At 62.8% G+C, this 57,671-nt stretch carries 47 protein-coding genes (1 of these 47 running past the window's edge); 16 read left to right on the top strand and 31 right to left on the bottom strand.

The features are described 5' to 3' along the window. Window positions 1-23 precede the first annotated feature (23 nt). The 13 genes from B0E46_RS09185 to tfpZ form a co-directional block, all read right to left on the bottom strand. Entirely contained in the window at window positions 24-1,241 is a 1,218-nt protein-coding gene (locus tag B0E46_RS09185; protein ID WP_077555472.1) for an aromatic ring-hydroxylating dioxygenase subunit alpha, read from the bottom strand. Between the two features lie 226 nt (window positions 1,242-1,467). Next, window positions 1,468-2,454, bottom strand: coding sequence for a ketoacyl-ACP synthase III (locus B0E46_RS09180; RefSeq protein ID WP_168171174.1), 987 nt, complete (start codon window positions 2,452-2,454; stop codon window positions 1,468-1,470). Next, window positions 2,447-3,076 carry a hypothetical protein gene (locus B0E46_RS09175; protein ID WP_168171173.1) on the bottom strand — a complete coding sequence of 210 codons (630 nt, stop codon included), beginning with the start codon at window positions 3,074-3,076 and terminating at the stop codon, window positions 2,447-2,449. Before B0E46_RS09175 ends, B0E46_RS09180 begins: the two co-directional genes overlap by 8 nt. Next, window positions 3,066-3,797: an SDR family oxidoreductase gene (locus B0E46_RS09170; protein ID WP_077555469.1), complete on the bottom strand. Its 732-nt coding sequence runs from the start codon at window positions 3,795-3,797 to the stop codon at window positions 3,066-3,068. Before B0E46_RS09170 ends, B0E46_RS09175 begins: the two co-directional genes overlap by 11 nt. Continuing rightward, on the bottom strand, window positions 3,790-4,830 hold the full coding sequence (locus B0E46_RS09165; protein ID WP_077555468.1) for an aromatic ring-hydroxylating dioxygenase subunit alpha: 1,041 nt from the start codon (window positions 4,828-4,830) through the stop codon (window positions 3,790-3,792). Before B0E46_RS09165 ends, B0E46_RS09170 begins: the two co-directional genes overlap by 8 nt. Further along, window positions 4,820-5,881, bottom strand: coding sequence for a ketoacyl-ACP synthase III (locus B0E46_RS09160; protein WP_077555467.1), 1,062 nt, complete (start codon window positions 5,879-5,881; stop codon window positions 4,820-4,822). Before B0E46_RS09160 ends, B0E46_RS09165 begins: the two co-directional genes overlap by 11 nt. Beyond that, window positions 5,878-6,114 (bottom strand): hypothetical protein, encoded by a 237-nt coding sequence (locus B0E46_RS09155; protein ID WP_077555466.1) that lies wholly within the window; start codon window positions 6,112-6,114, stop codon window positions 5,878-5,880. The genes B0E46_RS09160 and B0E46_RS09155 overlap by 4 nt, the downstream gene beginning before the upstream one ends. 4 nt (window positions 6,115-6,118) lie before the next feature. After that, window positions 6,119-7,300: a DegT/DnrJ/EryC1/StrS family aminotransferase gene (locus B0E46_RS09150; protein WP_077555465.1), complete on the bottom strand. Its 1,182-nt coding sequence runs from the start codon at window positions 7,298-7,300 to the stop codon at window positions 6,119-6,121. Window positions 7,301-7,416: 116 nt separating this feature from the next. Then, window positions 7,417-9,696: a hypothetical protein gene (locus B0E46_RS09145; protein ID WP_139350484.1), complete on the bottom strand. Its 2,280-nt coding sequence runs from the start codon at window positions 9,694-9,696 to the stop codon at window positions 7,417-7,419. Next, on the bottom strand, window positions 9,696-11,714 hold the full coding sequence (locus B0E46_RS09140) for a hypothetical protein (protein ID WP_077555463.1): 2,019 nt from the start codon (window positions 11,712-11,714) through the stop codon (window positions 9,696-9,698). The genes B0E46_RS09145 and B0E46_RS09140 overlap by 1 nt, the downstream gene beginning before the upstream one ends. A 103-nt stretch (window positions 11,715-11,817) precedes the next feature. Then, on the bottom strand, window positions 11,818-12,270 hold the full coding sequence (locus B0E46_RS09135) for a pilin (protein ID WP_077555462.1): 453 nt from the start codon (window positions 12,268-12,270) through the stop codon (window positions 11,818-11,820). A gap of 350 nt (window positions 12,271-12,620) precedes the next feature. Further along, window positions 12,621-13,079 carry a pilin gene (locus tag B0E46_RS09130; protein WP_077555461.1) on the bottom strand — a complete coding sequence of 153 codons (459 nt, stop codon included), beginning with the start codon at window positions 13,077-13,079 and terminating at the stop codon, window positions 12,621-12,623. Between the two features lie 414 nt (window positions 13,080-13,493). Beyond that, on the bottom strand, window positions 13,494-14,237 hold the full coding sequence (gene tfpZ / locus B0E46_RS09125; protein WP_139350483.1) for a TfpX/TfpZ family type IV pilin accessory protein: 744 nt from the start codon (window positions 14,235-14,237) through the stop codon (window positions 13,494-13,496). Between the two features lie 246 nt (window positions 14,238-14,483). Here tfpZ and B0E46_RS09120 point away from each other — a divergent pair, with 246 nt between their 5' ends. Next, window positions 14,484-16,616: a S9 family peptidase gene (locus B0E46_RS09120; RefSeq protein ID WP_077555459.1), complete on the top strand. Its 2,133-nt coding sequence runs from the start codon at window positions 14,484-14,486 to the stop codon at window positions 16,614-16,616. A 74-nt stretch (window positions 16,617-16,690) separates the two neighbouring features. Here the strand turns inward: B0E46_RS09120 and B0E46_RS09115 are convergent, their stop codons facing one another. The 7 genes from B0E46_RS09115 to B0E46_RS17720 form a co-directional block, all read right to left on the bottom strand. After that, on the bottom strand, window positions 16,691-17,704 hold the full coding sequence (locus tag B0E46_RS09115) for a magnesium and cobalt transport protein CorA (RefSeq protein WP_077555458.1): 1,014 nt from the start codon (window positions 17,702-17,704) through the stop codon (window positions 16,691-16,693). Window positions 17,705-17,751: 47 nt separating this feature from the next. After that, window positions 17,752-19,119, bottom strand: coding sequence for a GTP-binding protein (locus tag B0E46_RS09110; RefSeq protein WP_077555457.1), 1,368 nt, complete (start codon window positions 19,117-19,119; stop codon window positions 17,752-17,754). A gap of 12 nt (window positions 19,120-19,131) precedes the next feature. Continuing rightward, window positions 19,132-19,680 carry a YceI family protein gene (locus B0E46_RS09105; protein WP_077555456.1) on the bottom strand — a complete coding sequence of 183 codons (549 nt, stop codon included), beginning with the start codon at window positions 19,678-19,680 and terminating at the stop codon, window positions 19,132-19,134. After that, complete coding sequence (locus B0E46_RS09100; protein WP_077555455.1) at window positions 19,680-20,258, bottom strand: cytochrome b; 579 nt, start codon at window positions 20,256-20,258, stop codon at window positions 19,680-19,682. The genes B0E46_RS09105 and B0E46_RS09100 overlap by 1 nt, the downstream gene beginning before the upstream one ends. Continuing rightward, the gene (locus B0E46_RS09095; protein WP_077555454.1) at window positions 20,255-20,875 is read right to left on the bottom strand and encodes a YceI family protein; all 621 of its coding nucleotides are present in this window, start codon (window positions 20,873-20,875) and stop codon (window positions 20,255-20,257) included. The genes B0E46_RS09100 and B0E46_RS09095 overlap by 4 nt, the downstream gene beginning before the upstream one ends. 106 nt (window positions 20,876-20,981) lie before the next feature. Continuing rightward, window positions 20,982-21,983 carry a polyprenyl synthetase family protein gene (locus B0E46_RS09090; protein WP_077555453.1) on the bottom strand — a complete coding sequence of 334 codons (1,002 nt, stop codon included), beginning with the start codon at window positions 21,981-21,983 and terminating at the stop codon, window positions 20,982-20,984. A 7-nt stretch (window positions 21,984-21,990) separates the two neighbouring features. Beyond that, complete coding sequence (locus B0E46_RS17720) at window positions 21,991-22,230, bottom strand: hypothetical protein (RefSeq protein ID WP_168171172.1); 240 nt, start codon at window positions 22,228-22,230, stop codon at window positions 21,991-21,993. On the opposite strand from B0E46_RS17720, the gene B0E46_RS09085 reads away from it, so the two are divergent. The 11 genes from B0E46_RS09085 to B0E46_RS09035 all read left to right on the top strand — a co-directional run bounded on the left by B0E46_RS09085 (window position 22,222) and on the right by B0E46_RS09035 (window position 35,152). Next, complete coding sequence (locus tag B0E46_RS09085) at window positions 22,222-23,205, top strand: VTT domain-containing protein (protein WP_077555452.1); 984 nt, start codon at window positions 22,222-22,224, stop codon at window positions 23,203-23,205. The genes B0E46_RS17720 and B0E46_RS09085 overlap by 9 nt on opposite strands. A 254-nt stretch (window positions 23,206-23,459) precedes the next feature. Then, complete coding sequence (gene kdpF, locus B0E46_RS09080) at window positions 23,460-23,552, top strand: K(+)-transporting ATPase subunit F (protein ID WP_077555451.1); 93 nt, start codon at window positions 23,460-23,462, stop codon at window positions 23,550-23,552. Next, on the top strand, window positions 23,549-25,351 hold the full coding sequence (gene kdpA / locus B0E46_RS09075) for a potassium-transporting ATPase subunit KdpA (protein WP_077555450.1): 1,803 nt from the start codon (window positions 23,549-23,551) through the stop codon (window positions 25,349-25,351). The genes kdpF and kdpA overlap by 4 nt, the downstream gene beginning before the upstream one ends. 3 nt (window positions 25,352-25,354) lie before the next feature. Then, window positions 25,355-27,427 (top strand): potassium-transporting ATPase subunit KdpB, encoded by a 2,073-nt coding sequence (kdpB, locus tag B0E46_RS09070; protein WP_077555449.1) that lies wholly within the window; start codon window positions 25,355-25,357, stop codon window positions 27,425-27,427. Window positions 27,428-27,540: 113 nt separating this feature from the next. Continuing rightward, window positions 27,541-27,744, top strand: coding sequence for a hypothetical protein (locus B0E46_RS09065; protein ID WP_077555448.1), 204 nt, complete (start codon window positions 27,541-27,543; stop codon window positions 27,742-27,744). An 89-nt stretch (window positions 27,745-27,833) separates the two neighbouring features. Continuing rightward, on the top strand, window positions 27,834-29,321 hold the full coding sequence (locus B0E46_RS09060; protein ID WP_077555447.1) for an outer membrane beta-barrel protein: 1,488 nt from the start codon (window positions 27,834-27,836) through the stop codon (window positions 29,319-29,321). Window positions 29,322-29,331: 10 nt separating this feature from the next. Then, window positions 29,332-29,907, top strand: a complete 576-nt coding sequence (gene kdpC / locus B0E46_RS09055) for a potassium-transporting ATPase subunit KdpC (RefSeq protein ID WP_077555515.1) — start codon at window positions 29,332-29,334, stop codon at window positions 29,905-29,907. Between the two features lie 184 nt (window positions 29,908-30,091). Continuing rightward, the gene (locus tag B0E46_RS09050) at window positions 30,092-32,773 is read left to right on the top strand and encodes a sensor histidine kinase KdpD (RefSeq protein WP_077555446.1); all 2,682 of its coding nucleotides are present in this window, start codon (window positions 30,092-30,094) and stop codon (window positions 32,771-32,773) included. Between the two features lie 10 nt (window positions 32,774-32,783). After that, a complete protein-coding gene (locus B0E46_RS09045; protein ID WP_077555445.1) occupies window positions 32,784-33,476 on the top strand; it encodes a response regulator transcription factor in 693 nt (230 codons plus the stop codon). Between the two features lie 205 nt (window positions 33,477-33,681). Beyond that, window positions 33,682-34,188 carry a single-stranded DNA-binding protein gene (gene ssb / locus B0E46_RS09040; protein WP_077555444.1) on the top strand — a complete coding sequence of 169 codons (507 nt, stop codon included), beginning with the start codon at window positions 33,682-33,684 and terminating at the stop codon, window positions 34,186-34,188. Between the two features lie 292 nt (window positions 34,189-34,480). Further along, window positions 34,481-35,152: a DUF6445 family protein gene (locus tag B0E46_RS09035; protein WP_077555514.1), complete on the top strand. Its 672-nt coding sequence runs from the start codon at window positions 34,481-34,483 to the stop codon at window positions 35,150-35,152. A gap of 252 nt (window positions 35,153-35,404) precedes the next feature. Here the strand turns inward: B0E46_RS09035 and B0E46_RS09030 are convergent, their stop codons facing one another. The 8 genes from B0E46_RS09030 to B0E46_RS08995 form a co-directional block, all read right to left on the bottom strand. Beyond that, on the bottom strand, window positions 35,405-36,835 hold the full coding sequence (locus B0E46_RS09030) for an APC family permease (RefSeq protein WP_168171171.1): 1,431 nt from the start codon (window positions 36,833-36,835) through the stop codon (window positions 35,405-35,407). 275 nt (window positions 36,836-37,110) lie between these two features. Then, window positions 37,111-38,556, bottom strand: a complete 1,446-nt coding sequence (locus B0E46_RS09025; RefSeq protein WP_077555442.1) for a sugar porter family MFS transporter — start codon at window positions 38,554-38,556, stop codon at window positions 37,111-37,113. 69 nt (window positions 38,557-38,625) lie between these two features. Next, window positions 38,626-39,528, bottom strand: coding sequence for an SMP-30/gluconolactonase/LRE family protein (locus B0E46_RS09020; RefSeq protein WP_254425098.1), 903 nt, complete (start codon window positions 39,526-39,528; stop codon window positions 38,626-38,628). Then, window positions 39,525-40,289: an SDR family oxidoreductase gene (locus B0E46_RS09015; protein ID WP_077555441.1), complete on the bottom strand. Its 765-nt coding sequence runs from the start codon at window positions 40,287-40,289 to the stop codon at window positions 39,525-39,527. Before B0E46_RS09015 ends, B0E46_RS09020 begins: the two co-directional genes overlap by 4 nt. A 31-nt stretch (window positions 40,290-40,320) precedes the next feature. Then, window positions 40,321-41,469 (bottom strand): galactonate dehydratase, encoded by a 1,149-nt coding sequence (gene dgoD / locus B0E46_RS09010; RefSeq protein WP_077555440.1) that lies wholly within the window; start codon window positions 41,467-41,469, stop codon window positions 40,321-40,323. Further along, window positions 41,466-42,110, bottom strand: a complete 645-nt coding sequence (locus B0E46_RS09005) for a 2-dehydro-3-deoxy-6-phosphogalactonate aldolase (RefSeq protein WP_077555439.1) — start codon at window positions 42,108-42,110, stop codon at window positions 41,466-41,468. Before B0E46_RS09005 ends, dgoD begins: the two co-directional genes overlap by 4 nt. Next, window positions 42,104-43,048 carry a 2-dehydro-3-deoxygalactonokinase gene (locus B0E46_RS09000; protein ID WP_077555438.1) on the bottom strand — a complete coding sequence of 315 codons (945 nt, stop codon included), beginning with the start codon at window positions 43,046-43,048 and terminating at the stop codon, window positions 42,104-42,106. Before B0E46_RS09000 ends, B0E46_RS09005 begins: the two co-directional genes overlap by 7 nt. A 46-nt stretch (window positions 43,049-43,094) precedes the next feature. Beyond that, window positions 43,095-45,227 carry a beta-galactosidase gene (locus tag B0E46_RS08995; protein ID WP_077555437.1) on the bottom strand — a complete coding sequence of 711 codons (2,133 nt, stop codon included), beginning with the start codon at window positions 45,225-45,227 and terminating at the stop codon, window positions 43,095-43,097. A 64-nt stretch (window positions 45,228-45,291) separates the two neighbouring features. Here B0E46_RS08995 and B0E46_RS08990 point away from each other — a divergent pair, with 64 nt between their 5' ends. Then, a complete protein-coding gene (locus tag B0E46_RS08990) occupies window positions 45,292-46,323 on the top strand; it encodes a phosphotransferase (protein ID WP_168171170.1) in 1,032 nt (343 codons plus the stop codon). Then, window positions 46,316-47,662, top strand: coding sequence for an aminotransferase class III-fold pyridoxal phosphate-dependent enzyme (locus B0E46_RS08985; protein WP_077555435.1), 1,347 nt, complete (start codon window positions 46,316-46,318; stop codon window positions 47,660-47,662). Before B0E46_RS08990 ends, B0E46_RS08985 begins: the two co-directional genes overlap by 8 nt. 264 nt (window positions 47,663-47,926) lie before the next feature. Here B0E46_RS08985 and B0E46_RS08980 read toward each other — a convergent pair whose 3' ends face one another. Further along, on the bottom strand, window positions 47,927-48,646 hold the full coding sequence (locus B0E46_RS08980; protein ID WP_077555434.1) for a FadR/GntR family transcriptional regulator: 720 nt from the start codon (window positions 48,644-48,646) through the stop codon (window positions 47,927-47,929). Between the two features lie 598 nt (window positions 48,647-49,244). Here B0E46_RS08980 and B0E46_RS08975 point away from each other — a divergent pair. After that, a complete protein-coding gene (locus B0E46_RS08975) occupies window positions 49,245-51,797 on the top strand; it encodes a TonB-dependent receptor (RefSeq protein ID WP_168171169.1) in 2,553 nt (850 codons plus the stop codon). A gap of 108 nt (window positions 51,798-51,905) precedes the next feature. Beyond that, the gene (locus tag B0E46_RS08970) at window positions 51,906-53,933 is read left to right on the top strand and encodes a trehalase family glycosidase (RefSeq protein WP_077555432.1); all 2,028 of its coding nucleotides are present in this window, start codon (window positions 51,906-51,908) and stop codon (window positions 53,931-53,933) included. Window positions 53,934-54,154: 221 nt separating this feature from the next. Here B0E46_RS08970 and B0E46_RS08965 read toward each other — a convergent pair whose 3' ends face one another. After that, window positions 54,155-56,080, bottom strand: coding sequence for a M1 family aminopeptidase (locus B0E46_RS08965; RefSeq protein WP_077555512.1), 1,926 nt, complete (start codon window positions 56,078-56,080; stop codon window positions 54,155-54,157). A gap of 87 nt (window positions 56,081-56,167) precedes the next feature. After that, window positions 56,168-57,671, bottom strand: the 3' portion of a protein-coding gene (locus B0E46_RS08960; protein WP_077555431.1) for a GH92 family glycosyl hydrolase. It continues 890 nt past the right edge of the window; the window shows 1,504 of its 2,394 coding nt (coding positions 891-2,394); its start codon lies beyond the right edge, outside the window; its stop codon occupies window positions 56,168-56,170.

Here is a 57,671-nt window from a genome sequence, read left to right as displayed (position 1 = left end):
TAGGCTGTTGGAAAGGTTGATCATCACGAAGGACGGGCTGCTTCATGCGCTGCCATCGCTTCGAGGTAGAAAGTCTGGAACCGATGCACTTTGTGTTCGTCTTCACTGAGCAGCCCGCTTGATAGAAGCGTTGCGCCCTTATTGTGGAGGCCACGCTGCACGGCTTCATTGGCTAAGACATCTTCGTCCACGATGATCCTGGTGAAGTTAGCGTCCGTCGCTTGCCGCCACCTCATCAATGCTTTCTCGATGAGATTGAGGTTCTGCAGCCCCGGTGCCCAATTGCGCACCCGGACTCGGGTTCTTTCCGCAGATAGGGGCGTGTAAACGAGTTCTGTCGCCAAACCTAAACCGGAAATGGCGAAGTTGAAGCACGGGAATATTCCGAAATGCACTGCCCCCCCGGCTCGCGAAAACAAGCCGGGATTCAGCTTGCGACGCACGCCGTCGTTGGCCATGTTTCTTGCAGGCCGTATAATGGACAGCAGAATGCGTTGCAGCAACGTGCGCAACGTGACTGGTGGCGGCGTGGGTGCCACAGCGGCGATGCTCTCGGCGCGGTAAACAATATGTGGCGGAGCGACAAGCTCGTCCACCTGTCGCAGGGAGGCTAGCTGCTTATAGTTCATTCCCTTGCCGAAACTGCGCGGGTGGACGGCAACGATATGGTACAGCTCCAGCGTGTTCTGGATAACCACTTTCCAGTTCGCCTCGATGGTGTATTCAAATTCCCGAACAACCTTGATCAACGATTCGCTGGCGGCTTGCATGGCCGGGTAGGTCGCGCCAAGAAATTCCCTTAGGCTTTGTCCTTCACGGGCCAGCCGCACGAAGACCAAACCGCCACAGCGATCCACCGCCCAGCGTTCCAGGGCCAGTTTCTCGATGGCGCCCGGGTCGGCGAGTTCAGAAAATTGATTCCTGAGCGGAATACCGCGCGGCACGCCTTCCTTGTTGTAAGTCCAGTGGTGGTAAGGGCATTGCAACGGTCCATGCCCACACGGTTTGGAGCGAATGGCGCTGAAGCGATGGCTGCATACATTGCTGAAGGCGCGCAACTCGCCGGCAAAGTTCTGTACTACTACCTCACGCCCCGCGATATTCGCCAGTATCCAGTCGTTGGGTTGTGCCAGTTGCGCAGCATGACCAGCGTATTGCCAGAGCTTGGAAAAAATCTGCTCGCGCTCCGCCTGCCAGATTTCGGCCGACAGGTAATATTCCGGATTCAGCAGGTTTTGCATAGCGAACGACTCGGCAGAAAATTTGGGGAAAGCGCGTTACATAGGATGAATGCCAGCAGTGTTGCAATTCGTGCGGCAACGCCTTGGGTCGTCTGTGCCGAAGCATGCATGACATCCGGTGTGTGAACTCACGGTCTCCCAGGTCCATTGCATCGCACCGGAACGAAAATACACAGCAGACAGGAAATCATTGGCTCAATCCGATCTTCTCGATCGACACTGTTAATCAGGTATCGGATCCCATCGGTGCGACGCGCTCCAGCAATGCAACGCCCCACGACAGTCCCACGCCAAAGCCCATGGCGAGAACCAACTCGCCGTTCCTCAAATTCACCTGCTGTTCCATCATGAGCAGCGGTATGGATGCGGAGACGGTGTTGCCCAATTCCGCACAGTTCTGCGGGACCTGTTCCGCGCGTAGCCCCATCTTGTGCGCTAGCTTGCCGATGACGAAACTGTTGGCTTGGTGGAAGGCGAACATCCGGATGTCACTGACCTCCAGGCCATTGTGCTTGAGCGCTTCGTTAACGGCTTCGGGAACCACGCGTAATGCGAAGGACAGGATGCCCGGGCCATTCATGTAAATGCCCGGTTTAAAGTCTTCGTTCGGCCGGATGGCCGACCCGTAAGCAATGAAGTCTCCGTAGCCGGTGCCGTCCGAATAACAGCGTGAGTAGAGCAAACGAAAACCGGCGCGTTGGGTCGAGAACGACGAAGCCGTAGCCGCATCGCCGAATAGGACTCGGGTGGTCAGGTCGTCCGGCCGGATCAGGCGCGTATAGCAATCGGTATTTACCAGGATCGCCTGCTGGAAGGCGCCACCGCGGATCATCGCGCTGATCAAGTGGGCGCCATAGATAAACCCCGAGCAGCCTTGATTGATGTCCGTCGCGTAGCAGGTCTGTGCGAAGCCAAGCTTGCCGTGCACCAGCGAGGAAACGCCCGGAATTAGGTGATCGGGCGTTTGCGTGCATACGACCAGGGCACCGAAATCGGTCGCGCTGGCACCCCTTCGGCGCAGAAGCCTTTGCGTTGCGCGCAGTGCCAGGTCGCTGGTGTATTCGCCGTCTGCGACAACCGGGCGGCTGTAAACGCCCGTCTTCTTGACGATGCGCTCGCAATCGGCAGCGGTTTGCCCCAGCGTTTGAGGGTCGTTGCATTCGGTTCTTGAGCCGAGTGCGGATTCGATCAGGTTGAGATAGATCTCAGTCATGCGGCTTGCCGTAGGCGATGACCTTGGCGGGCGAACCGAAAACAGTGGTGTAGGGCGCAACATCCTTGATGACGACTGATCCCGCGCCGACAACAGCACCTTTCCCAATGCGTACCTTGGGAAGAACGACTGCGTGGGGATGCACAGTGCATAGATCCTCGAGTACAGCGTATCCACCAACGAATGCATGAGCACTGATGGTGATGCCATCTCCCAGAACGACATCATGACCGAGAACCGCCAGCGTCTGGATCAGCACGTCGGACCCGATTTGGGTGTCGTTGGATAGGCTGCAGGAGCCAAGAATCAAACAATTGATCAAATCCGCCGTCGGCGTGACCGACTGGACGGTCGGGCTGGTGATGGAGGTAAATTGAGCGCCCCGCGAAGCGAGCATTGATCTGATGCGATTCCTGGCGGTGCCGTCACCGAAGCAGGTGATGTACCGGGCGGCAGCAGTCGGGACGTGGTCAGTGATTTTTCCGAGGATGTTTGCACCAGACTTTTCGTCGTCGATGTGGCCGATGACATCGTAGGGTAAGTCGTAGCGTTTGATGCCAGCTGCAACCTCACGACCCATGCCACCAGCGCCGACAATGATGAGCGGTGTTTTACTGGGCACTGCAACCACCATCGATGACCATATTGGTTCCAGTGATAAACGAGGCTGCGTTTGAAAGAAGAAACCGGATAGGACCGGTCACTTCCTGCAGGGTGGCATAACGCCCACCGAGCGGATATCTTGCTTTGTCAGCGTTGCTGGCTTCAGTGGACATATAGCCCAAGCCGCTCGTCATTTCACTCGCGACCATGCCCGGCGAAACGCAGTTGACGCGAATGGAATATTTTGCCAATTCCAATGCCAAGGTTTTGGCGCAACCGACGAGCGCTGCTTTGCTGGCGGCATAGGATGCCGATCCGATCAAGCCTGTTACTGGCCCAAGAATCGAAGACAAGAGCACGATGGACGCGCCGGCATTGAAATTTCGGTTCTTCAGAAGCTCGGCAATGAGAGCCAATGGCGCAGTCAAATTGGTGCGCATGATATTTTCGTGTTTGATAACAGAAAAATATCGCATCAATGTCGTCTCGTAGATTCCCGCCGAGCAGACCAAGCCGTCGATCTTCTCGCCAAGGTCGAACTTGGATTGGTAGGATTCCATATCCGTGAGATCGGCATTGATGCTGCGAACATCCCCGGACAACCTTGACAGCTCCAGGAGCCTTTCGGTGTTACGTCCGACGGCAACGACACGAGCACCTTCATCCAGCAGTTCAAGACAGAGCTGATGGCCAATACCGGATGTTGCCCCGGTGACCAGTATCGTCTTTCCACTAAACATGGCGCATGTAACGCTCGTAATTGGATTGGAAGTTGATGACCCTGGCTTCCAGATTGCTTTTATCCTGCAACTGGTAGGCGGCCGTGGTGGATTGCAGGCCGATCTGGCAGCTTTCCACGATTGTCTTGTCCTCAGTCAAAGTATTCTGGGTGAACTCTACGGCGGCATCCCGTAAAGCTTTGCGTATGGTTTCGTTCTGCCTCAACAACAGCTCCTGCTCAAACAGACACCATTCCAATCGAGTGTGATTCGGTCCGCTGGGAACGAAATGACCGATGTAGCCGATATGGTCGTTACCATTGGAGATGAATACGTTTGGAAAAATATAAGTGTGGCCGTATTGAAGTCGAGTGCCTTTGACAATCGTTGAAAGTCGGTTGCTTCGTGGATTTGAAGTGGCCGCTATCAGGGTTCCCCAGCATGCGTAGTCGTCGCATGACCATTGATAGTCAGAGTTCGATGTTATCCCGGTCGGGACAAAGGTCTGGGAATGCACAGCGCTGATGTGATACCCCTCTAGTACATTCTCAACTAGCAGTTTCCAGTTGCACTGATGGTCAATATAGGATTGATAATATGGTTGCGAATACCTGATTGACAGCTCGTTCATGACCGCGGAAACCTTCGTTGTATCTAGGTCATCCTGTCCAATGAACACCAAGCCGCCTTCTACGTTGACCCGCCAGGCGTGCAACTGGGTACGCTTCAAACATGCCATGTCTATCTTTGGGGCGTGACTCAATGCGCCGTTGGAATCGTATGTCCACGCGTGGTAGGGGCAGCGAAAAGGCCTGATGCCTGTTCCTTCGGGATCGATCAGCGCGCCCCGATGCAGACAGACATTGCTGAATGCCTTGATGCCATCAAGTGTGCGACGGATCGTGATCGGCTCGCGGCCGAGCTGAATGGTCTTGTAGGAATCAACTTCGGAAAAATCTGCGATGGTGCCGACGAAAAGGCGGCGATTGAAGAGATGCGTCACCTCTTCGTGAAAGATCGCGGCATCGTAGTAAGCCTTGGGGTCAATAGACATTGTCGGTTTCTATGACAGGCAGGATAGTGTGAGCATGCATCGATAGAATGCAGGTGCCCCAGGACAGGCCAACCCCGAAACCGCACAACGCCAGCTGACGCACCTTGTCAAATTGATCAGCATGGGCGCAAAGCGTGATGGGAATGGAGGCCGAACTGGTGTTTCCGTATTGCGCCAATGTCGAGAGTGCTTGGTCTGGCCTGAATCCGGCTTTCTTGGTGATCGTGTCATTGATCATCTTGTTGGCTTGGTGCAGGACCAGGAAGTCGACTTGATCTGGTTTGTGTTTACTTGCTTCAAGTGTGCGCTGAATACTGGAGGGCACCTTCGCGATGGCGAAGCTGAAGATGTCGGCTCCCCGCAAGATCAAGTTATCCGGGTAGCGCATGATGCCGTCACTGCCGAGCTCCATCTGTACAGCTTCATCAGTTCGTGGCCGGCGAGAGGATAATGTTCCGCTTGGGACGATGATGGCATCCTTGCCAGCGCCATCGGACATCAGATCAAAAAGCATCTCTGGGGCGTCGTCCTGCAATTCCAGTGCGGTGGCAGAGCCAGCATCGCCAAACAACGGCCATGCCGACTTGTCATGAATGGCGCAGCTTCGACTTGAGATATCTCCAATCAACAGGAGCGCGCGCTGAATCGATAACGACTTCATCATCGAGGCGACGATGGCGATCCCGTAGGGATAGGCTGAGCAACCCAGATTCACGTCGAATGCAATGCATGCCTGGGAAAGCTTGAGCTTATCCTGCAATATGACCGCGGTTGCCGGAACAGGATAGTCGGGGCTTTGGGTCACCAGAATAAGAGCGCCGATGCTCTCACGGGCCCATCCGGCATGTTCAATCGCCTGATCAGCAGCGAAGGCGCATAGATCAGACGCACATTGCTTGCTATCCACAATCCTGCGTTCAGCGATGCCCGTGACCTTCTGAAAGCGATGACGCTCCTCAGGAGTCAGGAATTCATAGTCTTGCGTTCGCGCAACGCTTTTCGGTACGGCGGCGGCAACTGCGCGGACTGCTATGCCGGGTATGGCTTTCATGTGTTAGCCACTTTCCCTTCGACAATTTTCCAGAGATTGCCGATTGTGCGGCTGGACTCAATATCCTGGCCGCTGAGTGCGACATTGAAGTCGGCATCAGCCATCGCAATGACGGCCAATGTGTTCAACGAATCCCAGACATCGAGCGTTTTATATTCGGTCTCAGCACTCAAGCTTTCCGGTTCAACTTCGATGGCAAAGGCAAACTTGTCGATGAAGGTTTCAATGTTCACGTATTCAACTCCGGTGGCTGGCGCATATGCCAATGATGTCAGAAATGGTCTGGACAGCGTGCTGGGGCATGGAGAGTCCCGTCGGCAGGATAATTACTCGCTCAGCTACGAACTGGGTGTTCGGTAGCATCAACCCTGCATGCGGAAACAGATCGCGGTACGGCCTCATCATGTGCGCTCCTGGCCAGAAGTATTTGCGGGCCAAGACATTCTCAGCTTGGAGCGCAGCTACGATCTGGTCGCGAGTTGCGGCACAACTTTTGTCAACTTCGATGACCACATAGTGATGGCTGTTGTGTCCAGCCGGGTCGTAGGCCAACACCGAGATGCCTGGAATGTCGGCCAATGCTGAAGTGTAAGCGGCATGGTTGTGCATGTTGTCCGCGACCACTTCACCATGGCCGTCGAGGTTGGTCAGTCCCATCGCCGCACAGACCTCAATCATCTTGCCGTTCGTGCCGGGATGAATGACATTGTCGTAACCATGGAAGCCAAAGTTGCGCATCAGGCGTATCGCTTCGGCCAACGCGTTGTCGTTGGTGGTGACCGCGCCACCTTCGAAGGTGTTGAATGACTTAGTGGCGTGGAAGCTGAATACCTCGCATTCCCCAAAACGGCCGATTACCTGGCCTTTGTAGGTACTGCCGAAGGCATGCGCCGCGTCAAACATCAGCTTCAGGTCATGTTCGTCGGCAATGGCCTGCAACTCATCTACTTCTGCGGCACGACCCCACAGGTGGACGCCGATGATACCGGTGGTGCGTGGTGTGATCATGCGGCGCACGGCAGCGGGGTCCAGGTTGTGCGTAACTGGGTCGATGTCGGCAAACACCGGGGTGATACCTTGCCAGTACAGCGCATGCGCAGTGGCCACAAAAGTCCAAGATGGCACAATCACTTCGCCTTCCAACTCCAGTGCGCGGATGGCGATTTCAAGAGCGATGGTTCCATTGCACATCGCCACGCAGTGCTTGACGCCGAGATGTTCGGCGATGCGCTGTTCGAATTCCTGCACCATCGGCCCATTGTTGGTCAGCCACTGGTTGTCAAGTATCTGATTGACGCGCCGTAGGAAAGCTTCGCGGTCGCCAATGTTGGGGCGCCCAACGTGCAGAGGCTGGTCAAATGCCGGTGGTGCGCCATTGATGGCGAGATCGGCTGTGCTGCGGATGGTCTTGGTAGGCACGTTTAACTCGCCCCTGAAAATCGGTGACGTGGATAAGATCAAGCGTATCGCAATCAACAATGACGTAGTTGCGCAGCGCTTCCCTCAGGCCAAGGTCGTGGTCCAGAGCGCTCGGCTCACTGCATACCTGGCAACACGCGTAGCTCGTTCAAGCTGGTGTCCAGACTCCCACCGATATTGAGCGCTTGTAGGTCGTGCAACGCTGCAAGTGCGTCGTCCTTGCGTCCCTGTGCCGCCAACATCCGCACCAGGGTGATGCGGTAGGCCGGTTCGTTGGGTGCGGCCTTTATGGCTTCGTCGGTCATGCGTTCTCCCAGCGGATGATCGTCCAGCACATTCCACGCGTAGTCGCCATACATCGCCAGTAATCGGGCACTTGGGCCCGGGTGCGACAAGGCCGCCAGGTAGGCTTGCATCATGCGCTGTTTCGGCAGGTCGCAATGATCTTCGCGTGCGCACTGTGTTAGTGCACCGAGTGAGCTTTCGTCTTGCACGCCGGGCTTGTGGTCTTTTAGCTTGGCAATCATCGTGTTCCACCACGCATCCTTTAGTGGCAGGTGCATGTGTGAGTTCATGAAGATCAGTGCCTGCTCCGGGAGGATCGAGGATCCGGGGAGGGCTGCTGCCCTTTCCAGTGGAGAGTAAGCCAGTTTGGTGAATGGGGATGATGGATCGTAGTGTGAGTAAATGATGTAAGTACGACCTAGCTCGTACTGCGCACGCGGCGATCTCGGTGCACGATTGGCCAGGTCTTCGGCGAGCCTCAACGGATTGCCCCAGGCGTAAGCGGTGAGCGCCGTCAGTGCGGTCCAGCACAACATAAGCCCAGCTAGCAAAGCATAGCGTGGCAGAGCCATCGGCAAAGTAGCGATGACGCCTGTCTCAGAAGCGACTGCGAGCACGTATGCAGGGATTGATGTTTGCTGTACCGTTTCGGTAGGTAACAGATTGGTGGCCGCGACTGAATCTGCTCCAACTGGCGTGGAATATTCCCCTGGAATTTGAAGGCTGGCTGGAGCGGCAAGCAGCGGGATGATCGCCAGTAGTAGGCCGAAGCTGGCGAAGTAATTTCGGTGCTCGTAGATCAGCTCCAGCGGAATGATGGTGCCCGTCAGCAGTTGGCAGCCCATGAACAGAGCGATGCCCAGTGACATTAGCGGCTGCCGCTTGCGCAAACTGACCATCAGTGCGATCAGTGTTGCCAGAACCAGCATGCTGGGCAGGGTGGTCCATGGTTTCAGCAGCCCACTCGAAATATGGAAGTTGTCGTGATAGAACGACAGCGCATGCGGCGACGGCAGTAGCGTCCAGGCGATGTAGTCCACGATGATGCGTGCTTCACTGAGCAGCCGCGTGGTCAGGGTGAAATCGCGAGTAGCCCAGTTTTCGGGGTTGAGCAAGCCGGGCAGAAACCGTGCTAGCCCTATTGCCATCGGTAGCGCCAGCACCAGCAGAAACAGTGCAACGATGCGACGATCGCGACGCCGAGCCGGTGGCATCTCGGATGTTGCCGCTACGGCGGTGTCCTGGGAGCGCTGAAAGCCGAACATGAGCCACTCGACCAGGAACGCATAGAGCGGCAACATAACCGCCGTCTCTTTGGCTAGGATGCCCACGGCGGTTGGGAGGGTGATGCTGACTGCGCATAGGATGAAGCTTCTGGTGCTGTTAGAAGAGTGACTCCATCCCAATCCTCCCCTTCGAGCGGCAGCGGGAGCAGAGCCGTAGGAGGTGGTCTGTTCCAGCATACGATGGCGCCCGGCAACATAACCGATCAGTCCGAGCAGCACGAACAGGTTGGCCATGCTCTCCATCCGTTGCACCACATACAGCACACCGGAGAGATTGATCGGCAGCAGCATCCAGCAGGCGGCGACCAGGACGGCAACGATGTCGCCCCTGGCTGATCCGGTCACGACACCCGCTGGAGCGCCTTCAGCCATGAGGCTCTGCGCTTTGCTGCTGACATTGCTGTGTTCACCCCCGTGAGCGTTCACAGTTGAATTGGCTCCAACAAGCCAAGCAAGCCGCTTCTGCGCATCGACTCTTATCAGCTTCTGTGCCAACAGAAACACCAGCAGTCCGTTCAGCAGGTGGATCACAAGGTTGGTGAGCTTCATCCAATATGGATTGAGGCCAGCGGTGAGGTAGTTGGCGGCGAAACTCAGCGAAGCCAGCGGCCGCCCGAATTCGCTCGAGGGCGACGACAACGCGGCTCGTACCAGCGAAGGCATGCTGGCATCCTGCGGCTGCACGCCGTGATTGTCGACGATGTTTGGGTAGTCGTCGAACAGGAATGTACCGTAGAGACCAGGCCAGTACACGGCGATGGTGAGCAGGAATGCTGCAGCCAGCAACCATTGGTGGCTTGGAAAACGGGTGCGCAGTGCATGCATCATCGAGTCGCGGTGGAGTGAGGGGGGGACGGTATTGTATTCTGGCTGCCAGTGCTGGCGGCGACGCTCAGTGTGCGGCGAAGCTGGTCCAGTTCGTGTTGCCAGTAGTTTTGGCGAGTGAGCACCCAGGCATGGAGGTTGCTCATGTTGAAAGCCATCGGTATAGATTGCGTCGGTAATTGCTGGTAGTAATCCAGTAGGCGCAGACCCAGCTCGGGGTAGCCGTATTCTCCCATTGTGGCTGCTGCCCTCAACGCCATGCCTGGCCGCGGCAGCAGATCAAGCGCGTGGACAAAGTCCGCCAGCGCGGCTGCGGGATCATGTTGGGCCAGCGCCACGCGTCCCTTCAGATAGATCATGTCTTGTTTTTGCCCATCGGCCTGCAGCTTTGGATTCCCCAAGCCGGCGTCGACGAGAGTGAGCAAGTCCGATAGCGTCAGTCCGCCGCAACGGCCCGAGATTACCAGCGGTAGTATCCGCTCGAACCATCGCACGAACAGTGTGCCGGTATTGGCCGTACTCAGCATCGCTGTGCGCGCGATCTGCAGGTCTGCTGGCTCAATGCTGCCAATCATGCAGCGCGCATTGATCAGGCTGAACGCAAGCTGTGCCTGATCCGGCTGCACGGCAAGCAGGCGCTCCAATTGTCCAGCCGCTATTTGTGCGTGCCCTTGGTACATCAATATCTCAGCCGCATTGGCCTGGGCACGCGGTGATCCGGGGTTCAGTCGCGCCCACAGCGTCCCTTGTGTCTGCACATTGCCCCAGACCACGGCACGGGAGTGCGTCATGCCGACGAGCGCGAGAGGCAGAATCAGCATCATCGCGGTCTTGAACCTATGCAGCTGGCGGTTGTCAGCCAGCCACAGACCCAATGGCCAGAACATCAGCAGGGCCGGTACATAGTTGCGGTGTTCGAAATACAGCTCCAGCGGAATCGAGGTCGACTCCAGCAACTGACCGGCAAAGTAAAACAGCATAGCGAGGGCCGGGGCCGGATGGCGCCGCCGTTGCCACCAGGCGCCCGCGATAAGGACAAGCACCGCTAGCATCGCCGGTAACGTGGTGGCCGGATGCAGCCAATCGGCCGACGCATTCAACTGGTCATTGAACAGACCACTGGAAAACGGTCGTGGCATCCATAGCAGCTTAAGGTAATCGAGCAGCACCCGCGGCTCGGTCAACAGACGCTGGCCGATGTTCCACGGGCGCACGCCGACGGGGCCGCCGACCCACAGGCCATGCGCACCCGTCCATAATACGTAGCTGAGCAACCCAGCCGCGGGAATGATCCCGAAGACGATCATCACGAGTTGATGCGCTCGGTTTGCCGCGCCGGCAGGCAGCGGCCGATGCGGCCGCAACACGATGAGCTCGATCAGTAGGGCGTATAGCGGCAACAGGCTGCCGTTGGCCTTGGCTAAGGTGCCGAGCAGGGTGAAGCCACCCAGTCCGAGCACACTCCAGAGTGTACCGGCTCGGAGCTCGCTTTTGACCAGTTGCTGGCGCCCATGCAGCCATAGCAGCAGGCCGCTCAGCACGCAGGTAGCTGCCAGCATCGCCTCGCGCTGCACGATGTAAAGGGTGGTGGAAACCAGTAGCGGGTGCAGCAGCCACAGCGCGCAGCCGAGCAGGGCGGCCAGTTGCGCTCGGCGCGTCTCGATATCCAGCAGCGCACCCAGCCGTACCAATAGCGCATACAGCAGGGTGCTGTTGAGCAGGTGCAGGATCAGGTTGCTGCGCTTGAAAGGCAGTGGGTCGGCGGGCCAGTTCTGCGCGTCGATCAGAAACGTCAGCAAGGCCAGCGGCCGGCCGGTGGGATCGGCGGTGCCCGAGGTAATGTAGCGCCAGAACGTGGCCCAGTGCGTCACCGGACCATAGGCACCCAGTGCTGGCAGACTGCCAAAGTCATCAAACAAGAAGCCACCGTGCAGGCCGGGGGCATACGCCCACCAAGACACAAGCGCCAAGAGTGCGAGCGCAAGCAAAGGAATGCTGGAGCGATAACTAGGCTGCATGCAATCTGAGTTTCAGCAACTGGAGGATGATCTGAAAAAACGAAGGGCCACCCATGGGTGGCCCTTCGTACAACACCTTAGCCGTAAGACGGCAGCTATCGAATTACTGAGTACGGCAGGACGACGGCAGGTACTTCTGCGGGACAGCGGTACCTACTGCAGTGGCGGGCGAACAGGTCCAGTTGATCGAGCCACCATTATCGGTGGGCGACAGGGTGAACGTATCACCTTGGATCGCCTTGTTAGCCGATGCGCCGCTGAACGTCGCGGTAATTACACCAGACACCACGTTGACCCCGGAAACATACTTTCCGCTGATAGATGCTGCATTGGTCGGCAGGCCCGCAGACTGGTTGCCCGTGGGCCAAGTGCCATGGTTCGAGTAAAACTCAGAAACAGCCGTCTTGGCGCCATCGGACAGTACCGCACCCTCGGAGACCTGCGAGCGGATCAGGTAATCCTGATAGGCCGGGATAGCGATAGCGGCGAGGATCGCGATGATCGCAACCACGATCATCAGTTCGATCAGGGTGAAGCCTTTCTGCATGTTCTTCATGGTGGTTCCTCTGTGTGGTTAGCTAACCGTGTGATGCCCCCTGAGCCCCAGTCCCGATTCCCCCTAGGCGGGATCGGACTCCATACGCGTGGTCAGGAACGACCAGGAAGCTCGTGACAGAATGATGCAGATTGTGTGCCATCATTGCCGCCGGTGTATTCCCGCATACCGCAGGCTAAAGGATTGTGCCCCTCGTCACGAAAGCCTGCAAGGGATTCGAGCCGCGCGCTGCGAACTTACGGAATGTGGGGATTCGGGTAAATCAGGTGCCGGTCAATTCGGGTCAGGTAGTGACGTTTTTTGTCAATCCGAGGCCCGTGGAGCGCTGTGGCTCGTGCGCAGATGACCTGCTAGTTGCTGCGACAGGACGACGGCAGGTATTTGGCAGGAACAGGATTTGTCGGAGCAACGGCGGGGGCGCAAGTCCAGTTCATCGAACCACCGAGGTCGGTGGGTGAAAGGACAAGGTTATCGCCGGAAATTTTGCTGTTCACACTCGGGCCGGTGAATTTGGCGGTGATGACACCGTTTCCCACGGTGACCGAAGAGACATATTTGCCGCTAATGGATGCGGCATTGTTCGGCAGGCCCGCGGATTGGTTATTCGCGGGGAAGTGCCCGGTGTTGGAGAAGAAATCCCATATCGAAGCCTTGGCGCCGTCGGCCAGCACCATGCCCTCGCTGACCTGGGCACGAACCAGGTAGTCCTGGTAGGCGGGAATCGCGATGGCCGCGAGTATTGCGATGATCGCCACGACGATCATTAGCTCGATCAAGGTAAAACCGGCGGATAGGCGCTGGCGTGACATGGTGGATTCCCCCAGGAAGATGCCTGAGGGGAAGCACGTTATGTACCAAGGCCGGTGGGACTTCCGCAATGCTTATCGGCATCTTGCCGAAATGAGAAAACCGTCACCGAAGTCGTACAGCTTTAGGCTTGCTTCACCGCGATTGCCAGCGATCATTTCACACCGCTGGACTGCTGCAGTGCGGACCATGCACAGGAGTGCAAAAGCGTTCGTGACTAAAGTCGCTCCAGGAGCTTTAGCAGGCTGTTGAGAAACCCCGACCAACAAGCCATACGATAGGCTTTGTTGATCGTAAAAGCGCGGCCATGATGGTTTTCGGGCGCACGTTCCCTCACGTCGGCGACGGATTCCACCACTGGCCGATACCGCCAAGGCGGATCAGGTTGTACGCGGCGAAGGGTAATCCCCCCGGTTTTACCAAGGCTCGATAGCCAGTATCGCGAGGGGGCGTCGGGTCTCCGGCGACATGATCGCGGTGTAGTCGTGATCGCCGCGTTGTAATGGCAATGCCAGCAAAGGCGTGCTTCCGGCAGTGCTCTGGATCTCATCGAGTTGCCTGCGCTGACTGGCCGTAACATGTTTCAGTTGAGGTAGCGGTATGGCGTGATGCATGACTCTGTCTATGACTTGAGCATAGGAGACGTAGAATTGGGGCAGCTGATCTATATCCTTGCCGCCTTCCAACACCTTTATCACCGCGCCAGGATCGACGGAATTGCTAGGCGGTAACGCGCCAACCAAGCTGGGTCCGGTCCAGGAGCGTCTGCGGAAGATCGGTTGGCTGCCGCGGGCCAGATCAGCATCAGCAAGTTGGTCGGCCGAGACGAGCACCAGCCGGTCCACTTCTGCCACAACAAATACCGGCCGCGCTGCGGCGATCACGTGAACGCCATAGGCGAAGGCGATTACTTGGATGATTGCGATGATCGAGAGATCCAGCTTCAGCAGGCGCTTGGCCTTGTGCGGACTGACCACCAGCAAGGTCAGCAAGGGGCCAATGCAGACGTCCACACCCATGAGCAGGATAATTAGCCGGCTGGCGCCGGCCGCGATGAAATAGGGTGGCGGGAACCATAGAAAGTAGAGCAGGGCAGCGATACCCACGGCGAGCCCCATGCTGATGGTCAGGTGGATGGCAGAGGCTTTCCAGCGATTCATTATTTCTACTTTTCCTGGCTGGGGCGTTGTCCGGAAAATATCGATTGCAATCCGCTTGCACAAGCTTTTCAGTGGGCACCAAGAATGCTTTCTGGTGCCTTTGATGCGCAGACCTGTATTGTAACTTCGGCGATCTACCAAGCGCACAGCTCGTGGTAATTTTCTACAAGTAGAGTAGCGGACTGCTTGCGTCCCATAAGTTCTACGTACTTACCGTCAGGGTTTGAGCCAATTTAGGAATACTTTATGAAACCTTTGATTTCTGCGTTGCTGCTGGCGCTGGTGGCCGTGCCTGCGATGGCGGGCGATATCACGGACACCAGTTTCGTCAAGACGCATGGCCCGCATCCATTCAACGTGCGCGACCTGGTGATGATGCAGCGGGTCAGCGATCCGCAACTGTCGCCGGATGGGCGTTATGCCGCATTCGGCGTGCGCAGTACGGACTATGCGGCGAACAAGGGTATCAACGCGGTGTATGTGCTGGATCTGTCGGGCAATGGCAGTCAGCCGGTGAAGGTGGTCGACAAGGGCGGCTCGGCGCTGTGGTCGGCGGATGGGCATAGCCTGTATTTCGTGGCGCCTGCCAAGGGCGTGGCGCAATTGTGGCGAGTGGATCTGGGCGGCAAAGGTGGTTTGGATCTGGCCAAGCACGCGGCGCCGGTGCAGGTGAGCCATGCGCCGCTGGACATCAACGGCTACAAGCTGTCGCCGGATGGCAAGCAGGTGCTGCTGTCGTACGAGGTGTTCACCGATTGCGCCACGTTGGCCTGCACCCAGCAGCGAGTCGAGGCGCGCAGCAAGGACAAGGCCAGCGGCACGTTATATACCAAGCTGTTCGTGCGGCACTGGGATACCTGGGCCAACGGTCGGCGCAACCAGCTGTTCGTGGCCGGCTTCGATGACAAGGGCCAGCTGCCGGTGGAGCCGACCCTGCTGAGTCGCGGCATCGATGGCGACGTGCCGAGCAAGCCGTTTGGCGACGAGAGCGAATTCGGCTTCGCGCCGGATGGCAAGACGGTGTATTTCGATGCGCGCATCGCCGGAACGACGGAGCCGTGGTCGACCAACTTCGACGTGTACAGCGTGCCGGTGGACGGCTCGGCCGCGCCGCGCAACCTCACTGCCGACAACAAGGCGTGGGATGCGTATCCGGTGGCATCGCCGGACGGCAAGACCTTGTACTACCTGGCGATGAAGACGCCGGGCTTCGAAGCGGACCGCTTCGCGATCATGGCGCTGAATCTGGCTACCGGCGCGAAGCGCGAGGTCGATCCGAAGTGGGATCGTTCGCCCGGCGGTCTGTCGATTTCCGCCGATGGCAAGACGCTGTATGCCACGGCCGATGACGAGGGGCAGCATCCGCTGTTCGCGATCGATCCGGCCAACGGCGAGGTCACGCGGCTGTCCGGTGACGGGACCGTGGATGGTTATTCACTGGTCGGCGACAAGCTGCTGCTGAGCCGTGACGACCTGAAACACCCGGCCGATCTGTATCTCGCCAAGGCCAACGGCAGCGACCTGAAGCAGGTCACCCACTTCAACGCCGAGGATCTGAAGAACGCCAAAGTCGGTGATTTCGAGTTCTTCAACTTCAAGGGCTGGAACAACGAGACCGTGCAGGGCTATGTGGTCAAGCCGGTCGGTTACCAGCCGGGCAAGACCTATCCGGTTGCCTTCATCATCCACGGCGGCCCGCAGGGTGCGATGACCAATGGCTGGAGCTATCGCTGGAACCCGCAGACCTACGCGGGACAGGGCTTCGCCGTGGTGACGGTGAACTTCCACGGTTCCACCGGCTATGGCCAAGCGTTCACGGATGCCATCTCCGGCGACTGGGGCGGCAAGCCGCTGGAGGATCTGAAGTTGGGCTGGAAGGCCGCGCTGGACAAGTACAGCTTCCTCGACGGCAACCGCGCCTGCGCGCTCGGCGCCAGTTACGGCGGCTTCATGACCTACTGGATCGCTGGCGTGTGGAACCAGCCGTGGAAGTGCCTGGTCGACCACGACGGCGTGTTCGACACCCGCGCGATGTACTACGACACCGAAGAACTGTGGTTCGAGGAGAAGGAAAATGGTGGCACCCAGTACGAGCATCCGGAGAACTACGAGAAGTTCAACCCGATCAACCACGTCAAGGACTGGCGCGTGCCGATGCTGGTGGTGCACAGCGGCGACGATTTCCGCATTCCGATCACCCAGGGCCTGGGTGCGTTCACCGCCATGCAGCGCCGCGGCATCCCCAGCCAGTTCCTGACCTTCCCGGACGAGAACCACTGGGTGCTGAAGCCGCACAACAGCGTGCAGTGGCATGACGCCGTCAATGCATGGCTGAAGCAGTGGACCGCCGTGGATACGTCGAAGACCGCGACAAACTGAGCTGGATCAACGGGCAATGAAAACGGCGGCCTTCGAGCCGCCGTTTTCATGAGCATCGCTATGAGTGGCTCAGCTCACAGCCACTTCGCGCGCTTGAGCAGCAGGAAGATGCCGCCGACCACACACAGCATCGCCACGATGACAGCAGGATAGGCCCATGGCTGGCTGAGCTCGGGCATATGGGTGAAGTTCATGCCGTACCAGCTGGTGAGCAGGGTGGGTGCGGCGAGCATGGCGGCCCAGCCGGCGAGTTTCTTCATCACCTCGTTCTGGCCGAAGGTGACCAGCGAGAGGTTGACGTTGATCGCGGCGGTGAGCATTTCGCGCATCGCGTTGATCGATTCGTTGACGCGGAACACGTGGTCGTAGACGTCGCGAAAGTACGCGCGCAGTTTTTCGGGAATCAGGTTCGGGTGCAGGCGCACCAGCTGGCTGATGATGTCCTGCAGCGGCGCCACCGCCAGGCGCAACGTCATCAGGTCGCGCTGCATGTCGTACAGCCGCTTCACCGTGCTGCGCTTGAAGGTCTCGGCGAAGATGTCCTGTTCCAGTTGCTGCAGTTCCTCGCGGAAGTCGCGCACGATCGGCAGCAGGTTGTCGACGATGAAGTCGAGTACGCCGTACAGCGCATAGCTGGGGCCCAGCGCCAGCAGTGCCGGCGTGTGTTCGCAGGTGCGCCGTGCCGGCGCGTAGGACAGCGAGGCACCGTGGCGGATGCTGACCAGGTAGCGCGGGCCAAGGAACAGGTGCGTCTCGCCGAATTGCAGATGACCCTCGATCAGCTGGGCAGTCTGCACCACCAGGAACAGCGAGTCGCCGTAGGTTTCCAGCTTGGTGCGCTGGTGCGCGGCGTGCGCATCCTCGATCGCCAGGTCGTGCAGGCCGAATTCCTGCTGCAGCTTGAGCAGCAGGGCCTCGTCGGGCTCGTGCAGGCCGACCCATACGAAGGTGTCCGGCTCCTTCAGCGCGTCACTGATCGCGTCGAGGCTGATGTCGCCGATCCGGCTGCCGTCGTTGCGGTAGGCGATACAGTTGACCACCATGGGCTGCTGGGTGGTCGATGGCGCTGGCGGCGTGATCAGGTTCATCGCATGCATGATGCCCGGCACCGGAAGACAGGGCAATTGCAGTCGTGCTATGCCCGGTGTGATTTCAGCCGCCTCAGGAGTTCCTCGCGCGCCTCGCGCAGGATCGAGTCGCGGTCGAGGCTGGCGACGATCTCGGCGACGGCGCGCTTGGCGCCGGCTTCGCCCCAGGATTTGCCGGCGATCAGGTAGCGTTCGGCGGCGCGGCCGATCAGCACGGTGGCGTACCAGCCGAGTGCGCCTTGCGCAGCGGCGGTGACCACTACCGACAGGCCGGCGCTGACGCCCTTCAATGCCGAGGCGACCAGTTGCATGCTCCAGATCGCGCCCATCAGCGCGGCCAGCTGGGCCGAGATCACCGCCACCAGCCGGCCCGATTCGGCGCGGGTCAGCGGCAATCCGTACACGCGTGACAGCTGCACCACCATCGCTGCATCCAGTCCGGCGGCGGCGAGCAGGTCGGCGACCGGGATCGGGTTCAGGGCGACCGCCACGCCCTTGGCGATGCAGTAATGCCGGATCAGGTTCGCGGCGACCGCCTGCCGTGTCTGCGCTATGCGTGCGCTGACCTGGTCGGTGAGCCGGCCGGCATACAACCCGGCATTGATCGCCGACAGCGTCTTGCCTTCGCGCGCCGCGATCGCCAGCAGACGTTCGCGCAGGGCGGCGACATCGGGCGGACGCGCCTGCTCATGCGCCCGCTCGCGGCCGTGCGCATCGAGTTCGATCACCCGCTGCGCGGCGGGATCGGCGGCCACCGCCAGCACGTCTTCCGCGCGGACCAGGCCGCTTGCGCGCAAGCGCAGATGCTCCAGCAGGCTGCTCAGTTCGTCGCGGCCGTAGCGGTCGGCCTTGTTCAGCGCCAGCAGCAGCGGACGCTGGGTGGCGGCGAGCGTCTTCAGCGCATCGAGTTCCTCGCGGGTGAGGTCGCCGTCGCAGACAAAGATCACCAGGTCGCTGACTTCGGCGACCTCGAACGCGAGTTGCTCGCGCGCCTCGCCATCCAGCTCGTTGATGCCGGGCGTGTCGATCAGCACCAGGCCATCGTGCTGTGCCTCGTCGAGGCGCGCATGCGCGGCATCGGTGGTGGTGCCGTGCAGCACACCGACCGCGAACGCCTCATGGCCGAGCAGCGCATTGCCCAGTGCCGACTTGCCGGTGGACACGCGGCCGAACACGGCAATGTGCAGTTCGCCGCGTTCGAGCTTGTCCAGCATGTGCTCGATGCGGCCGAAGTCGGTGGCCAGTTCGCTGCGAACCGACGCGGGGATGGTCGGATCACCGAGCAGGCTGCGCAGGCTGTCGGCTACCCGCGTCGAGCCGGTCGTTGCATTGCGCGGCGCGGGTGTCGCGATGGCGCCGGCGTGCTCGGACGTGAGCCAGCCGCGCAGGCGTTGCCACAGCGTGTCGCCCGCCATCGAGGTGGCCGCTTACTTCGGCGCGAGCTGCAGGTGCCCGTTGATCTTCACGTCCGCCCCGATCACCGAGGTGTCGGCGTAGTCGCCTGTGCCCACGCCGAAGTCGAGCCGCTTCACCGTACCGGCGACATCCAGCGTGGCGCCGCTGCCGTGCGGCTTGAACGTCACGTTGAGGCTGACCGGCTTGGTCACGCCGCGCAAGGTCAGGTTGCCGTCGGCGATCACCTGTGCACCGTTCTGATGGAAGCCGGTGGTGACGAAGTGCGCCTGCGGAAACTTCGCTACATTGAAGAAATCGGAGCCGGGCAAGGCACCGTCGCGATCCTTGTCGCCGGTCTTCACGCTGGCCAGGGTCACGGTTACGTCGAATTTCGAGGTGGCGAGTTTTGCGGCGTCGTAGCTGATCGCGGCTGTCCACTGGCCGAACTGGCCATTGAAGGAAGCGCCCTGGAACGTGCCGCTGAAGCCCAGCGTGCTGGCCGCCGGCTGCACGCTGTAGTCGGTCGCGGCGGCAGCGCAGGGCAGGGCGAGTGCGAGAAAAAGAAGGGCAAGGCGATGCATCAGGATTCTCCTCGGGGAGTGGAATCGTTGCGCGGTCGGCCGAACGGCAGCATCCGGCGCAGCACATTGTCACGGTCGAACACATGGTGCTTCAACGCCGCACCTACGTGCGCCACCAGCACCAGCACCAGCAGCCAGAACAGATATTCATGCACCGCGTGCGAGAGGTGACGCAACGCGTCGTTCTTCGCCCCCAGCGCCGGCAGATTGAACAGCTTGAACCATTGCAGCGGCTTGCCGGTGACGGAGTTGAACCACCAGCCGCTGAGCGGAATCGCTGCGATCAGCAGATACAGCGTGCCGTGGGTGAGGCGTGCTGCCAGCTGCTGCCAGCGCGGGGTGGGCTCCTCTACGGGTCGTCGATCGCTCCAGCGCCACAGCACGCGCAACAGGAACAACGCGAGCACGGTCAGCCCGATCGACTTGTGCAGGGCCAGCCAGTTGATCTTCTGCATCGGCGAATGGGCCAGGTCCATCAGCAGGCCGAAGATGCCGTTGCCGATGATGGCCAGCGCGATGACCCAGTGGAAAAACTTGGCCACCGAACCCCACTGGCGGTCATTGCTGCGCAGGCTCATGGTTGCTCCTTCGAAGGTGGGACAGCGTGGTCGTCGCGGATCGCCTCAAGCTCCAGCCACACGCTTACCTGGTGCCCAATCGAACCGGAATAGGCGGTTATGCCGAAAGCGTCGCGATCCAGCATGGCGGTGGCCGAGAAGCCGGCTACGTCGTGCAGGCCGTAGATCGTTCGTCCGGCGCGGTTGAAGGTAAAGGGGATGCTCACGGCTTGGCTCGCACCGCGCATGCTGAGCAGGCCATAGAGTACGCCATGCTGGGCATCCTTACGTTCGATACGGGTGCTGACGAAGTGTGCGTGGCGATCATGCGTGCAGTCGAGCAGGCTTGGCTTACAGACGGCTTTGTTCCAGTCCGCATCGCCCATGTCCAGGCTGCCCAGGTCGATGTCCAGCTCGGTGGCTGCGGTGCTCCAGTCGTCCGGATCGAAACGCAGCCAGCCCTTGGCGATATGCAGCCGTCCAAACGGACGCGAATAGCCGTCGTGGCTGATGCTGAAGACGATCTGGCTATGTACCGTGTCGTAGCGATAGCTGGCGCTGGCGGCGTGCGCCGATCCCAGTGGCAGCAGGATCACCGCAAGCTGCAACAACCAGCTGATTGAACGCGAACGGAGCATGGGGCGAAGTCTGGCCGATCAGCGGCGGCGGTGCCAGCGTCCATTCGGGAACGGTTGGTTTCCCTGGCCAACCCAATGGTGAAGCGTGCTGTGGCTATGCGATCAGTCAGAACGTGCGCTGTACCGAATAGTCGGCCAGCGTGGCGAGCGCTTCGCGATAGACCGAGGCAGGCAGATCGTCGAGCGCGGCCTGGGCCGCCTCGGCATGCATCACGGCCCGTTCGCGGGTGCGTTCCAGTGCGCCGGAGTCGCGGATCGAGGCGATGATGCGGTCGAGCGAGTCGAGGCCGCCGTGTTCGATCGCGTGGCGCAACGACTGCACCTGCGCGGGGTTTGCCTGCTCCAGCGCATAGATCAGCGGCAGCGTCGGCTTGCCCTCGGCGAGGTCGTCGCCGATGTTCTTGCCCAGGGTGCCGGCATCGCTGACGTAGTCGAGCAGGTCGTCGGCGATCTGGAACGCGTAGCCCAGTTCCATGCCGTAGCGGCGCAGCGCAGTTACCTGCGTTTCCGGCAGGCCGCCGAGGATGCCGCCGAGTTCGGTGGCCGCGGCGAACAGCACGGCGGTCTTGCGCTCGATCACCGCCAGATAGGCCGCTTCGCTGACGTCGGCGTTGCCGATGTTGAGCAGCTGCAGCACTTCGCCCTCGGCGATCGTGTTGGTGGTGTCGGCGAGAATGCGCATGATGCGCATGTCATCGAGTTCCACCATCAGCTGGAACGAGCGCGAATACAGGAAGTCGCCGACCAGCACACTGGCGGCATTGCCCCACAGCGCATTGGCGGTCTTGCGGCCGCGGCGCAGGTCGGACTCGTCCACCACGTCGTCGTGCAGCAGGGTGGAGGTGTGGATGAACTCGATGATCGCGGCGAGCTTGGCGTGGCGGTCGCCGCGATAGCCGGCGGCACCGGCGGCCAGCACGTGCAGCATCGGGCGCAGCCGCTTGCCGCCGCTGGCGATGATGTGGTCGGCAATCTGGTTGATCAGCACCACGTCGGAGGACAGCCGCTGGCGGATCAACGCATCGACGCGCTGCATGTCGGCAGCGGCGAGGTCGCGCACATGGGCGAAGTCGGCGGGGCGTCGGGCGTCGGCTGGCATCGAGTTCATGGGGGCTTCAAGGCGGCGTATCCTCGCGATTATAAGGCTGCGACGAGGGTTGCGCCGCGATTTGCGACGCGCCGAGGGTCACGCGGGCGACGTTTTCGGCGAAAGCGGCCGGCCGGGACGGCGGATCGGGCTCGGGCGGTGACGTTCCGGTGCGGTCCTCGACGGTTTGCAATGGCGGTTGGTTGGCCCAATCATGGGTGCCTGCGGTTTTGCGGAACCGTGACCGAGTATCGATCCGATGGCCCATCACATCATCGCGCTGATCGCCCAGTACGGCCTGTTGCTGGTGTTCTTCAATGTGCTGGTGGAGCAGGCGGGTGTGCCGGTGCCGGCGGTACCGACCATGGTCGTGGCCGGCGCGCTGAGCGCCAGCGGCAAGCTGCCGCTGGCCGGCATCATGTCGGCGGTGGTGCTTGCCTGCCTGCTCAGCGACCTGGTCTGGTACTGGGCGGGTCGGCGCTTCGGTGCTGGCGTGATGCGCACGATCTGCCGCATATCGCTGTCGCCCGATTCCTGCGTGAAGCAGTCCGAGCTGCGCTTCCAGCGCTGGCGCGGGCGGATCCTGCTGATCGCCAAGTTCGTGCCCGGGTTGTCGACGGTGGCGCCGCCGCTGGTGGGCGCGATGGGTTTGCGCGCCGGCACCTTCATCTTGCTGGATGGTCTGGGCTCGCTGCTGTGGGCGGGCATGGCGGTGGGGCTCGGCCATGCTTTTGCAGCGCAGATCGACGATCTCCTGGCTGACCTGGCCAGCGCAGGCACGGTGGCGTTGGAGCTGCTGCTGGGTCTGCTCGTGCTCTATATCGCGGCCAAGTGGTGGCAGCGCCGGCGCCTGCTGGTGGCCTTGCGCATGGCCCGGATCACGGTGGACGAACTGAGCGAATCCATCGCCGACGGGCAGAATCCCGTGGTGGTCGACGTGCGCTCGCAGGCCGCACGCCTGCTCGACACGCGGATCATCCCCGGTGCGTTGCTGGCTGACCTGGACGGTGTCGACCAGGCGCTGCAGGACATCTCGCGGGACCGCGAGCTGGTGATCTATTGCAGTTGCCCGAACGAAGTCTCCGCCGCCAAGGCGGCCAAGCTGCTCATGGCGATCGGCTACCGCAACGTGCGTCCGCTATTGGGTGGCCTGGATGCATGGGATGCGGCAGGCTATGCGATCGAGCGGCTGCCATCGGACACCGCGGCGAATGGCGAGGGTTCCTTGCACATGACGGCCTGAAGCCGGTCCGCACGTCCATGCGGAAAATTTTACGCGTTCTATACGCGTAGCCGCTGCCGCGATACCCCGTTCTTATGCGGTACTTCCTACAGTGCGCGTCGCCCATTCCTGGAGTCGACGCCGATGGATTTCGTCTACCTCTTGTTCCTGCTCGTGCTGTGCGCGGCCGTGCTGGGCTTTGCGCTGATCTGCGATCGGCTGAGCCCGCGCAAATAAGCCGCTGCACTTTTTTCCACTGACATGAGCTTTCCGTCATGAATGTCCTGTATATCCTCGCCGGCCTGATCGCCGCGGCGCTGGCCGGCTACCTGTGCGTGGCCCTGCTCAAGCCGGAGTGGTTCGAATGACCAGCAATGATTTCCTGCAGGTCGGCCTGTACCTGGTGGTGTTGCTGCTGCTGGTGAAGCCGGCCGGCAGCTACATGGCGCTGGTGTTTTCCGATACGCCGAACCGCGTCACCCGTTTCGGCGGTGGCGTGGAGCGCGTGATCTATCGCCTGTGCGGCATCCGCGATGACGAAGCCATGGGCTGGAAGCGTTACGCGCTGGCCATGCTGCTGTTCAACGTGCTCGGCGTGCTGGTCGTCTATCTGTTGCAGCGCGTGCAGCAGTGGCTGCCGCTCAATCCACAACACTTTGCCGCCGTCTCGCCGGATTCGGCGATGAACACCGCGATCAGCTTCGCCACCAACACCAACTGGCAGGGCTACGCCGGCGAGTCGACGATGAGCTACCTGACCCAGATGCTGGGGCTGGCGGTGCAGAACTTCCTCTCCGCGGCAACCGGTATCGCGGTGCTGGTGGCGGTGGTGCGCGGCTTCAGCCGGCGCTCCTCGCTCAGCATCGGCAACTTCTGGGTCGACCTCACCCGCAGCGCGCTGTACGTGCTGCTGCCGCTGTCGCTGCTGATAACGATGTTATTGGTGTCGCAGGGTGTGGTGCAGAACTTCAAGTCCTATGTCGACGTGCCGGTGGTGCAGACCACCAGCTACACCGAGACGGTGAAGGACGCGGCGGGCAACGCGGTGAAGGATGCCGCGGGCCATGACGTGACCAGGGAAACGCCGGTCACCACGCAGACCCTGCCGATGGGCCCGGCCGCGTCGCAGATCGCGATCAAGATGCTTGGCACCAATGGCGGCGGCTTCTTCAATGCGAATTCGGCACACCCGTACGAGAACCCCACGCCGTTCTCCAACTTCATCGAGATGCTGGCGATCTTCCTGATCCCTGGCGGCCTCTGTTACATGTTTGGCATGCAGGTGAGCGATCGGCGCCAGGGCTGGGCGATCCTCGCCACCATGCTGGTGATCTTCATCCCATTGACGATCGCCCTGGTGGCGGCCGAGCAGGCCGGCAATCCGGCGTTGCATGGACTGGCGGTCGATCAGCATGCCTCGGCGCTGCAGGCCGGCGGCAACATGGAGGGCAAGGAGACCCGCTTCGGCATCGCCGCGTCCGGCCTGTTCGCGGCGATCACCACGGCCGCCTCGTGCGGTGCGGTCAACGCGATGCACGACTCGCTGACGCCGCTCGGCGGCCTGGTGCCGATGTGGCTGATCCAGCTGGGCGAAGTGATCTTCGGCGGTGTCGGCTCGGGCCTGTACGGCATGCTCGCCTTCGCGGTGGTGGCGGTGTTCATCGCCGGGCTGATGGTGGGCCGTACGCCGGAATACCTCGGCAAGAAGATCGAGGCCTACGAGATGAAGATGGCCAGCCTCGCGGTGCTGCTGCCGTGTGCGCTGGTGGTGATCGGCACGGCCATCGCGGTCATGGTGCCGGCGGGCGTGGCGGGTGTGGCCAACCCCGGCGCGCACGGCTTCAGCGAGATCCTCTACGCGGTCAGCTCGGCCTCCAACAACAACGGCAGTGCGTTCGGCGGCCTTTCGGTCAACACGCCGTTCTGGAACGTGCTGCTCGGCATCTGCATGTTCCTGGCCCGTTTCCCGCTCGCCATCGCGATGCTGGCGATGGCTGGCTCGCTCGCGGCCAAGCGCCACGTACCCGAATCGGCCGGCACCTTGCCCACGCATACGCCGCTGTTCGTCACGCTGCTGGCCTGCGTGGTGATCGTGGTCGGCGCGCTGACCTTCCTTCCGGCCCTGGCCCTGGGGCCGATCGCCGAATCCCTGATGGCGGGACACTGAATCATGACCGCACAAACTCAAGCAGCGAGCGGCTTCAGCCGCGAGCTGGTGCTCACGGCGATGGCCGATTCGTTGCGCAAGCTGTCGCCGCGGTTGCAGTTCCGCAATCCGGTGATGTTCGTGGTGTTCGTCTGCAGCGTGCTGACCACGCTGTTGTGGGTGCAGGCGCTAGCCGGTCACGGCGAGGCGCCGACCGGCTTCATCTTCTGGGTCAGCCTGTGGCTTTGGTTCACCCTGCTGTTCGCGAATTTCGCCGAGGCGCTGGCGGAAGGCCGTGGCAAGGCGCAGGCCAATGCGTTGCGCAGTTCGCGCAAGGATGTGATCGCGAAGAAGCTGGCCTCGGCCGATCGCCATGCAGCGATCACCTTCGTGCCGTCCAGCGATCTGCGCACCGGCCACCACGTGCTGGTCGAGGCCGGCGAGCCGGTTCCCGGCGACGGCGAAGTGGTGGTCGGCGCGGCCAGCGTGGACGAGAGCGCGATCACCGGCGAATCCGCACCGGTGATCCGCGAGTCCGGCGGCGACCGCAGCGCGGTGACCGGCGGTACCCGCGTGCTGTCGGACTGGCTGGTGGTGCGCATCACCAGCAATCCGGGCGAGAGCTTTCTCGACCGCATGATCGCGATGGTGGAAGGTTCCAAGCGGCGCAAGACGCCCAACGAGATCGCGCTGACCATCCTGCTGGCGAAGTTCACCCTGATCTTCCTGCTGGCCTGCGCCACCTTGCTGCCGTATTCGATCTACAGCGTGCAGGCGGCGGGCATCGGCCATCCGATCACGCTCACGGTGCTGATCGCGCTGCTGGTCTGCCTGATCCCGACCACGATCGGCGCGTTGCTGTCGGCGATCGGCATCGCCGGCATGGACCGGATGATCCGCGCCAACGTGATCGCCACCTCCGGCCGTGCGGTCGAGGCGGCCGGCGACGTCGACGTGCTGCTGCTGGACAAGACCGGCACCATCACCCTGGGCAACCGCCAGGCGGTGGCGTTCTATCCGGCGCCGGGCATTGATGAAAGGATCATGGCCGAGGCCGCGCAGCTGGCCTCGCTGGCCGACGAAACGCCGGAAGGTCGCAGCATCGTGGTGCTGGCGAAGGAGAACTTCGGCCTGCGCGAACAGCAGCTCGAGGCGATGCACGCGCAGTTCGTGCCGTTCACCGCGCAGACCCGCATGAGCGGTGTCGATTTCGGTGCGCGGCAGATCCGCAAGGGTGCGCTGGATGCGGTGGAAAAGCATCTGGAGTCGCAAGGCAGCCATCTGCCGCCATTGGTGAAACGCATGGCCGAGGACATCGCGCGGCGCGGCGCCACCCCGCTGATCGTCACCGAAGGCGCGCGGGCGCTGGGCGTGATCGAGCTGAAGGACATCGTCAAGGGCGGCATCAAGGAGCGCTTCGCCGAGATGCGCAAGATGGGCATCAAGACCATCATGATCACCGGCGACAACCCGCTCACCGCTGCAGCGATCGCGGCCGAAGCGGGTGTCGACGATTTCCTCGCCGAGGCCACGCCCGAAGCCAAGCTAAAGCTGATCCGCGACATCCAGGCCGAGAACCGGCTGGTGGCGATGTGCGGCGACGGCACCAACGACGCGCCGGCGCTGGCCCAGGCCGACGTGGCGGTGGCGATGAACACCGGTACGCAGGCGGCGAAAGAGGCCGGCAACATGGTCGATCTCGACTCCAACCCGACCAAGCTGATCGAGGTGGTGGAGATCGGCAAGCAGATGCTGATCACCCGCGGCTCGCTGACCACGTTCTCGATCTCCAACGACATCGCCAAGTACTTCGCGATCATCCCGGCCGCGTTCGCGACCACCTATCCCGCGCTCAACGCGCTCAACGTGATGCACCTGGCGACGCCACAGAGCGCGATCCTCTCGGCGGTGATCTTCAATGCGCTGATCATCATCTTCCTGATCCCGCTGGCGCTGAAGGGCGTGAAGTACCGCGCGCTCGGCGCCGGCGCGCTGCTGCGCCGCAACCTGCTGGTCTACGGCCTGGGCGGCATCGTGGTGCCGTTCCTCGGCATCAAGCTCATCGACATGTTGCTGGTGCTGGTTGGACTGGCGTGAAGCTTTTGCCCGTCATCCCAGCGAAGGCTGGGACCCAGTGTCAGTCGCTTGCTTGCAAGTCGCTGGATCCCAGCCTTCGCTGGGATGACGACTTCCTTCCATGGAGTTATGTCATGCAAACGCTGAAACTTTCGGTATCCCTTCCCGACGACACCCATCCCGACATGGAGCTGCGCCTGTCGGCCAACGACTCCGACTGCGACGTGGTGATCGCGCTGCCACTGCGGTCGCGCAGCGAACTGCCCACCGTGGCCGCGGACCAGGCCCCGCGCAGCGAGCAGGACGACTACGTACTCGGCGGTTACGCCGGCATCTGATACCCGCGGGCGTCACGCGGCGGCAACCCACGAATATCCATCCACTATAGAAAAGACGGCCGTTGCGGGCCGAAGTTGCAGGGAAAGACATGTCACACAAGAAAGTTGCATCGCTTGCCTTGATGCTGATGCTTGCTGCAGCCGGGCAGGCACAGGCGGGCGCGGATGTCGCCGCGTCGCCGGTTTCGGCCGACAAGGACACGACCGTATCCACGGCACCGGTGGCGACGAGCAGCGACTGCTCCAGCGGGTTTCTGTCGCGCCTCGCGGCGGCCTATCGCGAAGACGCGCAGCCGGCGGATCCGAACGCGCCGGCGCCGAAGCGCCGCGCGCTGGACTCGCCGTTCGATTCGGCGCCGTTCCCGTCGTCCGAATGGCAGCTCGGCGGCGTCGACAATGCCATCGGCGTACCGAACGAGAATTCGCAGTACCCGCTGGAAAAGGCGTTGGCCTGTACCAGGCTGGGCCAGTGGATGCAGGCCAACCGGATCGAGACGTATGGCTGGATCAATCCCTCGGCCAACTTCAGTTCGTCGGGCTTCACCAACTACCCGTTGTCCTATGCGACGCGGCCGAATCGTGTCGAGTTCGACCAGTTCCTGTTCCGGGTGGAACGGCTGCCGGATACCGTGCAGACCGATCACCTCGACTGGGGCTTCCACTTCGACAACCTGTACGGCTACGACTACCACTACACCACCATGAAGGGCGTCTTCAGCAACCAGCTGCTGAACAACCCGAACACCCAGCAGTTGCCGGGCAAGGCCTACGGCGACGACCCGATGATCTGGTACGTCGACCTGTACATCCCCTGGGTGGCGCAGGGCATGCAGATCACCGCAGGCCGCTATCTGTCGATCCCCGACATCGAGGCGCAGTTCGCCCCCGAGAACTACCTGCTGACCCACTCCATTCTGTACACGGTGGATGCCTATACCAACACCGGCATCATCACCACGACCAAGCTCAACGACCAGTGGACGGTGCAGCTGGGCGTGCACAGCGGCGACGACTCGGCGTTCTGGAACAGCTCCGGCACGCTGAGCGCGCAGGCCTGCGTGCGCTGGGTATCCGCGTCGAACAACGACATGCTGTACCCCTGCGTGGAGTCCTGGAACAAGTCGAAGCAGACCTACAACAACCTGCAGGAATTCGTGCTGACCTGGGGCCACCGCTTCACGCGCAGCGTGCACATGCTGACCGAGGTCTATCACATCTACGTGCGCGACCAGCAGGGTGCGCCGCTCGGCGTGCCGGGTTATCCGCTGGGCCAAGCGCCGAATTTTCCGGCCGGCAACAACCCGGCCTACGGCATCGTCAACTACTTCAACATCGAGTTGAACCCGACCAACATGCTGTCGATCCGCAACGAGTTCTACAACGACGTGCAGGGCCAGCGCACCGGCTTCGCCACGCGCTATTCCAGCCACACGATCGGCATGACGCACTGGGTGTCGCAGGACCTGGAGATCCGTCCGGAGCTGCGCTACGAGCGCGCCTATGATTTCCCGGCCTATGACGGCGGCACGAAATACCACCAGGTGACCGCGCTGATCGACGCGATCCTGCACTACTGAGGCGATGACCATGACCAGGCTCTTGCGCAATGCCGCAATGCTGCTGTTGTTGATGACCGCGATCACCGGCGTGCTTTATCCGCTGGTGGCCACCGGGCTGGCCCAGCTGGTCTTTCCGCGGCAGGCCAACGGCAGCCTGATCGTGAAGGATGGCAAGCCGATCGGTTCCGTGCTTATCGGCCAGTCGTTCACCGACCCGAAGTACTTCTGGGGCCGGCCGTCGGCGACCACGCCGCAGGCGGACAACGGCGTCAACTCCGGTGGCTCGAACCTGGGCCCGACCAACCCGGCGCTGACGGATGCGGTGAAGCAGCGCATCGCCGCGTTGCGTGCCGCCGATCCGGGCAACACCGCGCCGGTGCCGGTGGACCTGGTCACCGCCTCGGCCAGCGGTCTCGATCCGGAGATCAGCCCGGCGGCGGCGCAGTACCAGCTGGCGCGGGTGGCGAAGGCGCGCGGGCTCGGCACCACGCAGGTGCAGGCGCTGGTGGACGAGTACACCAGCGGGCGCCAGCTCGGCGTGTTCGGCGAGCCGCGGGTCAACGTGCTGCAGCTCAACCTGGCGCTGGATGCACCGCAACGTTAGGGAGCCCTTCTCCCCTTTGGGGAGAAGGTGCCCGGAGGGCGGATGAGGGGCGGGTGCTCGCGCCGATGCTGATCCAAAGCCGGCTCCGATGTGAGAATGGCGCAAGCTCCGGCCCCTCTCCCCACCCCTCTCCCTGAAGGGAGAGGGAGCCAATCGCTCGCAAACCGGCGAAGATGGGACACCTATGACCGAACCTTCCCGCGAAGCACGTGCCGATGCCCTGTTGAGTACCGAGCACGACGAGCGCACCCATCGGCTGAAGATCTTTCTCGGCGCCGCGCCCGGCGTCGGCAAGACCTACGCGATGCTGTCCGCCGCGCGCGAATTGAAGCGGCAGGGCGTGGACGTGGTGGTCGGCGTGGTCGAAACGCATGGCCGCGCCGAAACCGCGGCCCTGCTGGAAGGCATGGAGGTGTTGCCGCGCCGCCCCGTGCGTTACAAGTCGTCCGACGGCAGCGAGCGCGATTTCACCGAGTTCGATCTGGATGCGGCGCTGGCGCGCAAGCCGGCGGTGCTGCTGGTCGATGAATTGGCGCACCACAACCTGCCCGGGGGGCGCCACGAGCGGCGCTGGCAGGACATCGCCGAGTTGCTCGATGCCGGCATCGAGGTGTACACAGCGCTGAACGTGCAGCACCTGGAAAGCCTCAACGACCAGGTGCGGCGCATCACCGGCATCACCGTACGCGAGACGGTGCCGGACGCCTTCCTCGACCATGCGCGCGACATCGTGCTGGTCGACCTGCCGCCGCGCGAGCTGATCGGCCGGCTCAAGCAAGGCAAGGTGTATGTACCGGAGACGGCTGCCGCCGCGCTCGACGCGTTCTTCTCGCCGACCAATCTGGCCGCCTTGCGCGAACTGGCGCTGGACACCATCGCAGGCCACGTCGACAGCGACCTGCGCGAGCACATGTTGGCGCGCGGCAGCGCGATGACGGTACGCCGGCGCGTGCTGGCGGCGATCGACGGCCACGGCCAGAGCGAGTACCTGGTGCGCGTGGCAAGGCGCATCGCCGAGCGCCGCGGTGCACCGTGGAGCGTCGCCTTCGTCGATACCGGCGCCCGGCTGGACCCCGCACGGCGCGAGCGGCTGGATGCGGCGATGCGGCTGACCCGCCGGCTCGGCGGCGAGGCGATCATCCTGCGCGGCCACGCGATCGCCGACGAACTGCTGGCGCACGCCGATCGCGAGGGCGTCGGCCAGATCATCCTCGGCCGCACCCGCGAACGGCTGGTGGCGCGCATGCTGGGTCGTTCACTGACCCAGTTGCTGCTGCGCCGCGGCGCGCACCTGGAACTGACCATCATCGCCACGCCGAGCGAGCGGGCGAAGGCACGCCGCCGGATGCGCCTGCCGTCCGCGCGCGGTTCGCGCAGCGAATACATCTACGCCACACTCACCATCCTGGTCGCGTTCGGGCTGGCCTTCATCGCCGACCGTTACCTGTCGGTGGCGAACCTGTCGTTGATCTTCCTCACCGCGGTGCTGGTGGTGGCGGTGCGCACGCGCATGGCGGTGGCCGTCTATACGGCGATCCTGTGTTTCCTCGGTTACAACTTCTTCTTCGCACCGCCGCGCTACACCCTGGCGATCTCCAACTTCGACGACGTGCTGGCAGTGACGCTGTTCCTGGTGGCGGCGCTGGTGTGCAGCCGTCTCGCCACGCGACTGGCCAGCCAGGTGGAATCCTTGCGCGGCGCGCACGTGCAGGCGCGCGCACTGCTCACCTTGGGCCAGCAACTGACCGCCAGCACCGACGCCGGTGGCATCCGCGACGTCGGCAGCAAGGCGCTGGCGCATGCATTGCGTTGTGATGCGGCGATCCTCGCCCGCGATGCGGAGCAGGTGTTGCGCGTGGTGGCGAGCGTGCCCGTGGAGCGAGCGTTGCTGGCCCAGGATCTGGCTGCGGCCGACTGGAGCGACCGCCATGGCGAGCAGGCCGGGCGTTACACCGATACCTTGAACGGCGCGCCGTGCTGGGTGCTGCCGCTGGGTAGCGAGAGCCGGCCGCTGGGCGCAGTGGCGCTGCGCTTCGATCCGGCGCTGCGCGAGCCGGATCCCGACCAGCGCAGCCTCGCTTTGGCGATGACCCAGGACATCGGCCAGGCGCTGGAGCGTGCGCGGCTTTCCGATGAACTCGAAGGCGCGCGCGTGCAGGGCGAGACCGAGCGCCTGCGCAACGCACTGCTGTCGTCGGTGTCGCACGACCTGCGCTCGCCGCTGGCCTCGATGATCGGTGCCGCCGGCACCCTGATCAGCTACGAGGAGAAACTGCCGCAGGAGGAGCGCCGCGAATTGCTGCAGGCGATCCTCGGCGAGGGTCAGCGGCTGGATCGCTACATCCAGAACCTGCTCGACATGACCCGGCTCGGCCACGGCACGCTGAAGCTCAACCGCGACTGGACCGACAGCGCCGAGATCGTGGCCGCCGCCGTGACGCGCCTGCGCAAGCTGTTCCCGGAGCTGCGCGTGGAGACGATGACACCGCCGGAGACGGTGCTGCTCTATGTGCATCCCGCGCTGATCGAACAAGCGCTGTTCAACATCCTGGAGAACGCCGCGCGCTTCTCGCCACCCGACGAGCCGGTGCGGGTCAGCGTGCACAGCACCGGCGAACGCCTGCTGATCGATGTCAGCGACCGTGGCCCCGGCATACCGGAAGACGAGCGGGCACGCATCTTCGACATGTTCTATTCGGTATCGCGCGGCGACCGTGCGCCGCAGGGCACCGGGCTGGGCCTGGCGATCTGCCGCGGCATGATCGGCGCGCACGGCGGCAGCGTGGAGGCCTTGCCCGGCGACGGCATCGGCACCACCATCCGCATCAGCCTGCCGTTGCCGGCGCCGCCCGATACCGACGCATGACGCCATCCCCATGACTTCAGCCGCTCCGCGCATCCTGGTGATCGACGACGAGGCGCAGATCCGCCGCTTCCTCGATATCGGCCTGCGCGCCGAAGGCTACGAGGTGCTGCTCGCGGCGACGGCGACCGAGGGATTGGCGCTGGCGGCCACGCGCACGCCGGATCTGGTGATCCTCGATATCGGCCTGCCCGACATGGAGGGCCATGCCGTGCTGGCCGAGCTGCGCCAGTGGAGCCAGCTGCCGGTGCTGATGCTGTCGGTGCGCGATGCCGAGAGCGAGAAGGTGCGTGCGCTCGATCATGGTGCCAACGACTACATGACCAAGCCGTTCGGCATCCAGGAGCTGATGGCGCGGCTGCGTGCGCTGCTGCGCAACCGGCCGGGTGAACCGGAGGTGCCGCCGCGCTACGACGATGGCCGGCTCAGCATCGATCTGGCCCGTCGCGAAGTGAGCCTGGACGGCGCGCCGCTGGCGCTGACCCGCAAGGAGTTCGCGGTGCTGGCGATGCTGTTGCGCCACGCCGGCCGCGTGGTCACCCAGCAACAGTTGCTGCGCGAGGTATGGGGGCCGACCCACACCGGCGACAGCCAGTACCTGCGCATCGTGATCGGCAAGCTGCGCCAGAAACTGGGCGACGACCCGGCCAATCCGCGCTGGCTGAAGACCGAGCCGGGGGTCGGCCACCGCTTCATCGCAGCCTGAACCGGCCCGGGCCGCCGCCGACAGCCGGAATCCTGGCAGAGCGCCCGCCTTCCGGCGCAGACGGCCGGTGGCGGCGCAGGCCCACGCCATGCCGGGGGCTCCGCAGATGGATTCAGAGGCCGCCGAGGTTATGATAGCCAGCCAGATTCATCACTCCGGCCGTAACTACCCCTGACGTACGGCCGGCTCAACAGAGGACATTCCCATGGCACGCGGCATCAACAAAGTCATCCTGGTCGGCAACCTTGGCGCGGATCCGGAAATGCGCCATACCGGCGGCGGCACCGCAGTCACCACGATCAACCTGGCCACCTCGGAAACCTGGACCGACAAGCAGAGCGGCGAGAAGCAGGAGCGCACCGAGTGGCACCGCGTGAAGCTGTTCGGCCGGCTTGCCGAGATCGCCGGCGACTACCTGAAGAAGGGTCGCCAGGTCTATATCGAAGGTTCGCTGCGCACCGACAAGTACACCGGCAAGGACGGCATCGAGCGCTACTCGACCGACATCATCGCCAGCGAGATGCAGATGCTTGGTGGCAACGAGGGCGGTGGCAGCGGTGGCGGCCAGCGCGAGCGTCCGCAGAGCAGCAGCGGCGGTGGCCAGCGCCAGGGCGGCAGCCAGTCACGCGGTGGCGATGATTACGGCAGCCAGCAGCGGCAGGCACCACCGCCAGCCGACAGCGGTTTCGCGGATGACGAGATTCCGTTCTGAGGAACATATCCGCAAGAGTGGTGAAGAAAACATCCTGGAAGCCCCGTTTCGACGGGGCTTTTGCATTTCCAGACTGGGTGCTTTGGCGTCGATGGTCCGCCGGCCGAATCATTTCAATGGCAGTACCCGGGACTGTGCGGATGGGTTTGCCGAGCTCGACCACCCCAGGCGTCGCGACCTCGACCTTTCCCGCAAGTGAACGGTCATGCGGCTGGATCGTTCGTCGGGACACGATCTTGGCGGCTTGCTTCGGCTACTGTTACCCGCTCATTTGTCGCCGGCGTTCATCAGCATGTCCCTGCTTCCGACCCAGATGCGTCCATTGCCTTATCGCAAACCCGTCGAAGGCCGCGATTACTGGGTGGTGGACGACGCCTTGTCGAACGCCGATGAGGTGCGCGCGCGTTGCCTGGCCAAGACCGACTGGGAATTGGGCCATCCCTACACCGGCGAGGTATGGCCGGGCATGCGCGCGATTCCTGCATTGCTCGACGACGAGCTGGCGGCGCTGGATGCGAAGCTGTGCCAGCTGACCGGCGCGAAGAGGGTCTGGATCGAGCAGACGGAGGCCGGCAGCAAACTCAGCCACAACTGCGTGCAAGTGGTCGGCTCGCTCGAAGGCGCCGCCAAGCCGCACACCGACTCGACGAATCTGTGTCGCTATGCCGCGGTGCTGTATCTCAACCGCGACGTACCGGAGCAGTGCGGCACCAGTTTCTTCCGCCAGCGCATGCCCGGTGGCCAGCTCGGCGGCAACATCGTGATGCCGCCGCACCATAACCTGGCCGAGGCGCTGGGCAATCGCTTCGTGCCGCCGAATGCGTTTGTCGAGGACGTGCGCGTGGCCCATCGCTTCAACCGGTTGCTGATCTACAAGGCCAACCTGATCCACAGCGCCACGGCTTACTGGGGACAGGAAACGGCGACCAAACGGATGACGGCCGTCTTTTTCTGGATGGCCTGACGATTCGGATCAGCTTGATCCGCTGCTGCAGGTATTCATGCGAGCCGCTCAAGGCATCGTAGCGACGCGGATTGTCCGGTATGAGGCAAGGATCGAGCGGACAAGCAACCGACTACCGCAAGCAAATGACTGCCTGCCGCCGGTCAGAGATAGCGACGCAGATCGGTTCTGCTGCCGGCTTGGTCAGCTGCGATGGCAATGCATGCTCAGCCCAGTGGCAATACGCACTGTTCTTGAAGTGTAGGCGCAGGATCAGGGCGAGAGATTCCTGACCTGCCGTTGGCCATGCCGGTAGAACAGCAGCCCGATGCCGATCAGCAGTGCCGAGCCTCCCACCACCTTGAGCAAAAACAGGCTTGGGTTGCTGCTGTCGGCGGGCGGAATCATCGAGGTGACGATCGCCAGCAAGGTCACCGAGAAACCGGTCAGCCCGGCCAGCCAGCAGCCGAGGGTGCCGCCGGGCGACAGGTTGACGCCTTCGTTGCGACCGGCGGCGCGGCGGCGCAACAGCGGAAAGGCCAGCAGGATGTACAGCAGCGGCAGCAGCGACATGATGGCGGTCATGTCGACCAGGATGATGTAGGCCTCGTGGATGCTGGAGCCGGACAGCGCGGCTGCCAGCACCAGCGACGTCAGGACGCCCTGGGTGATCAGGGCCACATGGGGCGTGCCATGCCTGGGATGCAGGTGTCCCAGCGCGGCGGGCAGGTAGCGATCGACACCCACCACGAAGGGCAGGCGCGCCGTACCCGTGACCCATGCGGAGATGGAGCCGATCGTGCCGACCGTGACCAGTGCTGCGGTCAGCGATCCGAACATCGGCAGGCCGATCCGTTCGCCGATCGCGGACAGCGCCTGCGGGATGCCGGCGATGATGTCGATCGTCGACGCCGGCAGTGCGATCAGCAGGGATGCCGTGCCGGCGATATAGATGGCTGCAATGACCACGCAGGAGATCAGCGTGGCGCGCGGAACCTGCCGGCGCGGGTCCTTGATTTCGCCACCGAGGATCAGCCCGAGTTCGAGGCCCTGGAAGGCGAGGGCCATCGTCGCGAAGGTGGAAAAGGTCGCGAGCTTGCCGAAGTCGGGTATTACGTTGGTCGTGGTGATCGCGGTGGCCGCACCGAAACGGTAAGCGGCCAGCGCGCCGGCAACGAGGATGAGGGCCGCCGCCGACCAGGTCGCGATGCCGCCGATGTTCTGCAGCCACTTCGCGCGTTCGAGGCCGAGGATGCCGAGACCGGTCGCGGCCCACAGTACCGTCAGGCAGTAGACGAGGTTGTAGCCGCCATCGCCGGCATGGGCCAACCAGTGGCCACCGCCGACATGCAGAAAGATGCCGGCGCTGAACAGCAGCGCGAACGGGAAATAGACCAGGTTGGAGACCCAGTACGTCCAGCCGGCGATGAAGCCATGCACATCGCCGAACGCGGTCTTCGACCACAGGTACAGGCCGCCCTGCCCGGGCACGCGCGAACTCAGTTCGAGTACCGCCAGGGCCAGGGGAATGAAGAAGCCCACGAGTCCCATCAGCCACAGCACCAGGCTCGAAGGGCCGACCTGGGCGGCCATCGACAGCCAGCGCAACGCGACGATCGCCGCGATGTTGAACAGCACCAGGTCCCGGGTGCCGAGCACGCGACGCAGGCCGGGTTCATTCGTTGCTGCTGGCGTTGTAGGCATCGTGTGCTTTCCCCAGGTGAGCGTTGCAAATGACAAAGCGTAGTGTTCGAAGAAAACAAAGGATGGCCCGGATAACTTTTTACCCGTCATTCCAGCGAAAGCTGGAATCCAGCGACTTCAGTGCCTTCCGTGTCTTGCAAGGGAACTCGGTCCTAGCTTTCGCTGGGATGATGAGCTATTCGGGCCATCCCTAAATACGTACAGGCTCGATGCCACGATGGTGGCAGGTTGCATCGCCTGCCGTACATCCAAACCATCGCAGCAGTTCACTTGAATCAGGAGGCGACGTCTTCCGCTGCATGCCTGCTGAAGCCGGACGATACCGCCGAGGGCGCACTGCCGATTTCGCGCAGCGGCAGGCCGGCCATCAGGTTGCGTTCGATCTGCTCAAGGGAGACGTTCTTCGTCTCCGGGATCAGTACGAAGGCGATCGCCAGGAACACGAGATTCAGCGCCGCATACAACCAGAACGTGGCCGCGTTGCCGATGCCGTTGAGCAGGGTCAGGAAGGTGGCGCCGACAATCATGTTGGCGACCCAGTTGGTGAAGGTCGAGCAACCGATGCCGAAATCGCGACCCTTCAGCGGCTGCACTTCCGAACACAGCGCCCAGATCAGCGGGCCGGCGGACATCGCAAAGCCGACGATGAAGGTCAACAGCATCGCCACCGTGAAAATCTGCTCGCCATGCGTGGCGATGCCCAGATGCATCATCGTGCCGACCAGGCCAAGACCCACCGCCATCACGCTGAAGCCGGTGTACAGGATCGGCTTGCGGCCCCAGCGGTCGACCAGGCCGATCGCGATGAAGGTGGCCAGCACGTTGGTCAGGCCGACCACCGCGGTGAACCACATCTGTGCCGAGGTGGCGTAGCCCATGTCCTGGAAGATGCGCGGTGCGTAGTACATCACCACGTTCATGCCGGTGAACTGCTGCATCACCTGCAGCAGCACGCCCAGTCCCACCGAACGGCGGAAGTTGCGGTTCTCCAGGAACAGGTGCCAGCCGCGCTGTGGCGTTTTCAATTGCTCCTCGATGTCGGCCACTTCACGTGCTGCATGGTCGGCATCGCCGCGCAATTTCTGCAGCACGTCGGTGGCCTCCTGCCTGCGCCCGCGCATCATCAGCCAGCGCGGGCTGTCCGGCAGCAGGAACAGGCCGAGCAGGAACAGGATGCCCGGAATCGCGATGATGCCCAGCATCCAGCGCCAGTTGCCGCTGTAGCTGAAGGCGGTATCGGACAGGAATGCCACCAGGATGCCGATGGTGATCATCAGCTGGTACAGCGAGATCATCGCACCGCGGATATGTTCCTCGGCCACCTCGGCCAGGTACAACGGCGCGGTGAAGGTGGCCACGCCGATCGCCAGGCCCAGGATCACCCGCGCCGCGACCAGTGTCTCCGGCGACCATGCCGCACCGCTGAGCAGCGAGCCGGCCACGAACAGCACGGCGCCCAGGATCAGCGAACGCTTGCGCCCCAGCGTCGCGGACATCCAGCCCGCGCCCAGCGCACCGATCGCCGCGCCGAGCATCATCGAGCTGACGATCCACTCGATCACGTGATCGGAGATCTGGAACTCTTTCTGGATGAACTGGGTGGCACCGGAAATCACGCCGATGTCCAGGCCGAACATCAACCCGGCCAGCGCGGCCAGCATGCAGGTGAACAGGGCCGTGGTGCGGGACGGATGCAGCGGGGATGTCGCGACAGTATTCATGAAGGAAATCCTGCAGGCCGCGGACGGCGATGGGCGGTTGGATGAGCAGCGGTTTTCATTGGGTGATCCTCATGCCGGCATGCCCGTGAAACGTGGCTCGGGCAAGCCGCGCACGCTGACCCGCGAACGGAACAGCGCGCCGGCGTGGATATCGGCATCCAGCTGCGCCGCGGACAATCCATCACGTGCGCTGGTGACATACAGCGTGTCGAGAGCGCGGCCGCCGAAGGCGGGTCGGGTTGGCTGGCGCGCCGGCACCGGCAGCAACAGACGCACCGAGCCGTCAGTGGCATAGCAGACTACGCGTGCCATGCCCCATTGTGCGTTCCACAGCGAACCGTCGGCGTCGACACACGAACCATCCGGTTCGCCGGCAAGCTCGCCCAGGTCCGCGAACAATTGCGGTGTGCCCAGCGTGTCGCCGTATTCGCAGCACTGGATGCAGCGTGCCAGCGAGTCGCAGTAGTACATCGTGGTGCCGCCGGGACTGAAGGCGATGCTGTTGCTGATGGCCACCTTCGGCAGTGCGAGCTGTTCCAGACTGAGGTCGGCATTGAGCCGCCAGAAACTGCCGAGCGCCTGCTTGCTGCCTTCCGCAGGCTCGTGCATCGTGCCGAATACGAAGCGGCCTTGGCGATCGCAGGCACCGTCGTTGCAGCGCGTCGGCAGATCGGGCTCGATCTCGTGCAGCGTCTGCAACCGGCCATCGGCGAGGCGGAAAAACGCCAGTCGCGAGGCCAGCGCCAGCAGCAGCCAGCCATCGGTTTCGCATAGCGCGAATGAGGCGAGTCGCTCGGGCATTGGCCAGTGTTCGAGTGAGTCGCTGGCAGGGTGCAGGCAGTACAGCGTGGCGTGCTGGATGTCGGTCCAGTACAGCGCCTGGGCGCGTTCGCACCAGAGGATGCCTTCGCCCAGGGTATTGCCGGCGTCCAGCGCGAGGTCCATCGGCGCCAGTACGGTCGGGGTGGTCATACCCAGCCGCCGTCCACGATGAAATCCTGTCCGGTGCACATGCGGCTGTCATCGGCGGCGAGGAACAGGGCGGCGCGTGCAAGATCCTCGGCCATCAGGAAGCCGGGCATGCATTGCGCGCGTGCAATCTCCTCGCGGCCGGCGTCGTCCAGCCACAGGCGCGCCTGCTTGTCGGTGATCACCCAGCCCGGCACCAGGCTGTTGATGCGGATGTGCTGCGGGCCGAGCTCGCGTGCCATGCCGTTGACAAAGCCGTGTACGGCGGCCTTGGCCATCGCGTAAAGCGGATAGCCCGCATTCTTTTTCATCCAGCCGGTGGAGCCCAGGCAGATGATCGAGCCGCCGCCGAGCTGGTGCATGTCGGGAATTACCGCCTGGGTGGCGAAGATCTGGTGGCGCAGGTTCACCGCCACGTTGCGCTCGAAATCCACGGGCTGGATGTCGGCCAGTGCATGGCGTGCGTCGTTGGCCGCGTTGTTGACCAGTACGGCGATCGGTCCGATCAGCGCGCGTGCTGCGACGATCGCGACCTGCAACGCGGCCAGGTCGGTGAGATCGCAGTGCAGATAGTGGGGTGCATGTGGCACCTCGGCGAGCGAGGCACAGAGCGATGCGGCGCCGGCATCGTCCACATCGAGAAACGCGACCCGCGCACCCTGGCGCGCGAAGCCTTCGACGAAGGCCGCGCCGATGCCGCTGGCGCCGCCGGTGATCAGCACGCTGCGATCGATCAGGCTGGGATAGCTGGCGAACGAAGGCATCAGCAGGCTCCGCAATCGAGGGAAGGCATGCTTACCATTCGGCGACGCTGCCGTCGTCGTGACGCCACAGCGGATTGCGCCAGCGGTGGCCAACCTCGGCGCGCTCCGCGACGTAGGCTTCGTTGACCTCGATGCCGAGGCCGGGGCCACCGGGAATCGTGACGTAGCCATCCGCGTAGGCGAATACATTGCGGTCGACCACATAGTCGAGCAGGTCGTTGGCGGCGTTGTAATGGATGCCCAGGCTCTGTTCCTGGATGAAGGCGTTGTGGCATATCGCATCGAGCTGCAGATTCGCCGCCAGCGCGATCGGGCCGAGCGGGCAGTGCAGCGCCAGCGCCACGTCGTAGGCTTCCGCCATCGCCGCGATCTTGCGGGTTTCGGTGATGCCGCCGGCGTGCGACGGATCGGGCTGGATGATGTCGACGCCGCCCATCTGCAGCACGCGCTTGAAGTCATAGCGCGTATACAGGCGCTCGCCCAGCGCGATCGGTGCCGGGGCAATGCTGGCCAACTCCGGAATCGCATCCAGATGCTCGGACAGCACCGGCTCCTCGATGAACATCAACTTGTACGGCGCCAGCTCGCGCATCAGTACCTTGGCCATCGGCTTGTGCACGCGGCCGTGGAAGTCGATGGCCAGGCCGATGTGCGGGCCGACCGCTTCGCGTACGGCCTGCACGTTCTCCAGTACGCGTTCGACCTTGGCGTGACTGTCGACGAAGTGCATCTCCTCGGTGCCATTCATCTTGACCGCGGTGAAGCCGCGTTCGACCGCGGCCTTCGCCGCCAAGGCCGTATCCGCCGGACGGTCGCCGCCGATCCACGAGTACACGCGAATGCGTTCGCGCACCGGACCGCCGAGCAGTTCATGCACCGGCACGCCGAGATGCTTTCCCTTGATGTCCCATAGTGCCTGATCGACACCGGCGATCGCGCTCATCAGGATCGGGCCGCCGCGGTAGAAGCTGCCGCGGTACATCACGTTCCACAGATCCTCGATGTGGCGGGGGTCCTTGCCGATCAGGTAATCGGACAGTTCATCGACGGCGGTGGCCACGGTATGTGCGCGACCTTCCACCACCGGTTCGCCCCAGCCGCAGATGCCGACATCGGTATCTATGCGAAGGAACAGCCAGCGCGGTGGCACCAGGAAAGTGGTGAGCTTGGTGATCTTCATGCACGGTGTTCCTGAGACTTTGGAGAGACGGCTGCCCACGCTTGAGCAAAGGCGTGGGCACGACTGGCGACTTCGGCAGCGTCGAGGCCGGGCGCATACAGCGCGGAACCAATGCCGAACCCATGCGCGCCGGCGGCGAGCCATGACGCCATGTTGCCGGGCGTGATGCCACCGACCGGCAGCACCGGCAGTTCCTTGGGCAGGACGGCACGCCAGGCTTTGAGTGCTTCGGGTGATACCTGGTCGGCAGGAAACAGCTTCAGTCCGTCGGCCCCGGCCGCCAGCGCCGCAAAGGCTTCGGTGGGCGTGGCGACACCGGGAACGCAAACCATGCCGGCATCCTTGGCGGCGCGGATCACGACGGCGTCGGCGTGCGGCATCACGATCAGTCGGCCACCGGCGGCGGCGACCTCTTGCACCTGGGCCGATGTCATCACGGTGCCGGCGCCGACAAGGAAGCTGTCGCCCAGAGACTGGCTGAGCCGACGAATGCTTTCCATCGGCTGCGGTGAGTTGAGCGGCACTTCGAGCACACGAAAGCCGGCGTCGGCAAGCACCCGACCAATGCTCACGGCTTCATGGGAGCGAATGCCGCGCAGGATCGCGACGAGGGGCAGGGGATTGAGCCAGGAGCTCAGCATGCAGAAGTTTCCTCGGATGCCGTGGACGAGCCGGCGCTGACGAGACCGATATTGCAGGCGATCTGCCACAGCCCGTGCGCGGCGGCGTCCACCACGGGTTCGGCAAGTTCGAGGTCGAAGTGGGATGCAGCCAGCCGGTAACGCGCGCTCAGCGCGGCATCGCCAATCAGCTGGAGCGGTGCATCGTGGCGAAAGCGATTCGAGGCCACGCTGGAACGCATTTCTTCACCGATCAACAGGCCGGAAAGATATTCGGGCACGGCGTCCGGCGCCAGCGCATTGTCGAGCATCAACGCACGAGCCGAGAACAGCAGGGTGAATGCGCCGGCGCTACCGCTGTCGCGTGCCGCGATGACGCCACGCGCAAACGCGTCAGGATCCACCGCGGCATCGCCCGAGCCCGCACAAAGGATCGAATGCTGCCGCAGCAGCGCAAACAGCTCGCCCGTCATCAAGGTGCAGAAGTCGGTTACGGCGCCATCGCGCACGCGAGCCCACTTGCTGTGCGTGCCCGGCAGGATCCAGGTGGAATCGGGAATCAGTGCCGGGCGCAAGGCGAGGGCACCCAGCAACTGGGTTTCTTCGCCGCGCATCACGTCGGGACCCTGCGGGTTGCGCAGGCCGGGAACGATATGGACGTCCAAACCATCCTTCGCGCGCAGGCTGCGAACGGCGCCGCCGAGCTGCGCGGTTTCGGCCGGCAGGTCCATGTACGGCACCTCCAGCCAGCCATGGCGGCTGCCGACCATGCCGCAGGCCAGCCGGGGCAATCGGGGCCAGCCTTCAGTGATGTCGGCCAGTGCGGCATCGAAGCCGCCCTCCGGCAGATGGCGAATGCCCCAGGGGCGCGCCCGCGTCCCGCGGATTTCGCCAGCTGCATCGAACCAGTAGGCGCGCAGGCTGGAGGTGCCCCAGTCGAGTCCGATCAAGCCGCTCATGGATTCAGGTTTTCCCCATGGCACAACGATACGGATGTTAGGCGCATCACGGCGTCGTGTCCTTCCAGATCAGCGTCTGTGCCGGGGCCAGCTGCACCTGGCCGTGCACGATCCTCGCGCCTGCCGGAAGCACGGGGGCAAACGTCTGTGGGTTGTAGTTCACCATGAAATCAAACCCACCACGCCAGTCGATGAACACGCCCTTCGGCAGATCCTCGATCGGCACGCCTGCGCGCTGATAGACGCCGCGCACGATCTCGCGTTCCAGTTCGCCGTCATCGGTCGATACGCCGATCATGGTGACGGTGCCGTTGCCCAGCTTGCGGGTGGTCGCCGCCGCCTTGCCGGCGTAGTAGTGATCGGCATACGTGGCGAGTACCTGGGTGCCTGGGTGCGGCGTGAGAATGTCGGCCCAGCGGTGCCAGGCATGCGTCTTGCCATCGGCCTTGACTTCGCCATTGGCGCTCGGCGGCAGCATGTCGAAGCCATCGACATCGTCGCCGATCAGATCGAGGATCGGTGCATACCACGGTCCCTCGGGGAACTGGCCGAGCTCGTTTTTCTGCCCGGTGCGGCTGGTCAGGATCAGGTGGCCACCGTGTTCCACATAGCGCCGCCATTTGTCCGCCAGCTGCTTGCTGACCATCTGGTAGGCCGGCGCGATCAGGAACGGATAGCGGCTGAAGTCATCGTCTTCCGCAATGAAGTCCATCGGCGCGCCGGTACTCTTTACGGCAAGCGTGTAGCCGTTGCGGTAGGCCCAGCTGTTCCACAGCGTGGTCTGCGGCTGGATTTCCAGATCCCAGAAAACATCCTGGCTCCACAAATACGCGGTGTAGCGCGCCGCCAGTTTCTGCGGCAGCGGTGCCTTGGCATCGAGTTGCGATTCGAGCGCCTTGATCTGATGCAGGGTGTCGACGAATTCGCGCCCGGTGCGCGAGAGCGTCACGCCGTCGGTGCCGACGATGCCCTCGTGATACATCTCGCTGCCGCGCAACGGATGGCGGTAACGATAAGTACTCAGCAAAGAGGCGCCGGAAGCAAAGGCATGCCACATCCACATGCTGACGGCGCCGGGCATGGGTTGCGGATTGATCTCGCCCCAGTTCACCTGGCCCGGCTGCAATTCCATCACCCCAAACGTGCCGTTGATGGAGCGGAAATACGCCGCTGCTTCAATCAGGTTGGCGGGCTTGCCGACTTCATAGCTGTCGCCACCCAGCACGTTCGCGCCAGCGACCGGGTAGAGCGTGAAGGTCGGGAAATCCAGGTCATGTGCCCGCCGCGGATCGGTGGCGGTGGAGACGTTGGTGTAGTTGGTGGTCACCCATTGCCCGGGGCGGGCGTACTTCTTGATGATCAGCGCCTGAGCATCGAGAAAGTGCGCGGTGGTATCGGCTTGGTAGCGGGCGAAATCGAGCAGCGCATGCGGGCTCAGCTTGTCTTCCGCTGCGAGCGTGGCATTCGGGATGTGCACCTGCTTGAAGCTGCCGTAGCGGGTGCTCCAGAACGAACCGGCCCATGCGATATTCATCGCCTCGATGCTGCCGTATTTTTTCTGCAGCCACTCCTGGAACGCCGCCCGCGCGCTGTCGCTGTAATCGAGGAAGCTGCCGGGCTCGTTGTCGATCTGCCAGCCCCAGACACGCGGATCATGGCCGTAATGCTCGGCCATGGCGGCGACCAGGCGCGCCACGAAGGCTTGGTATTTCGGATTGGCCAGGGAGACTTCCGCGCGGATGCCGTGCTCATGGCGCTGACCGTGCTCGTCCACCCGGTAAACCTCGGGATAGCGCTCGTCCATCCAGCTTGGCGGCGCCCCCGAGGGCGTGCCGAGGATGACGCGCAAGCCAGCCTTGCTGGCCAGGTCGATGGCATGATCAAGCCATTCGAAATCGAAGTGGCCTTCTTCCGGCTCCAGGTAGGTCCAGTCGAATTCGGCCATGTGCGTGAAGTCGAAACCGAGCTTGGCCATGCCGCCGAAGTCGTGTTGCCATTCGCTGCGCGGCCATTGCGTCGGGTAATAGAACACGCCAAAGCTCATCGGCTCGCGCTGGTGCAGCAAGGCCGCGCCTTGCAGCGGTGCCGGATGCGGGCCGCCGGCATCGGCCGGGTGCGCGTTGGCAGCGGTGATCATCATGGCAGCGGCCAGTACCGCCGCCAGCAAGGGCCGAAACATGGGATGCGCCTGTGATGGGTTTTAAATGTCAACTTATACTACAATTAAGGCTCCCGCAATATTTGTGCGCGATCCTATGGACATCCTGACTCCTGACGCGGCGCTGGTGCTGGCTGACCGGCACTGGCGCATCCGTGGCGATATTTGCGCACTGCCATCCTATGCCGATCAGAACTTCCGCATCCGCACCGAGCATGGCGAGTATGTGCTGAAGGTGGCGCACCCGTCATGGTCGCGGATGGACCTGGATCTCGAGAATAAGGCCATGATGACGCTGGCCGAACGCGAGCCGGCATTGCAATGGCCGCGGGTGCAGCTCGCCGTGGGCGGCGAACACCTGTTGACCTTGCCGATTGCGGGGCAGTCGTGCCAGGTGCGCGTGTTGAGCTTCGTGCCCGGCACGACATATGCGGATGCCATCGGGGTACTGCCTTTGACTCGGCGCGCGGCGTTGCACGAGAGTCTTGGTAGCGCGGTCGGCCGGCTGACGCGTGGGCTGCAGGACTTTCATCATCCGGCTGCCGGTCGCCAGCACGACTGGAATCTGCTGCGGTTGCCAACCTTGTGCGACGAAATCGCGCATATCAGTGACGTCGGCCTGCGCGCCATCGTGGAGGCTCAAGTGAAGGCGTTCTGCAGCCGTCTGCCGCAATGGCAGGCGCAGCTGCCGATCACGGTGCTGCACAACGATGCCAACGATCTGAATGTGATCGTGGCGGATGACGGCGACGGCCAGCGCGTTCGCGCGGTGATAGATTTCGGCGACATGTGCACCAGTTTCCGTCTGGCCGACCTGGCGATCGCCTGCACCTATGCGATGCAGCATGAGGCTGATCCGGTGGCATGCGCACGCACCATCGTTCGCGGCTATCTGGCGCGGTGTCCATTGCGGCGCGTCGAGCTTGAACAGCTGCATGTCTTCATTCTTGCGCGCCTTTGCCATAGCGTGCTGATGGCGACGCGCGCGCATCGGGAAGAGCCCGACAACCCGTTCATCCTTGTATCGCAGCGAGGCGTGCGCGCGCTGTTGCGCGAACTCGCCGAAGTCGACCACGATGCCATCGTCGGCCCCTTTCTGGAACCAAGCCATGACTGATCCCACCGCCTCCGGCCTGCCCGTCGGCGCTACCTCCAGCAACGTACCGCAACGTAGCAATGCCGACATCCTGCGCCTGCGCAAACAGCTGCTGAATCCGACCCTCAGCGTGTCGTACAACGAGCCGCTCAAGATCGTTCGCGGTGAAGGTGTCTGGTTGTACGACCAGCACGGCCAGGCCTATCTGGACATGGTCAACAACGTCTGCCATGTCGGGCACTGCCATCCGCGCGTGGTCGCGGCAGGGCAGGCGCAGATGGCGCAGCTCAATACCAATACCCGTTATCTGCACGACAACATCATCGAGTATGCGCTGCGCCTGACGGCTACCTTGCCCGAACCGTTGTCGGTCGTGTTTCTCACCAACTCCGGCACCGAAGCGAACGACCTCGCCCTGCGCCTCGCGCGGGCGCACACCAAGGTGTCAGGTGTGGTCGTGGTGGATCACGCCTACCACGGTCATTCGCCGTCGATGGTCGAGTTGAGCCCGTACAAGTTCAACGGCAAAGGTGGAGCAGGGCAGAGTTCGCATGTCGGTGTGGTGGCGATGCCCGACATTTATCGTGGGCCTTTCCGCGAAACTTCCGCGGCGGGTCGGCAGTACGGCCAGGCGTTGCCGGCGGCGATCGAAAGCCTGCATCAGCGTGGCATCGCGCCAGCCGCGTTCTATTGCGAATCGCTGCTGGGTTGCGGCGGTCAGATCGTGCTTCCCGAAGGCTACTTGCGCGAAGCCTACACGGCGGTGCGTGCGGCCGGGGGCGTGTGCCTGGCCGATGAAGTACAGGTTGGTTTTGGCCGGGTGGGCGAACATTTCTGGGCGTTCGAATCCCAGGGCGTCGTGCCGGATATCGTTACCATCGGCAAGCCGATCGGCAACGGCCATCCTATGGGCGCCGTAGTGACCACGCCGGAGATCGCCGCCAGCTTTGTCAGCGGCATGGAGTACTTCAATACGTTTGGCGGCAATCCGGTGTCCTGCGCGATCGCGCTGGCGGTGCTGGATGTGATTGCAGACGAGCAGTTGCAGGAGAACGCCCGTCGCGTCGGTGCTTTCCTGATGGAGGGATTGCGCGAATTGCAGCAGCGACACGATTGCATCGGCGATGTGCGCGGGCGTGGCCTGTTTGTCGGTGCCGAATTGGTGCGCGATCCCGAGGCGAGAACGCCCGATCAGAAGAGGGCCAAAGCCGTGGTGGAAGCGATGAAGGCACGTCACGTGCTGCTTTCCACCGAAGGCCCGGACGACAACGTGCTGAAGATCAAGCCGCCGATCGTATTTAGTCAAGCCAACGCCGAAGAATTTCTGGACAAGCTCGATCAGGTGTTGCGTGGGTCGTAGCCCTGTTGCGCTTGCTGGGTATGGATAGTGCCTGGCTCAGCAACCAATGCAGCTGGAGGTTAATTGCCGTCATCCTCGCCGTTCTGAACAGCCGAATGGCTGGTCAAGCAAGAGGAACTCTTCAATAGCGAAGCTGGTCATCCAGTGATTTCGGCGCTTGCGAACCACCAAAGGCGCTGGATCCTCGCTTGACCAGCCATTCGGCTGTTCAGAGCCGCAGGAATGACGAAGTTGGGCCTGGTGCTTAAGCAAGTAACACACGAGTCAGGAAGCTTTTTTGGAGCTTCCCTTGCGCTTTTTGTGAAGATTGGCCAGGGAATCCTCGATCATGCTTTGCATCGCCTTGCGCGCGATCTCCGGCTGTTTGCGGCGGATCGCTTCAAGCACTTTCAGATGGTGCGGCAGTGAATAGTTGAAGTTTCCGGCCGTCTTCGCCGACAACACGAAGAACATCCCGAGAGCGCTTTCGACTACCGAGAAAAGCGAGATCATCAATTCATTGCCGGTCGCCTGCAGCACGGCATCGTGAAAACCGAGATCCGCCACGGCCCATTCTTCAGGGTCCAGGGAGGCTTCCATTTTCCGGTAGGCAAGCTCCACGTTGGCCAGCTGGGCTGCGGTGCGTCGGCGCGCCGCCGCCGCCGCCGCGGCCGGTTCGATGATTTCGCGCATCTCCACCAGTTTTTCGATGAAGTCGTCGGCTGGCATCGAGGCGCAGCGCCAGGAAAGGACGTCCGCATCAAGCTGGTTCCAGAAGTGCGTCGCACGCACGCGGGTGCCCACTCGCGGGCGAGACTCGATCAGGCCCTTGGCGGACAACACCTTCAGGGCCTCGCGCAGGGCCGTGCGACTCACGTCCATGCTTTCGGCCAGTGCCTCTTCGCGCGGTAAGACATCACCCGGACGCAAGTCGCCGACAACGATCCGCTTGCCCAATTCGCGGATCACATGGCCGTGCAGATTGCGTGAGTCCGTAGCCTTCATGTTCAACTTCTCTCCGCAGTAAGGGCTTTCCGCATTGTTGCGCAGTCATCGCAAGACGATGCGGGAAGCCGCTTGGATCGGGTATCGCGGCATGCTGCGGTGCAGTAGCTCCCGAAATTTATCATACAAATGCACCGCGTGAAGTCCGTGCAGCGCCGAGGAACATACCCGGCTGACTCGGGTTGAAGATCAATCGCAGCGCGGCGCAGTGATGGCCGCGAGCAGCTTGCTGCTGGCCGCGGCCGCACGTTGCCTTGAGCCAGCCATCGACCGCGCAGCGGTGCTTGCCAGGCAAGCGATGACATCGCTGCGGCACACGTTCCCGCCTGCCTGCCGAACCACCTCCCGGCCGCCTGCTCCGTGCAGCGCGCGATCAGGCGCATCTTCATCGTGGACATCCGTCTTTTATACTATGGTAGTACAAATGGAGTTTTCTGGGCTACGATGTGTCCTCACCGGCGCCCCGTTTGTGGCAAGGGCAGCGGAGAAGGAACGAAACAGCTTCAGGCAGCGGATGGGCCAGAGCATGCGCAGGCGCCACGGCATCCAGTCCACGCAAATAACAATGACCCATATGTCTCGGGGAGGAGAATTCATCATGAGAAATTGCACGCAGATCAATCGACGGGCTCTAAGCGTTGCCATCGGCGTCATGCTGGCGACCGGTGCCGTACAGGCGCAGGACACGGCGTCCCGAGTCGCACCGCCACAGGCCGCGCCATCGACAGAGCAAAGCAGGCAGAAACCCGCTGAACCGGCATCGGCGCAGACGCTCAACACCGTCGTGGTCACCGGCAACTCGGCCTTCGGTGGCATCAAGAAGATCGATGCCAGCTACTCGGTTACCACCGCGACCAGCGAACAGATCAGGGAGCTCACCCCGGTCAGCACGGCCGACCTGCTGAAGCTGTCGCCCGGCGTGTATCCGGAATCGTCCGGCGGCGAAACCGGTGCGAACATCGAGGTCGCCGGCTTTCCATCCGACAGTGGCGCCCCTTTCGTGACGTTGCAGATGAACGGCTCGCCGCTGTTCCCCAAGTGGGACTACTTCACCGACGCGATGTTCCGCCTCGACGACACCATCGATCGCGTCGAGGCCGTGCAGGGCGGCACCTCGGTGCTGTACGGCAACGGCCAGCCCGGCCTGATCGCCAATTTCATCCTGAAGGAAGGTTCCTCGACGCCTGGCGGCGACATCGGCGTGACCTACGGCTCGGAAGGCATGGAGCGGCTGGACGGCTTCTACGGCTTCCCGATCGGCGGCAAGGACAGCGGCTGGTATGGCAGCGTGGGCGGCTTCTGGCGCAAGTCCGACGGCGTGCGCGATCCGCAGTTCGCCTCGGACAAAGGCGGCCAGCTCACCGCCACGCTCAGCCACGACCTGGAACACGGTTCGCTGATGTTCTACGCGCGCGACCTGAAGGACAAGAACCAGTGGGTCACCGACACGCCGATCTACAACCCGTCCGCGGGCAAGTTCTCGCCCTATCCGGACTTCAGTCCGCTCACCGGCACCTTCGGCAGCAACGCCGACCGCTACCAGTTCCTGCAGACCACACCCTGCTTCACGAGCGGCTGTACGCCTGGCGGGCAAAACATCGACATGGCCAACGGCCAGGGCGGTGACATGCACGTGGTCGGCGCCAACCTCGACCTGGATTTCGACAATGGCTGGTCGCTCTCCGACAAGGCCATCCTCGTCGGCGGCAACATGGATACCACGGCGTTCTTCAGCACTGGTGCCAACCCGACCTCGCTGGGCGAGTTCATCACCGGTTCCGTCTCCGACTTCGGCCTGCCGTCCGGCGGCACCGCCACGGCGGTCTACACCAACAACGGCCAGCCGGCGAACTTGAATCAGAACGTCACGGTGCAGAACCCCGAGTACATCCACAAGCGCATCCATTCGCTCAGCAACGAGTTCCGGCTGAGCAAGGAAATCTTCGACGGCAACACGCTGACCTTCGGCAACTACACCGCGGTGTACGGCATGGACCACTCCGAAGACGACGGCCTCAACATGCTGTTGCAGGCGAAGAACAACCCGACCCCGATCGCGGTGGACTACAGCGTCGGCGGCAACGTCTACCAGCTCACCGACAAGCAGGGCCTGTTCTGGGCTCCCGGCCCGGCGTCGTGGATGGCGTTCAACGAGAACTGGCACGCCACCACCACGGCGTTCTACCTCGCCGACGAGTGGACGCTGGGCAAGTGGCGCTTCGACGGCGGCGTGCGCTGGCAGCACGACAACATCGGCGGCAACTTCCAGAACACTTCGTCGGGCGATCTCGACGCCAACCCGAACACCGTCTACAACAACAATGCCGAGTACCTGATCGACAGCTGGACGCATTACGGCCAGAACCGCGGCGCGGCGTCGTGGACGCTGGGCGCCAACTATTTGCTGGCCGACAACATGAGCATGTACGGCCGCGTCAACAACGGCGCGTTCCTGCCCAGCTTCGACGACATCGTGAACCTCGGCAATCCGCCGACCGAGCACATCCACAACTACGAGATGGGCTTCAAGTACCAGGCGCCGTGGATCTACGCGGACATCGGCGTGTACCACCGCCAGTTCATCGGCGTGCCGTACTCCATCCAGTTGAGCACGGGGCTGGTCAGCCTGGTCTACGGCTCGATGACCAACGGCGTCAACGCACAGGTGATGCTCAAGCCGTTCGAGCGCTTCTCCGTTGCGCTCAGCGGCAACTACATGCATGGCCACTACAACCGCTACGCGGGCTGCGTGACGTATCAGGCGCAGGACGGAAGTTACCAGTGCAGCAGCATCTCCGGCATGACGGTCGATCGCCAGCCCGAGATCCAGTACCGCGTGACGCCGGCCTACGAAGTGCCGACCAGCTGGGGCAGCCTGAAGTTCTGGGCCACCTACGAGCACATCGGCAACCGCTACAGCGACCAGCTGATGCAGCAGCCGATGGGCAGCTATTACGACGTGAGCTTCGGTGCCAACGCCAATATCGGCGAGAACTGGATGCTGAGCCTGCGCGGTACCAACATGACCAACCAGATCGGCATCACCGAAGGCAACGCCCGCCTGTTCGGCTTTGCCAGCAGCGGCGGGGTGATTCTCGCCCGCTCGATCGAGGGGCGCGAAGTCAACTTCCAGGTCAAGTACAAGTTCTAAAATCCTAGGGAACGAAACCGTTGCCATCCGGGAACCTGCGTCGCGTCGGCTGCTTCCGTGGCCGACGCGGCCTCCTCACCAGCGGTTCGCGCCAAGGAACGATACGTCATGCGTCCACCCGTCAAGCTCCTGATCATCGCTGCGACTATCGCGGTCTTTAGTCTTGGCGGCGGGGAGGCATGGGCTGAGCCAGTCACCCATCGGGCCGATGCCGCTACCAGCTATCTCGATGTACTCGACCTGCACGGTGCGCCGCAGACACCGACGGATCGAAGCTTCAACATCTTTTTTGACGCCGGGTCGTGGCATGGCTACAGCCTGCCGGTTGCCGGCGATCCCGCGACAGGTTTTTCCGGCCCCTTCGTGCACAGCCTTGGGGATGGCCAATGGGCCGGTGCGCGCTTCGCCCAGTTGGCACTGCGCGATACCTCCAGCAAGCAGAGCATCAGCCTGAACCCGACCGATAGCCACGCGGCGCCGGGCTATCTGGTACGCCAGTTTTCCGGCCCGGGCCTGACCGTGCGGCAGACCTTGTTCTTTGCCGATTCCTGGCATGCACTGGTGCGCATCGAACTCACCGCGACAACCTTGCAGGACGTGGATCTTTCCGTGGCCGGGCGCGTGATGCCCGAGCAGCAGGCCGGGCTGGTCAAGGATGGCGATACGGTGGCGCAAACCTTCGCCAACTCGAGCTCGAAGCTGACCACACGACTCCACGCAGACGGCGCTCCTGCCTATCGGATCATGCTGGCGGGAGCCGACTATCGCATCGCGCTGGAGCACTCACTGCATCTGAAACCGAAGCAGACGGTAACGGTCTGGGTCGAGCAAACCCTGGTCTACGACGTGCATGCCGACAAGCCAACACCCGCCGATCTCGCCACGGCCTGGACGCAGAACCGTGCACGCTGGGACAACTACCTGAAGTCCGTGACAGCGAGCCATCTTGCGGGCCTGCCTGATGCGACCACGCGCCGGGTTTCGGTCAAGGCCATGCTTACCCTGCTGGGAAACTGGCGGGCGGCGCGTGGCAACCTGCACCACGACGGTGTCATCCCCTCGTACTCCAACCCCGATTTCAACGGATTCTGGTCCTGGGATTCGTGGAAGCACGCGGCAGCACTGGCGCGGTTCGCGCCCGAGCTCGCACGCGACCAGATGCGCGCGATGTTCGACTACCAGGCCGCCGATGGCATGGTTCCCGACTGCGTCTATCTCGACAAGGCGGCCAACAACTGGCGCGATACCAAGCCTCCGCTGGCGGTCTGGGCCACGCTGGAAATCTATCGCGCTACAGGTGACAAGGCCTTTCTGGCGGAGATGTACGACAAGCTGGCGCGCTATCACCGCTGGTGGTTCACGGCGCGCGATCATGATCACGACGGCCTGGCCGAATATGGCTCGACCGACGGCAGCAAGGTCGCCGCCAGATGGGAAAGCGGCATGGACAACGGCGTCCGCTTCGACGCCATCAGCATGCTCAGGAACGGCGAGGGCGCCTGGTCGATGGACCAGGCGTCGGTCGATCTCAACGCCTACCTGTACAAGGAAAAACTCGACCTGGCGCAGGTCGCGGCCATCCTCGGCAAAACCCGGGATCAGGCGCAGTGGCTGAACGAGGCTGCGGCGATGAAGACCGCAATCCAGCAGCGCATGTTCGACAAGGCGCGCGGTTATTTCTTCGATATCAAACTTGGCAGCGGCGATCCCGTGCGCGTTTATGGTTCGGAAGGCTGGACGGCGCTGTGGGCTGGCGTGGCGACTCCCGATCAAGCCCGGTCCGTGATCAGGATCATGCTTGACCCGAACAAGTTCGCCACCTTCATGCCGTTTCCGACACTCGCCGCCGACGACCCGCACTTTTCACCGATCAAGGGATATTGGCGCGGCCCGGTATGGATCGATCAAGCCTATTTCGGCGTGGAAGCTCTGCGGCATTACGGCTATGACAGGCAGGCCGACCAAATGGCTCGTCGTCTGGTACTCAACGCCAAGGGGCTGGCACAGCAGGCACCCATGTACGAAAACTACGACCCGTTGACCGGCCGGGGTTATCAGTCGCCCAATTTCAGCTGGGCTGCCGCCAGCTATCTGTTGCTGGTGCATGAGAGCACGAACGAGCACGACGTACCGTGATCGACGACATCCCGATCTTGGCCGTCGGCATCGTCCCGTCGGCGGAATAGTTGCAGCCAACACGGGAGCCTCTTCGGCACCGAGTCGATGGGTGGATAAGGATGGCCTGAATAGTCCTCGCGTCATTCCAGCTTGCGCTGGGATGACGGATTATCCAGAAAATCCTAAAACGGAAGGCGGCAGTCGCAGGACTGCCGCCTTTTTCGTTCACGCGCGCATGCTTACGGCATCACGAAAGTATTGTTGCCGCGGTCATGGTCGGGCAGTGCATGGGCCGGATCGATGGTGGCGGACTTCACCTTGCGCGTGCCGTCCACGTGGATCACGTAACCATGGTGCTGCTGCCAGGTTTCCCACGGCACGCGCACGTCCTGCTTGCTGCCGTCGTCATAGACCACCTCCAGCGTGGCGGGCAGCACCAGCTGGTCGAGATTGGCCACGGTGACGTCGGCACCCTTGCGGTAATCGCCATCGGTATAGGCGACCTTCTGCACGGCCAGGTCGAGTTGCCAATTGTGTTCGTACCAGCCACGCCAGAACCAGCCCAGATCCTCGCCGGTTTCGCTTTCCATGAAGCGGAAGAAGTCCGACGGGCTGGGATGCTTGTAGGCCCAGGTGGCGATGAAGCGGCGGAACGCCGGGTCGAAACGCTCCGGCCCGATGATCTGTTCGCGCAGCAGCACCAGGCCGTAGGCGCTCTTGAAGTAGGTGATCGGGTGACGGTATTTCTCCGGCACCATGTCGGCACCGATCAGCATCGGCGGCGCGGCGGCATCGGCCAGCAGCTTCGCCATCTGATCGCCGGGGCTGCCGTCGCCGGGCGCATATTCGCTGTCGCGCTTGGGCGCGTATTCGCCGTGGTTGAAGTGGTCGGCTTCGTAGACATCGATGAACGTGTTGAAGCCTTCGTCGATCCAGGCGTCGCGCCGCTCGTTGCTGCCCACGATCATCGGGAACCAGCTGTGGCCGATCTCGTGTGCGATCAGCGCATGCAGTTCACTGCCGCGGGAACTCTTGTCATCGAAGGTGATGGCCGGATACTCCATGCCGCCGGCGGTACCGGCCTCGTTGATCGCCACCGGCCATGGGTAGGGATACCACTGCTTGGAGAAGTACTCGGTCGCGGCCTTGAGGTATTCGGTGGCGCGCCCCCACGCCTCCTTGCCGGCGCTTTCGACCGGATACGCCGACATCGCCAGCGCGGTCCTGCCTCCCGGCAGGTTCATCCGCGCGGCATCCCACACATAGGCCTTGGAGGCGCCGAAGGCGACGTCACGACTGTTCTGGATGCGGAAGTGCCAGGTCAGCGTGCCGCCCTGCTGCGGACGGCTGGACGGCTGGGTGACTTCCTCGGCGGTGCGGATCATCACGGTGGTGTCGCTGTGGCGGGCCTGCTCCAGTCGCTGCTGCTCCGTCTTTGTCAACACCTCGGCTGGATTCAGCAGTTCGCCGGAGCCGACCACGATCATGTCCGCGGGCACGGTGACCGAATAGTCGAAATCACCGTATTCCAGGTAGAACTCCTGGTTGAGGTAGGGCGCGGTGTCCCACCCGCGCAGGTCGTCGTAGACGCACATGCGCGGGTACCACTGCGCGATCTCGAAGATGTCGCCGTTCTTGCTCGGGTTCACGTCGGTACGGCCGCCGAATTCGCCGGGTACGGTGTAGCTCCATGCAATATGCACGCGCAGGCTGTTGCCGTTGCCCTTCAGTGCTTCCGGCAGCTGTATCTGCATGCGGGTATCGGAGATCACCCATTTCGCGGCCTGCGAATGGCCCTGCGCATCTTCCACTTCGACCGAGGCGATGGTGTAACCGTCGGTAAACTCCTTCGGAAAACTGTCGGCGAAGGCGCCGCGCGCGTCTTTGCGGTAGCGGTTCTGGTCCAGCTGCAACCACAGCACGTAAAGTGCGTCCGGGCTGTGGTTGGTGTAGCTGATCACTTCGCTGCCGCTGAGCTTGCGGCTGGCCGGGTCGAGCGTGGCCTTGATCCGGTAGTCGGCGTGGTTCTGCCAGAACAGCGGGCCGGGCTTGCCGCTGGCAGAGCGATAAGCGTTCGCCGGTTGCGGGTAGGCGAAGGTGGCGAAGGTCTGTCGCGGATCGAAGCGCGTGCCGGTGTCGGTATCCGCGGCATGTGCGGGCTGCATGGCCGCGGACACGAGCGACAGGCAGGCGAAGAGGCATGGGAGCGTCAGGTTTTTCATGCGTCGAGTCCAGAGGTGTTGCCGTTGGGATCAGTCATGCGGGGGCGGGAATGACGGGGGTGCGCCGGCGTCGTCGTGACCCCATTGCGTATTCGGGATTGTGCCCAGGCTGAAGCGCAACTGGCCGCCGTGCTCGACCAGATCCGGTGACAGCCACGGATGTTCGTGGGCCCTCCCGTCGACGCTGAGTGCCTGCACGTAGGGCGTGCTCGATGACGCCGCTGGCGCGTCGATCGACACCTCGCCGCCGGAGCCATGCACCACCGCATGCGGGAACAACGGGCTGCCCAGCAGCAGCTCGGCGCGGCCGGGAATTTCCGGATACAGGCCCAGCGCCGCCCAGACGTACCACGACGACATTTCGCCCAGGTCGTCGTTGCCGGGAATGCCGTCGGGCGTATTCTTCCAGAGCGTGTTGACGACGGCGCGCACGGTCTCCTGCGTCTTCCACGGCTGGCCGGCGTAGTCGTACAGCCACGGTGTGGCCACCGACGGTTCGTTGTTGAGCTCCGCATGCAAAGGGCCGGCGTTGGTCAGCGCCCAGCTGCCGTCCTGGTGACGGAAGAACACATCCAATCGTGCGCTGGCCTTGTCGCGGCCCCCCAGCGTATCGAACAGGCCATGCACGTCGAACGGCACCATCCATAGATAGATCGATGCGCTGCCCTCGACGAAGCCGTCCTCGGTATCGGGTGTGAATGCCGGCCAGCTGCCGTCGGCATTGCGGTTCTGGATATAGCCGCCTTGCGGCGTGGCGTGCGGGTTGAACAGGTTGCGCCAGTAGCCCGCACGGGTCAGGAAGCGTCGCTGGTTGTCGCCGTCGCCGACGCGGCGTGCCAGTTCCGACAACGCGAAGTCGGCGCTGGCTTGTTCCAGCGTTTCGCCGGCACCGCCCCAGGCGTGCGACTTCGCGGCGATGTAGTGCAGGCTCAGCCACTGGTCCAGCGATGGCCGCTGGCCCACGCATTCGACGTTGCAGCCGTCATCGCTGAGGTCGTTCGCGGTGGGTACAGTGGCAGCCTTGAGCAATGAGTCGTAGGCGCCGCGCAGATCGAAACCGTGGCCGCCGAATGCCACGATATCCGCCAGTGCCGGTACCGCCGGATCGCCGCTCATCACGTGCGTGCCGCCGGAGTTGTGCGTCCAGCGATCCCACTCGCCATGGTTCTGCTGTGCCTGGTGGAAGAATGACTGCGCGATGTCGCTGCCGATCTGCGGTTGCAGCCAGGTCACCAGTTGCAGGTGCGAACGGTAGATGTCCCAGCCGGAGAAGTTCGCGTACTGCGCCCGCTGCGTGCCGTCGATGCGATGGGTCTGCTGGTCGAAGCCGCGGTACTCGCCGTTGACGTCGCTGTAGACGTTGGGATGCATCATCACGTGATACAGCGCGGTGTAGAACGTGCTGCGCTGGTCGGGCGTGCCACCGTCGACGGCAATGCGGCCGAGTGCCGTGTTCCAGGCGTCGTGTGCACGCTGCCGTACCTGTGCCAGCGTGGTGGCGGCGGGTATCTCGGCCTGCAGATTGGCGCGCGCG

The sequence above is a fragment of the Rhodanobacter sp. B04 genome (assembly GCF_002001125.1).
Lineage (GTDB): Bacteria > Pseudomonadota > Gammaproteobacteria > Xanthomonadales > Rhodanobacteraceae > Rhodanobacter.
This window is presented reverse-complemented; position numbering and strand designations above follow the sequence as displayed.

Excerpts from the sequence above, each read along its gene's own strand:
- B0E46_RS08965 (WP_077555512.1), bottom strand. The coding sequence starts at position 56,080 with ATGCAGCCCGCACATGCCGCGGATACCGACACCGGCACGCGCTTCGAT.
- B0E46_RS09065 (WP_077555448.1), top strand. The coding sequence starts at position 27,541 with ATGCAAACGCTGAAACTTTCGGTATCCCTTCCCGACGACACCCATCCC.
- B0E46_RS09090 (WP_077555453.1), bottom strand. The coding sequence starts at position 21,983 with ATGAACTCGATGCCAGCCGACGCCCGACGCCCCGCCGACTTCGCCCAT.
- B0E46_RS08975 (WP_168171169.1), top strand. The coding sequence starts at position 49,245 with ATGAGAAATTGCACGCAGATCAATCGACGGGCTCTAAGCGTTGCCATC.
- B0E46_RS08985 (WP_077555435.1), top strand. The coding sequence starts at position 46,316 with ATGACTGATCCCACCGCCTCCGGCCTGCCCGTCGGCGCTACCTCCAGC.
- kdpB (WP_077555449.1), top strand. The coding sequence starts at position 25,355 with ATGACCGCACAAACTCAAGCAGCGAGCGGCTTCAGCCGCGAGCTGGTG.
- B0E46_RS08995 (WP_077555437.1), bottom strand. The coding sequence starts at position 45,227 with ATGTTTCGGCCCTTGCTGGCGGCGGTACTGGCCGCTGCCATGATGATC.
- B0E46_RS09185 (WP_077555472.1), bottom strand. The coding sequence starts at position 1,241 with ATGCAAAACCTGCTGAATCCGGAATATTACCTGTCGGCCGAAATCTGG.
- B0E46_RS09105 (WP_077555456.1), bottom strand. The coding sequence starts at position 19,680 with ATGCATCGCCTTGCCCTTCTTTTTCTCGCACTCGCCCTGCCCTGCGCT.
- B0E46_RS09170 (WP_077555469.1), bottom strand. The coding sequence starts at position 3,797 with ATGTTTAGTGGAAAGACGATACTGGTCACCGGGGCAACATCCGGTATT.
- B0E46_RS09000 (WP_077555438.1), bottom strand. The coding sequence starts at position 43,048 with ATGAGCGGCTTGATCGGACTCGACTGGGGCACCTCCAGCCTGCGCGCC.
- B0E46_RS09130 (WP_077555461.1), bottom strand. The coding sequence starts at position 13,079 with ATGTCACGCCAGCGCCTATCCGCCGGTTTTACCTTGATCGAGCTAATG.
- tfpZ (WP_139350483.1), bottom strand. The coding sequence starts at position 14,237 with ATGAATCGCTGGAAAGCCTCTGCCATCCACCTGACCATCAGCATGGGG.
- B0E46_RS09045 (WP_077555445.1), top strand. The coding sequence starts at position 32,784 with ATGACTTCAGCCGCTCCGCGCATCCTGGTGATCGACGACGAGGCGCAG.
- B0E46_RS09030 (WP_168171171.1), bottom strand. The coding sequence starts at position 36,835 with ATGCCTACAACGCCAGCAGCAACGAATGAACCCGGCCTGCGTCGCGTG.
- B0E46_RS09145 (WP_139350484.1), bottom strand. The coding sequence starts at position 9,696 with ATGCATGCACTGCGCACCCGTTTTCCAAGCCACCAATGGTTGCTGGCT.
- B0E46_RS09140 (WP_077555463.1), bottom strand. The coding sequence starts at position 11,714 with ATGCAGCCTAGTTATCGCTCCAGCATTCCTTTGCTTGCGCTCGCACTC.
- B0E46_RS09005 (WP_077555439.1), bottom strand. The coding sequence starts at position 42,110 with ATGCTGAGCTCCTGGCTCAATCCCCTGCCCCTCGTCGCGATCCTGCGC.
- B0E46_RS09160 (WP_077555467.1), bottom strand. The coding sequence starts at position 5,881 with ATGAAAGCCATACCCGGCATAGCAGTCCGCGCAGTTGCCGCCGCCGTA.
- B0E46_RS09120 (WP_077555459.1), top strand. The coding sequence starts at position 14,484 with ATGAAACCTTTGATTTCTGCGTTGCTGCTGGCGCTGGTGGCCGTGCCT.
- kdpA (WP_077555450.1), top strand. The coding sequence starts at position 23,549 with ATGACCAGCAATGATTTCCTGCAGGTCGGCCTGTACCTGGTGGTGTTG.
- B0E46_RS09110 (WP_077555457.1), bottom strand. The coding sequence starts at position 19,119 with ATGGCGGGCGACACGCTGTGGCAACGCCTGCGCGGCTGGCTCACGTCC.
- B0E46_RS09025 (WP_077555442.1), bottom strand. The coding sequence starts at position 38,556 with ATGAATACTGTCGCGACATCCCCGCTGCATCCGTCCCGCACCACGGCC.
- B0E46_RS09050 (WP_077555446.1), top strand. The coding sequence starts at position 30,092 with ATGACCGAACCTTCCCGCGAAGCACGTGCCGATGCCCTGTTGAGTACC.
- B0E46_RS09015 (WP_077555441.1), bottom strand. The coding sequence starts at position 40,289 with ATGCCTTCGTTCGCCAGCTATCCCAGCCTGATCGATCGCAGCGTGCTG.
- B0E46_RS09115 (WP_077555458.1), bottom strand. The coding sequence starts at position 17,704 with ATGAACCTGATCACGCCGCCAGCGCCATCGACCACCCAGCAGCCCATG.
- B0E46_RS09085 (WP_077555452.1), top strand. The coding sequence starts at position 22,222 with ATGGCCCATCACATCATCGCGCTGATCGCCCAGTACGGCCTGTTGCTG.
- B0E46_RS08980 (WP_077555434.1), bottom strand. The coding sequence starts at position 48,646 with ATGAAGGCTACGGACTCACGCAATCTGCACGGCCATGTGATCCGCGAA.
- B0E46_RS08970 (WP_077555432.1), top strand. The coding sequence starts at position 51,906 with ATGCGTCCACCCGTCAAGCTCCTGATCATCGCTGCGACTATCGCGGTC.
- B0E46_RS09095 (WP_077555454.1), bottom strand. The coding sequence starts at position 20,875 with ATGCTCCGTTCGCGTTCAATCAGCTGGTTGTTGCAGCTTGCGGTGATC.
- B0E46_RS09165 (WP_077555468.1), bottom strand. The coding sequence starts at position 4,830 with ATGTCTATTGACCCCAAGGCTTACTACGATGCCGCGATCTTTCACGAA.
- ssb (WP_077555444.1), top strand. The coding sequence starts at position 33,682 with ATGGCACGCGGCATCAACAAAGTCATCCTGGTCGGCAACCTTGGCGCG.
- B0E46_RS17720 (WP_168171172.1), bottom strand. The coding sequence starts at position 22,230 with ATGGGCCATCGGATCGATACTCGGTCACGGTTCCGCAAAACCGCAGGC.
- kdpF (WP_077555451.1), top strand. The coding sequence starts at position 23,460 with ATGAATGTCCTGTATATCCTCGCCGGCCTGATCGCCGCGGCGCTGGCC.
- B0E46_RS09135 (WP_077555462.1), bottom strand. The coding sequence starts at position 12,270 with ATGAAGAACATGCAGAAAGGCTTCACCCTGATCGAACTGATGATCGTG.
- B0E46_RS09100 (WP_077555455.1), bottom strand. The coding sequence starts at position 20,258 with ATGAGCCTGCGCAGCAATGACCGCCAGTGGGGTTCGGTGGCCAAGTTT.
- B0E46_RS09060 (WP_077555447.1), top strand. The coding sequence starts at position 27,834 with ATGTCACACAAGAAAGTTGCATCGCTTGCCTTGATGCTGATGCTTGCT.
- B0E46_RS09035 (WP_077555514.1), top strand. The coding sequence starts at position 34,481 with ATGTCCCTGCTTCCGACCCAGATGCGTCCATTGCCTTATCGCAAACCC.
- kdpC (WP_077555515.1), top strand. The coding sequence starts at position 29,332 with ATGACCAGGCTCTTGCGCAATGCCGCAATGCTGCTGTTGTTGATGACC.
- dgoD (WP_077555440.1), bottom strand. The coding sequence starts at position 41,469 with ATGAAGATCACCAAGCTCACCACTTTCCTGGTGCCACCGCGCTGGCTG.
- B0E46_RS09020 (WP_254425098.1), bottom strand. The coding sequence starts at position 39,528 with ATGACCACCCCGACCGTACTGGCGCCGATGGACCTCGCGCTGGACGCC.
- B0E46_RS09180 (WP_168171174.1), bottom strand. The coding sequence starts at position 2,454 with ATGACTGAGATCTATCTCAACCTGATCGAATCCGCACTCGGCTCAAGA.